The following is a 48,222-nucleotide window of genomic DNA, read 5'->3' as shown; positions in this document are numbered from 1 at the left end:
TTGGACAACTTCTCTATCTCGTCTTTGTGATTTGGCATCATATTTTCTCTCCGTTCCCCTATTTTCTCTTTTTATTTAATCTCCGTGGAACGGGAGAAAACCTTTATTTCAATTTATATATATTCACATATTTCTTACTGTTTTTGTTATTTTGACTGAACGATGATTTTCATATGGACGGAGTCGATACGTCATGAAGGTGTTGCAAAAAACAAAAAAAATTGTTCGTTATGAGAATAACGGGAAAATCTATTTTGGATTGGTTGAAGGGGATTCTATTTTTCAATTGTCTAGCAATTTTTTGGAAATTTTAAATAATGAACTAAAATATGACGGGACTATAGTGAAGTATAATGACGTGAATATTTTGGTTCCTGTAGCACCGTCAAAAGTTATCCATTTTGGTTGGACATACGAAAAACATGCCGAAGAGACCGGAGGGAAGACAGGTCTTAGAGAACCGCTTTTGTTCTTGAAACCGCCATCTTCCTTGATTCCAGATCAAGAAGATATTATTCTTCCGCCAAAGGAATTAACGAGACAAGTCGAGATGGAGGGGGAAGTGGCGCTAGTGATAGGAAAACGGGGGAAGAACATCAAAGAGGAAGAGGCTCTTGACTACGTGTTTGGCTGTACAATAGTTAATGATGTGACAGCGAGAGATCTTATGAAATCGGATCCCCAATTTACGCGCAGCAAAGGGTTTGATACTTTCACTCCGCTAGGGCCGTGGATCGTGACAGGGATTGATCCGACAAAGTTACGAATTGTGACAACGTTGAATGGGAAGGTAGTGCAAGAAGGAAATACGAGTGAGATGTCATTTTCCATCCCGTATCTGATCAGTTGGGTTTCACAGGTGATGACTCTCGAGCCGGGAGATATTTTAGCGACCGGTTCGCCTCCCGGCAGTTGTCCAATGAAACCAGGAGACGTCGTATGTGTGGAAGTGGAAAAAATAGGTAAGTTGTGCAATTACGTCAAATAGCTGTACAGAAATATTATTTATGGCTCTTCACCCAAAGTTGTGCTCGATTTTTTCAAACATGTCCTACATTGATGAGAAAAAATCAGTAAAACGATGATTTTAGTACATTCTTGGTCAAGAAAATGGATTGCCTGTCAAGCACATATTGTAGTGATGAATCTTACGAGTTGGAATTCTACGAAAAATAAAAACGAGAATTTTTACCGGCAACATTAGTGAATTAATAGGCTGGGTTTTGGAAATTTATTCGCTCTTGACAAATGTGGAGCGTGAGGGGTGACAATGTTCAAGTAAACGATCGATCACTGTCAATGACCTGTTGAGGACGGTTGTTATTTTTTAACTGACTTTTCTTTCAATTTATTCTTTATAAACACAAAGTAGAAAGCGCTACCAATTAGCATGAAAACGGGGGGATTTTGATGGATGCTCACTTGCAGAAAATAGAGTCGGTTACCAAGAAGACTCGCGTGCGTTATTTGATTCTGGCCATTCTATTCATCACAACAGCTGTCAACTATATTGACCGCACAGCGCTAAGTATTGTCGCTCCTGTGATGTCGAAAGATCTGCTTTTGAATGCAGCTCAAATGGGAATTGCTTTTTCAGCATTCAATTGGGCCTACACCTTTTTGCAAATCCCGAGTGGCTGGATGCTGGACAAATTCGGGGCGCGCATTGTTTACGGGATTGGCTTGTTTACTTGGTCGTTCTTCACCTTATTGCAAGGATGGGCAACGGGGTTGTTATCATTATTCCTGCTCCGTTTCGCTGTAGGGATCGCAGAAGCGCCTTCGTTTCCAGGAAACAGCCGGTTGACGACAATGTGGTTTCCGCAACACGAGCGCGGCCGGGCTGTTTCGATCTATAACTCAGCACAATATTTCGGGTTAGCGGTATTTACTCCGGTCATGGCTTGGATCTTGCAAACTTATGGGTGGCATATGGCCTTTTATGTAGCTGGCTTGGCGGGGATCATATTGTCGCTATTTTGGTTTAAATATATTCATGAACCGAAAAAGCATCCTAAAACGAGCCAAGCAGAAATCGATTATATCCAAGCTGGTGGGGGATTGGCTGATGCGGCGGATAACCCGGTCAAAATAAGATGGACCCACGTCAAGTTTTTGTTGACGAACCGACAAATGATCGGGATTTACATTGCCCAATTTTGCCTGAATACGATCGTTTGGTTTTTCTTAACATGGTTTCCGACATATCTTGTCCAAGAAAAACATATGTCGATGCTAAAGGTTGGTTTTATGGCTTCGCTCCCATACGCAGGGGCTTTTGTCGGCGGAATTGTTGGTGGTTATGTATCCGACTTCTTGTTAAAGCGCGGAGCATCACTCAGTGCTGCGCGAAAAACACCAATCATTACCGGATTCTTGCTTTCAAGTACAGTCGTCTTAGCGAACTATACGTCATCTGCTGCCCTTGTCATGGTGATTATGTCTGTTGCGTTTTTTGCCAAAGGTCTAGCCGGTTCAACATGGACGTTGGTCGGCGACATGTCACCGAAGGAAATCATTGGGCTGAGCGCCGGGATTTTTAATACGTCAGGCAACTTGGCAGGAATCGTCACGCCGATCGTAGTGGGATATATTTTAAGCGCCACACAATCGTTTAGCGCGGCCTTATTCTTTATCGGTGGAGTCTTACTCATTGGTGCTTTATGTTATATCTTCGTCGTAAACAGAGTGGAACGGCTCGAATTGCCCCTTGAATTAAAAGAAGAAAAACAACCTTTCGCCAACGTCCAAGGATAATGATAGGAAATAGGCGGCGTGTCAATCGAAATCTGAATATTTTTTGGGACAAGCTAGGAGCACGTGCCAACAAAATTTGTGATTGCTCTGAATGAATAGACATGACCCTTATGGTACAGTAGTGACGTTCATAATCATTGTATCTAAAGTGCAGGGGTTATGTCCATAGCCATCAAGTTAAGAAAATAGGAATAAATATATGCCTCACCCGTGGTGCTGGTTGAGCGTCAGCGCTCAACCAGCACCACGGGTAGATTTATTAGAGGGAAAGAGAAAACAGTTGATGATTTGGTGAAAGCTGCGAGACCTGGAAGGGTAACAAAAGGAAGAACTATTCAATATGAGTTATCTGGCGGAATGAATCGAGCAGTGAAGGATTTCTACTCGCTCAGACCGAAAATTATTAAGGACACCTCTGATCTCAAAGTAGGCATTTTAGAAGATGGGAGAACAGTTATTGTAAGAAGAAAAAGTAGTGATGGGCGTCCTACACTTGAAATTCAGGATAGAAAGAAGAGGATAAAGTTTCGTTACTAGTATGAACGGAGGGGGTTTAATGGAACAATGGGAAAGATGGGAACCGATAACAGGTATACCTCCTGCCATTTATAACGATATGCTTTTAGATAGTAAAGAGGGTATTGTTTTGAAATTTAGTGATGAAAGTCATAAAAGGGAAGTGATTATAATTTTCGAGGAAGGAGTGTTATCATATAGGAATACGGATGAAGGTTCATTGTTAAAAATGTTAACCTATTTAGACCAATATTATGGTACAAATTTTTATAGAAACTGGCCTTTATTTAAAGTAAAAAATTCAACATATTTAAAATGGTTTCATGAAGAAAGTTGTGGAATATACGAATCAAGGAATGTGGAACATTATGTAATTTTAACACCTAACGATGTGATAGAGGTTCTATCAACACACCCTCCTAATATTGTTGTAAAGTGATTTGTAAGTGAGCACGTGATTTCAGAATCCTTTTTAAATCATTTCACACAGATTCTGAAATCATGTGCAAACTTTTTGTGGATTGCTTCGGTTTTGTCCGTTCTCTTTTAGCCCGAGTTCGACAGTTTTGAGGCTATTTTAGGTACATGAAAAAGACCAAAATGCAGTAATATCAAGGATTTCGCGTGTTTAGTGCAAAATAAAAATACAGAGTTCTGCAACGAAAAGTGCAGAGCCTAAGGCAAAGAAAAAAGGCTTGCCGGCTCCTAACCTTTCTTCTACTGTGGAAGGTGTGAAGACATAACTAAACAGTGGAGAAAGGATGCTGACAATGCCTGAAGTTCATCGTATCAGAAAACTGCGTGAAAAGAAAGGGGTCTCTTTCTCCACCACACCATTTCAGCTAAAATGAAGTATATAGGCGACAAAGGAGAGAATGCCGATGTCCCTGCCTCGGTTTTCCAATGTGTCGTACGAGCAATATTGGGCGTTGCGGGAACAAAGCGATGAGTGGCTTGAATATATTGATGGCGCTGTGTATATGGCTCCGTCGCCAAGCATCAAGCATCAGCTTGTTTCGAGCAACCTTCATACCGAATTTGGCCTTTATTTTCGTGGGAAGCCGTGCAACGTGTTTGCGGCGCCGACCGATATCGAACTGGCTAGCGACAAGTTTCCCGATCGCAAAGTCGTCATTCCGGATTTAAGCGTTATTTGCGATTCAAAAGGGTTTACGGAAACGAAGTATGTCGGCGTGCCTACTCTTATCGTTGAGATCTTGAGCCCTTCCAACCAGGCGCACGATTTAGTGACCAAATTCAATTTGTATATGGCGTACGGTGTGAAAGAGTATTGGATCGTCAATCCGATGAAAGAGGCGATTACCGTCTATACGCTGAACGAGGAAGGACTGTATGAGCAGGCGGATGTGAAAGCGGGAACGGGTGTGGTGCAGTCGGCATGCTTTCCCGGGCTTGAAGTGGCTCTTGAGGATGTGTTTCGTTGAGACGGATGGCGAGACGTGCATGGAGTTGCATTCGCGATGGCGGCTTGTGGTTGACTCGACAAGTTTGCAAAGCGGGCTGTCCATAAGGCCAATGCAGCTGGTCTTACAGACAGCCCGTTGTCTTTGATGCGGCACTAGACTGTTTCGGTTTGCGGGAGTTCGCGCGAATCGCCCGATGCCGTGTTGGGCGGTCATTGGGGCGGGTTTACGATGGTTTCGCCGCTTGTTCTTTTTGCCGCTGTTTCATGGTGCGGACGAGTTCTTCATCCGGTGTGACGTAGAGCGTTTGCTCGTGTTCGTAAATGACAAATCCCGGCTTGGCGCCGCTCGGTTTTTTTACATAGCGGATGCGCGTGTAGTCGACAGGCACGGATCCGGAGTGGCGGGCTTTGCTGAAGTAGGCGGCCAAGTTTGCCGCCTCGAGGAGCGTCTCGTCAGACGGCTGCTTGTTCCGGATGACGACGTGCGAGCCGGGAATGTTTTTCACATGCAGCCAAACATCGTCCTTATGGGCCAGCTTTGTTGTGAGATAATCGTTTTGTTTGTTGTTTTTGCCAACGAGTATTTCCGTGCCGTCGCTTGCGACGTAGCGGTCGAGCTCAGGGACGGTGGTTTTCCGCTTTTTTGCTCCTTTCGCGGCGCGCGGGCGCAAATAGCCTTGTTCGATGAGCTCGTCGCGGATTTCCTCGACATCTTTCGGCGAGGCGGTTTCCAGCTGGCTTAAAATCGTGTCGCAATAGGCGATGTCTTCTTTTGTCCGCTCGATTTGTTCTTGTACGACGGCGAACGAGTTTTTCGCTTTTTGGTATTTTTGAAAGTACTGCTGCGCGTTCTCGGACGGCGATTTTTGCGGGTCGAGCGGAATGGTGATCGTGCCGCCGTTTTCGTCGTAGTAGTTTGCGACCTCGATTTCCGTCATGCCGCGCTTTATGGCGTACAAATGGGCGGTGAGCAGTTCGCCGTACAGTCGATAAACGTCGGCTTTCTTTGCTTCTTCGAGCGTCTGTTCGAGCTTTAGGAGCTTTTTCTCGTTTTTCGCCTTTTCGTTCGCCATGAGCCGCTCGATGTCATGGGCTTGCTGCTTGACGCGGTCGCGCTCGGCCTTGCCGAAATAAAAGCGGTCGAGTAGCTCGCTTGCACTCGCAAACGATTGGCCTTCGATTTGTAAGTGCTTAAGCGGCAAAACGTAAAACCATTCTTTTTCCCCGTTCGTGTACATCATCGGGGCAAAGCGGCGGCCGCGCACGTCATCGATGAGCGAAAGAAAGCTTTTTGGCAGCGTCGCTCGGTTGGCGAGCCCAGCGCGGAACACCGCCTCATTGGCAAATAGCGGCGAAAGGCCGCTGAAGGCGGAAACAAGCTGATGGGCGAGCTTGCCGGCGTGAAAATCAAGTTTTTTCAGCACCGTTTCTTCCGTCGCTTCAAGCGGATTCAGCTTGCCGTGCGTCGGCGGGGCGACGTACGGATGCCCGGGAAGCACCGTCCGGTAGCGGTTGACCGACGGCGGCAAATGCTTCAGGCTGTCGATGATCGTGTTGGTCGATGCATCAACGAGGATGATGTTGCTATGGCGGCCCATCACTTCAATGATGAGCCGCTTCGTCTGCAGATCGCCGAGTTCATCGCGGCCTTTTGTGTCCATGACGATGATGCGGTCGAAATCGACTTGACGGACCGACTCGATGATGCTTCCTTCCAACTGTTTGCGCAGCCGCATGCAAAACATCGGCGGCTCGGATGGGTTGTTGTACGTTTCGTTTGTCAAATGGACGCGGGCGTACGTCGGATGCGCCGACAGCATCACTTTATGATTATGGCCGCGGGCGCGCACGAGCATGACGATCTCATACGCCGACGGCTGGTGGATTTTCGTGATCCGCCCGCCCGCAAGCGTCTCTTCGAGTTCGCTGACAATGGCGTACGTAAACACTCCGTCAAAGGACATGGAAAACACCTTTCTATTTTGGTTGTTTGCTATTTCGATCTTACCATACGCCCCGCTGTTTTGAACATTTCTTTGAACATTGCTTGAGCACGGGCGATGATGGAGGGCGAAAAGGTTGCATCATTAATTGGCGCACAGCTTTTCGCTTATAAGGACAGGACCGTGGTCAGCCGATAACATCGGGCTGTTTATGCTGCCAGACATCATGGCGGAGAGTTGATCATTTTTTCGGACAGGGGTGAATAAGCATAAAAAAGCGGGAACAGTGCGCTGAAAAGATGGAAGGACGGAGGGAGACAGATGCAATGGCATACGCTCGCGGCAAGCGATGTCGCGCACGAGACGAAGACGAATGTCAAAACCGGGCTTACGGCGGCGGAGGCGGAAAAACGGCTGCGGCAGTTCGGGTGCAACGAGCTGGCGGAAGGGAAGAAGGAGTCGGCCATCGGCGCCTTTTTCCGCCAGTTTCAAGATTTTATGGTGTTGGTGCTGCTTGCGGCGACCGTCATTTCCGCATTGTTAGGCGAGTATGTCGATGCGGCGGCGATTGTTGTGATCGTGATCATGAACGCCATTCTCGGGTTTATCCAAGAGCGGCGGGCCGAGAAGTCGCTGGCCGCCTTAAAACGGCTGTCCGCTCCGCAAGCGGTTGTGCGGCGCGATGGCAGGTGGGTGAAAATTCCGGCGCGCGAGCTTGTCGTCGGTGATGTCGTGAGGCTGGCAAGCGGCGACCGAGTCGGGGCCGATGTCCGCTTGATTGAGACGAGCGGGATGGAAATCGAGGAATCCGCCTTGACGGGCGAATCGGTGCCCGTAGCCAAATCGGCCGCCCCGCTTCATACGAAACAGGCGTCGCTCGGCGATTTGCACAATATGGCGTTTATGGGGACGATGGTGACGAGAGGAAGCGGCATTGGCATTGTCATCGCAACGGGAATGAAAACGGCGATGGGGCAAATCGCGACGATGCTCGAAGAGGCGGATGCCGGTATGACGCCGCTCCAGCGCCGTCTTGAGCAGCTTGGGAAAATTTTGCTTGTCGTCGCCTTGGCGCTGACGGCTGCCGTGGTGGCGGTTGGGGTTATGCAAGGGCACGATCTGTACGAAATGTTTTTGGCTGGCGTATCGCTGGCAGTGGCGGCGATTCCGGAAGGCTTGCCGGCCATTGTGACGGTTGTGTTGGCGCTTGGCGTGCAGCGGATGATCAAACGGAACGCCATCGTCCGCAAGCTTCCGGCGGTGGAAACGCTCGGCTGCGCTTCGGTCATTTGTTCCGACAAAACGGGGACGATGACGGAAAACATGATGACCGTCACGCAAGTATGGGCAGGCGGGCGGACATTTGCGGTAAGCGGCGTTGGTCTTGAAACGGATGGCGAGTTTTCTGAACGCGGCCGGACGGTTGATCCGAACCGCGTTCCCGAGCTCGCTCGCCTATTGACAATGGGGGTGCTTTGCAATAGTTCGGAGTTGAAAGAGGAAAACGGCCGGCGCTACATCGACGGCGATCCGACGGAAGGAGCGCTGCTGGTCGCGGCAGCGAAGGCGGGGATTACAAAACGAAGTCTGCTAGGTGAGTATGCGATCGAGCGGGAGTTTCCGTTTGATTCCGAGCGGAAAATGATGACGGTGATCGTCCGCGACCGAAACGGCCGTCGGTTTGTCGTGACGAAAGGGGCGCCCGATGTGCTGCTTGAGCGGGCGGACCGCCTTGAATGGAACGGCCGCGAGCAGATGCTGACCCCGGCGTGGAAAGAAACGATCGAGAAGGCGATTCGCCACATGGCGTCTTCCGCCTTGCGCACGATCGCCGTCGCGTATCGGCCGCTTGCGGAAACGGAACGGATCGAGTCGGAGAAGGATGCGGAGACAAAGCTTCGGTTTCTCGGCGTCGCCGGCATGATCGATCCGCCGCGCCCTGAGGTGAAGCAAGCAGTGGCGCGATGCAAAGAGGCAGGCATGAAAACGGTGATGATCACCGGCGACCATGTGTTGACAGCCACCGCCATCGCCAAACAGCTTGGCGTGCTGCCGCCTGGCGGAAAAGTGATGGATGGGGCGACGTTGTCGAAGCTGTCGGTCGATGAGCTCGAACGCGAGGTCGATAATATTTACGTGTTTGCCCGCGTCTCCCCGGAGCATAAGCTGAAAATTGTCAACGCCTTTAAGCGCCGCGGTCATATTGTCGCCATGACCGGCGACGGGGTGAACGACGCGCCGGCGTTGAAAGCGGCGGATATCGGCGTCGCGATGGGCCGGTCGGGGACGGAAGTGGCGAAAGAGGCGGCGTCGCTCGTTTTGTTGGATGACAACTTTGCGACGATTGAGGCCGCGATCGAAGAGGGGCGCAACATTTACGAAAACATTCGCAAGTTTATCCGCTACTTGCTCGCCTCGAACGTCGGGGAAATTCTCGTCATGTTGTTTGCGATGCTGCTTGCCTTGCCGCTGCCGCTCGTGCCGATTCAAATTTTATGGGTCAATCTTGTCACCGACGGTTTGCCAGCCATGGCGCTCGGGCTCGACCAACCAGAAGAAAACGTGATGAAGCGGCCGCCGCGCCGTCCCGATGAAGGGGTGTTCGCCCGCGGGCTCGGCTGGAAAATCGTAAGCCGCGGCTTTTTGATCGGCGTTGTTACGCTGGCTGCGTTTCTGACCGCCTATGAACGGAGCGGCGAGGATCTCGTTTACGCCCAGACGGCGGCGTTTGCGACGCTTGTGTTGGCCCAATTGATCCATGTGTTCGACTGCCGTTGCGACCATTCGGTTTTTGACCGCAGTCCGTTCGGGAACATATACCTTGTCGCGGCGGTGATCGTGTCGCTGCTTTTGCTCGTTGTCGTCATCTATTACCCACCGCTTGCCGCAGTGTTCCATACGAAGCCGCTCGCAGCGGTCGATTGGCTGCTCATCATTGGCTTGTCCGCCCTGCCGACATTTTTGTTTGCTGGCTCGCTTTTTACGAGAAAATAAAAGGATGGATATGTTATAATAAAAAAGGTGATAGAGCAACGCTCTATGACCTTTTCTTTTTCATCAAGGCAACAACGGATGTGATGATATGGTTTACAGCATGACTGGTTTTGGCGCAAGCACGAAAAAAACGGATCGTTTGATGGTGGCGGTGGAAATGAAATCGGTCAACCACCGGTTTTGCGAAATTTCCATTCGCCTCCCTAGACAATGGCTCGTGTTTGAGGATAAAATAAAGAAAGCAATTTTGCCGTACGTGCGGCGCGGAAAAGTGGAAGTGTTCGTCACGATCGCCGGCGAAGGACTTGTAAAGCGGAACGTACATATTGATTGGGATTTGCTCGGCCAATATTGGGCCGGGTTGCAGGAGGCAGCAAAGCGATTTGCCGTTGACGGCAGCGTGACGGCGGCCGAGCTGCTTCGGCTTGATGGGGCGGTCGAAGTTGTGGAAGAGGAAGGAGCGAACGAGGAGGTCGAGCCGCTGCTTTTGGCCGCTGTCGATGAAGCGGCAAAGGCACTTGTTGCCATGCGCCGGCGCGAAGGGGAGGCGCTTGCCGCGGATTTGCGCGCCCGTCTTCATGAAGTCGAAGCCGGGGTGGAAGCTATTGAACAGCGGGCGCCGCTTGTGATTGAACAATACCGCGAGCGGCTTGCGCGCCGCCTGCGCGAATGGGCGCCCGCTCCGGTCGATGAGGCGCGCCTGCTCACAGAAGTGGCGGTGTTTGCCGAAAAGGCGGACATTCATGAGGAATTGAAACGCATCCGCAGCCATTTGGCGCAAATGGCAGACGCCTTAGAAATGGACGAACCGATCGGGAGGAAACTGGACTTTTTGGTGCAAGAGTTGAACCGGGAAGTCAACACGATCGGCGCCAAGGCAAACGACAGCCTGATTGCCGCGCAAGTCGTTGAGATGAAAAGCGTGCTTGAGAAAATGCGCGAGCAAGTGCAAAACGTGGAATAACGGTTTAAAACGACTTGTTGGCGGCAACAATATCGGATATGGCAGGTGGGCGTGTCATGATGATGAAATTTATCAATATCGGGTACGGAAACATGGTGTCAGCCGCCCGCATCATTACGATTGTCAGCCCTGATTCGGCGCCGATCAAACGAATCATTCAAGATGCGCGCGAAAGCGGCAAGCTCGTTGACGCGACGCACGGGCGGAGGACGCGCGCCGTCATCATCATGGACAGCGATCACGTCATTTTGTCGTCCGTGCAGCCGGAAACGGTGGCGAACCGCTTATATGGAAGCGACGATTTCTCCGAGGAAGGGTAGGGTTTTGGGCGTTGAAGAACGAACGTGGGTTGTTGATCGTCATGTCGGGTCCGTCTGGCGTTGGCAAAGGAACGGTGCGCAAGGCGCTGTTTTCGCAGCCGGACATCAATCTTCATTATTCGGTGTCGGTCACGACGCGCAAGCCGCGCGAAGGCGAAGTGGAAGGCGTCGACTACTTCTTCCGCACGCGCGAGCAGTTTGAACAAATGATTCGGGAAAACAAGCTGCTCGAGTGGGCGGAATACGTCGGCAACTACTATGGCACGCCGATCGACTACGTGGAGAAGACGCTTGCCGAAGGGAAAGATGTGTTTTTAGAGATCGAAGTGCAGGGAGCGATGAAAGTACGGCGGGCGTTTCCAGAGGCGCTCTTCATTTTCCTTGCTCCGCCAAGCCTCACGGAGCTTGAAAAGCGGATCATGGGACGCGGCACCGAGTCGAAAGAGCTGATTGAAAATCGGCTGCGGGCGGCGAAAGAGGAGCTTGAAATGATGGACGAGTACGACTATGTCGTGGAAAATGATGAAGTGGAGCTCGCCTGCGAGCGGATCAAGGCGATCGTCATCGCCGAACATTGCCGGCGCGAACGCGTCGCCGAGCGATATAAACGGATGTTGGGGGTGGAATGACGATGCTGTATCCTTCCATCGATTTGCTGATGCAAAAAGTCGATTCGAAATACAAGCTCGTCACGGTGGTGGCCAAACGGGCGCGCGAGCTGCAGGACGGTGCGGAGCTGATGGTGAAAAAGCCGGTGTCGAAAAAATTTGTCGGCCAGGCGCTCGAGGAAATTGCCGGTGACAAGGTCGAATTAGTGGAGGAGGAAAAATAACAACCTAGCTTTAGGTTGTTATTTTTTTCAATGTCGGGGGGTGGCCAACATGATCAAGGGAAAACATATTTTGCTTTGTGTGACCGGGGGGGTGGCGGCGTACAAGGCGGCGGCGCTCACCAGCCAGCTCGTCCAGCGCGGCGCTGAAGTAAAAGTGATCATGACAGAAGGGGCGTGCCAGTTCATTACACCGCTCACGTTTCAAGCATTGTCGCGCCAGGAAGTGTATGTCGATACGTTTGCCGAAAACGATCCGGCTGTCATCGCCCATATCGATTTGGCGGACTGGGCGGATCTCGTTTTGGTCGCACCGGCGACGGCCAATACGATGGCGAAGCTGGCCGCCGGCATCGCCGACAATATGGTGACGACGACGATTTTGGCGACGAAAGCGCCCGTCTGGATTGCTCCGGCGATGAACGTTCATATGTACGAGCATCCGGCCGTCCAGGCGAACATGGAGCGGCTCTGTAAGTTCGGCTACCGGTTCATCGAGCCGTCGGAAGGCTATTTGGCGTGCGGCTACATCGGCAAAGGGCGGCTCGAGGAGCCGGAGAACATCATCGCCCATATCGAGCGCTTTTTTGCCGGTGATCCGCCGCTGTTTCGCGGGAAGCGTGTGCTTGTCACCGCTGGGCCGACGCGGGAGAGGCTTGATCCAGTCCGTTATTTCTCCAACTATTCGAGCGGCAAAATGGGCTACGCCATCGCCGAAGCGGCGGCCCGCTTCGGCGCTTCGGTGACGCTTGTCTCCGGACCGACGGCGCTTTCTTCACCCGATGGCGTCGAGACGGTGGCGGTTGAATCGGCGGAAGAGATGTATGAAGCGGTTTTGTCTCGGTTTGCGGAAACGGACATCGTGATCAAGGCGGCGGCGGTCGCCGATTATCGGCCGAAATATGTCGCGGCTTCCAAAATTAAAAAGCAGCCGGGCGGTTATGTCGTCGAGATGGAGCGGACGGTGGACATCTTGAAAGCGCTTGGCGAGCGGAAAACGGGACAGATTTTGGTTGGATTTGCCGCTGAGACGGACAACCTCGAGCAGTATGCGTTAAAAAAACTTGAAGAAAAGCGGTTGGATATGGTCGTCGCCAACAATGTCACCGAAGAAGGGGCAGGGTTTGCCGGCGATACGAACATCATCACCATCTTCCGCCGCGACGGCGTCGTTCGGCCGCTGCCGCTCATGACGAAACGCGAGGCGGCCGAGGAAATTTTAAAAGAAATTCACGCGTATATCGAGGCGATTCGATGAAAGTAGCATCCGTGATTGTCGATGTCCCGTCCCGGCAGACGGACCGCCCGTTCGATTATTGGATTCCGGAGCGCTGGCAAGGCGTCATCCAGCCGGGCATGCGGGTGACGGTGCCGTTTGGGGCGCGGCGTTTGCAAGGGTTTGTCGTTGATGTGAAAGACCATTCCGACATCAAACAACTGAAACCGATTGAGCATGTGATTGATGTCGTGCCGGTGTTAAACGAAGAGCTGCTTGATCTTGGCCGCTATTTAACGGAAACGACGCTTTGTTTTGCCATTTCGGCGTACCAGGCGATGCTGCCGGCGGCGATGCGGGCGAAATATGAAAAAACGCTCCGCTTGACGGATGAAGAGAAGAGAGGGAGGTTGCCGGATGAGGTAAAGCCGCTGTTTGCCGGGCGGACGGAAGCGCCTTGGAAAGAGGTTGAGGCGGCCGGTTTATGGCGGGCGGCGCAAAAAGCGGTGCAGCAAGGTGTGCTCGAGGCGGTCTACAAGGTGAAAGAAAAAGCGGGCAAGAAAACGGTGAAGCACGCCGCTTTGGCCATTCCATCGGAACAAGCGAAACAGGAGCTCGGGTCGCTGCCGGCAAGGCAAAAAGAGGTGCTTTCCTTTTTGCTGGAAAAAGAGGAAGCGGCGCCGGTTGCCGAGCTGCAAGCGGTGCTTGGCGTCTCCTCAGCGCCGCTGAAAGCGCTCGTCGACAAAGGATTTGTGGTGCTGAACGATGTCGAGGTGTACCGCGACCCGTACGAGCATCGCACGTTTCAGCCGAGTGAGCCGCCGGCGCTCACTCGGGCGCAAGAGGCGGCATTGGCGAAGATCGCCGCTTCGGTGCGCGCCGGGGAGCATCGCACGTTTTTGCTGTATGGCGTCACCGGCAGCGGGAAGACGGAAGTGTATATGCAGGCGATTGATGAAGCGTTGCGCCAAGGAAAGGAAGCGATCGTTCTCGTGCCGGAAATTTCGCTGACGCCGCAAATGGTCGAGCGCTTCAAAAGCCGGTTCGGCTCGAAAGTAGCGGTGCTTCACAGCGGGCTGTCGGTCGGCGAAAAATATGACGAATGGCGGAAAATTCACCGGAAAGAAGTGCAGCTTGTCGTCGGGGCGCGATCGGCGGTGTTTGCCCCGTTTGAAAACTTGGGAATGATCATCATCGATGAGGAGCATGAGACGAGCTACAAGCAAGAAGAAATGCCGCGCTATCATGCGCGCGATGTCGCCATTTACCGCGCTCGCCGCCACAGCTGCCCGGTCGTGCTTGGCAGCGCCACCCCCTCGCTTGAGACGTTCGCCCGCGCCGCCAAAGGGGTGTACGAGCTGCTCGAGCTGCCGGAGCGCATCAGCGACCGCGGCCTGCCGGACGTTCATGTCGTCGATATGCGCGAGGAGCTGCGAAGCGGCAACCGTTCGATGTTTTCACGCCGATTGCTTGACGAATTGCGCCGCCGGCTTGAGCGCGGCGAGCAGGCAGTGTTGCTGTTGAATCGACGCGGTTATTCGACGTTTGTCATGTGCCGCAGCTGCGGCTATGTCATCCGCTGTCCGCACTGCGACATTTCGCTGACGTACCATCGTGCCGGGGAACGGATGAAATGCCACTATTGCGGGCATGAAGAGCCGCTTGCCCCTCGCTGTCCGTCATGCGGCAGCGAACATATCCGCTTTTTCGGGACCGGCACGCAAAAAGTGGAAGAAGAACTGACGAGGTTGCTGCCGAAAGCGCGCGTCATCCGCATGGATGTCGATACGACCGGCCGCAAAGGGGCGCATGAAGAGCTGCTTTCCCGTTTTGCCGCCAAGGAAGCCGATATTTTGCTCGGCACGCAAATGATCGCCAAAGGGCTTGATTTTCCGGATGTCACGCTTGTTGGTGTGCTCGCGGCCGACACGATGCTTCATTTGCCCGATTTTCGCGCCGCGGAAAAAACGTTCCAGCTGTTGACGCAAGTGAGCGGGCGCGCCGGACGGCACGAGCTGCCCGGCGAAGTGATCATTCAGACGTATACGCCTGAGCACTACAGCATTGAACTGGCCGCCCGCCACGACTACCGCGCCTTTTACCAGCGGGAGATGGCGCTGCGCAAAGCGCACGGCTATCCGCCGTACTACTACTTGACGCTCATCACGGTCGCCCACCAGGAAGCGCCGGCTGCAGCCAAAGCGGCGGAGAAAATCGCCGCCTATTTGCGCAAGCATTTGTCGCACGAAGCGGTCGTTCTCGGCCCCGTTGCCTCGCCAATCGCCCGTCTTCACGATAGATATCGTTACCAATGCATGATAAAATACAAACGGGAGCCGAATTTGACCGCGGCGCTCAAGGCGGTCATCGACCGCTACCAAGCCGATGCCGCCCATGGCGGAGTGATGGTCACCATTGATACAAACCCATACATGATGATGTGAACTTGGGGGAATGACGTTGTCTGTTTTGTCGATTGTCACGTATCCTGACCCGATTTTGGAACAGCCGTGCGCGCCGGTGACGGCGTTTGACCGTCGGCTCGGGCGGCTGCTTGACGATATGTATGAAACGATGCTTGCCGCTGACGGGGTGGGCCTAGCTGCCCCGCAAATCGGCGTCGCCAAGCAGATCGCCGTCATCGATGTCGGTGATGAACACGGTCGGATCGAGCTCATCAACCCGGTCGTGATCGAGGCGCGCGGCGAACAAGTGGATGTGGAAGGCTGTTTGAGCTTTCCCGGCTTGTTTGGCGAAGTGCCGCGCGCGAAATTTGTGAAAGTGCGGGCGCAAAACCGGCGCGGCCGCCCGTTTACGCTTTCCGCGACCGGTTTTTTGGCGCGCGCGTTGCAACATGAAATCGACCATTTGCACGGTGTGCTGTTTACGTCGAAAGTGATTCGGTATTGCGATCTTGAAGAATTGGAAGGATAGATGCCAATGACGAACATTGTGTTTATGGGAACACCTGACTTTGCCGTGCCGATTTTGCGCCAGCTTCTTCATGACGGCTACCGCGTTGCAGCGGTCGTCACCCAGCCGGATAAGCCAAAAGGGCGGAAGCGCGAGCCCGTTCCGCCCCCGGTGAAAGTGGAAGCGGAGCGCCGCGGCATCCCAGTGCTGCAGCCGACAAAAATTCGCGAGCCGGAGCAATACGAACAAGTGTTGGCGTTTGCGCCCGATTTGATTGTCACGGCGGCGTTTGGGCAAATTTTGCCGAAAGCGCTGCTTGATGCACCAAAATACGGCTGCATCAATGTCCATGCCTCGCTTCTGCCCGAGCTGCGCGGTGGGGCGCCGATCCATTACGCCATTTGGCAAGGGAAAACGAAAACGGGTGTCACGATCATGTATATGGTGGAGCGGTTGGACGCCGGCGACATGTTAGCGCAAGTCGAAGTGCCGATTGCCGAAACGGATACGGTCGGCACGCTCCATGATAAATTGAGCGCCGCCGGGGCTAAACTACTATCAGAAACGCTTCCACTTTTATTGGAAGGAAACATTACGCCCGTTCCGCAAGATGAGGAGAAAGCGACGTATGCGCCGAACATTCGCCGCGAGCAGGAGCGGATCAATTGGACGCAGCCCGGCGAAGCCATTTACAACCATATTCGCGCCTTCCATCCGTGGCCGGTCACGTATACAACGCAGGATGGGCACATTTGGAAGGTTTGGTGGGGTGAAAAAGTGCCGGCGCCCCGTTCGGCGCCGCCGGGCACGATTTTGGCGCTTGAGGAAAACGGCATTGTCGTGGCCACCGGCAATGAGACAGCCATTCGCATCACCGAATTGCAGCCGGCCGGAAAAAAACGGATGGCGGCGGGCGAATTTTTGCGCGGCGCCGGCAGCCGTCTTTCGGTCGGCATGAAGCTAGGAGAGGATCATGGACGTACGTGAACTTGCTTTAGATACGCTGTTAGCCATTGAACAAAAAGGAGCGTACAGTCATTTGCAATTAAACGAAGCCATTCAAAAAGGACGCCTTGACGGGCGCGATGCGGCGCTGTTGACCGAGATTGTCTACGGCACGGTGCAACGGCGCGACACGCTCGATTATTATTTGGCGCCGTTTTTGCGCAAGGCGCGCCGGCTTGAGCCGTGGGTGCGCGTGCTTCTTCGGTTGACGCTGTATCAAATGGTGTATTTGGATCGTGTTCCCGACCGCGCCGCCGTCTTTGAAGCGGTTGAAATCGCCAAACGGCGCGGCCATCGCGGCATTGCTTCACTTGTCAACGGCGTATTGCGGGCCATCGGCCGCGAGGGGCTGCCGTCGATCGAGGCGGTTGATGACGCGGGCAAGCGGCTCGCCCTTGCCACCAGCCATCCCGAGTGGCTCGTTCGGCGCTGGATCCAGCAATATGGTTATGAAGAAGCGGCGCGCATGTGCGAGACGAATTTGCGCCCGCCGCAATCAACGGCCCGCGTCAACCGGCTGCGTGCGACTGTCGAAGAAGCGCTTGAGCGGCTGCGCGCTGAAGGGATGCAGGCAATCCCTGGCCATGTCGCTCCGGAGGCCATCCGGGCGGAAAAAGGGAATTTGGCTCATACGGAGACGTTTCGCGCCGGTTGGCTGACGATTCAAGATGAAAGCTCAATGCTTGTCGCTCGAGCGCTTGACCCAGCCCCCGGCGAGCGGGTGCTTGACTGCTGCGCGGCGCCGGGCGGGAAAACGACCCATATCGCCGAGCGGATGGGCGGGCGCGGCGAGGTCGTTGCTGTTGATATCCACGAACATAAGGTAATGCTGATCGAACAGCAGGCCAAGCGGCTCGGGCTTGACAACGTTGCGACGCTCGCCCTTGACAGCCGCCGGCTCGGCGAGCGGTTTGCCCCGGAATCGTTTGACCGCGTTTTGGTCGATGCGCCGTGCACTGGATTCGGCGTCATTCGCCGCAAACCGGAGATCAAATATACGAAAGGGAAAGACGCCATCGCCGCGCTTGTCGAGATTCAGCAAGCCATTTTGCGGGCGGCCGCCCCGCTTTTGAAAAAAGGCGGTACGCTTGTCTACAGCACATGCACGGTGGAGCGCGAGGAAAATGAAGAAGCCATCGCCCGCTTTTTAGCGGATCATCCGGACTTTTTCCTCGACGCCAGCCTTGCCGAGCGGATGCCGAAACCGGTGCGGCCGCATGTGAAAGGCGGCATGTTGCAGCTTTTGCCGCATCATTTTGACTCTGACGGGTTTTTTATCGCCCGACTGCGAAAGAAGGTGTAAAAGCATGGAAATGGTTCGTCCGGCTGCCCGCCGCTCTGTCGGCGAAACGCAGCCTCCGTTGCCATCGATTTATTCGCTCACGCTAGACGAATTGAAGGAATGGCTTGTCGCTCAAGGCGAAAAGCCGTTTCGGGCCACACAAATTTACGAGTGGCTGTATCAAAACCGCGTCACCGATTTTGCCGACATGACGAATTTGCCGAAGCGGCTGCGCGAACAGCTAGCGTCATCGTTTTCGATCACGACGTTGAAAACCGTGGTCAAACAAACTTCTAAAGACGGAACGATCAAATTTTTGTTTGAGCTCCATGACGGCTATTCGATTGAGACGGTGCTCATGCGTCATAACTACGGCAATTCGGTGTGCGTCACGACGCAAGTCGGCTGCCGCATCGGCTGCACGTTTTGCGCTTCGACGCTCGGCGGACTGAAGCGTCATTTAGAGGCGGGCGAGATCGTCGCCCAAGTCGTGCAAGTGCAAAAGGCGCTCGATGACACGAATGAACGCGTCAGCAGCATCGTCGTCATGGGCATCGGCGAGCCGTTCGACAACTACGATGCGCTCATCAAGTTTTTGCGCATCGTCAATCACCCAAAAGGGTTGAACATTGGCGCCCGCCATATCACCGTTTCCACCAGCGGCATCATCCCAAAAATTTACCAGTTTGCCGATGAAGGAATGCAAATCAACTTCGCCATTTCGTTGCATGCACCGACGAATGAGCTGCGGACGAAACTCATGCCGATCAATAAAGCGTACCCGCTGCCGAAGCTCATGGAGGCGGTTCGGTATTACATTGAAAAAACCGGCCGGCGCGTGACGTTCGAGTACGGATTGTTCGGCGGGGTGAACGACCAGCTTGAGCACGCCGAGCAGTTGGCCGAGCTGATTAAAGGGCTGAAATGCCATGTGAATTTGATTCCGGTTAACTACGTGCCGGAGCGCAACTATGTGCGCACGCCGCGCAGCCAAATTTTCGCCTTTGAACGGGCGTTGAAAAAACATGGGATCAATGTCACCATTCGCCGCGAACATGGACACGACATCGATGCCGCCTGCGGACAGCTTCGCGCGAAGGAGCGAAAAGAGGAGACGAGGTGAATCGGATGCGAGCCGTTTTCCGAACTGACATCGGCCAAATTCGCGAACATAACGAAGACAATGGCGGCGTATTTGTCAATCAAAGCGGCCAATATTTAGCGGTTGTCGCTGACGGGATGGGCGGTCATCGCGCCGGTGATGTAGCCAGTTCCATGGCGGTGGCGTATTTGCAGGAGCGATGGGAGAAAGAGAGTGGCCTTGCTTCACCGGCTGAGGCGGAGCAATGGCTCAAGACGCAAATTGCGTCGGCGAACGAACAACTGTTTCGCCATGCCCTTTCCCACCCGGAATGTCAAGGAATGGGGACGACGGTCGTCGCCGCCGTTTGCGCTAATTCGTTTGCGACGGTTGCCCATATCGGCGACAGCCGCTGCTACGTGCTCAACAAAAGCGGAATTCAGCAGCTGACCGACGACCATTCGTTGGTCAATGAGCTCGTCAAAAGCGGGCAGCTTTCGAAAGAAGCGGCTGAGCATCATCCGCGCAAAAACGTGCTGTTGCGGGCGCTCGGCACGGAACCGGCGGTGAAAATCGACGTGAAAACAGTGGCGCTCGACGAGGGCGACATGTTGTTGTTATGTTCGGACGGGTTGTCCAATAAAGTGCCGGAAGCGGACATGATACATATTTTGACGGGTGCCGGCACGCTGGAAGAGAAGGCGGAGGCGCTTATTGAGCTCGCCAACGGGCGGGGCGGAGAAGACAACATTTCGCTGGCGGTCATCGATGTTTCAGCGGAACGTGAAGGTGGGTGATCGGCGTGCTCATTGGAAAGCGATTGAATGACCGCTATAAAATCATCAGCCTTATCGGCGGCGGCGGCATGGCGAATGTCTATTTGGCCCGCGACATCATTTTGGAGCGCGATGTCGCCGTGAAAGTGCTCCGCCTTGATTTTGCCAATGATGATCAGTTCATCAAACGGTTCCGCCGCGAGGCGCAAGCGGCGACGAGCTTAAACCATGAACATATCGTCTCCATTTATGACGTCGGCGAAGAGGAAGGCGTCTATTACATCGTCATGGAATATGTGCGCGGCGCGACGCTGAAGCAATACATCCAGCAGCACGCTCCGCTTCCGGTCGAACGGGCGCTTGGCATTATGGACCAGCTGACATCAGCGATCGCCCATGCCCATGAGAACGGCATCATCCATCGCGACATTAAACCGCAAAACATTTTGCTTGATGAGCACGGCAATGTGAAAGTGACCGACTTCGGCATCGCTGTGGCGATGAGCGGCACGACGATCACGCAGACCAACTCGGTGCTCGGTTCGGTCCATTATTTGTCGCCGGAGCAGGCGCGCGGCGGCATTGCCACCGAAAAGTCGGACATTTATTCGCTTGGCATCGTCATGTTTGAACTTGTCACCGGTCGGCTGCCGTTTTCCGGCGAATCGGCCGTTTCGATCGTGCTGAAGCATTTGCAGGCGGAAACGCCGTCGCCCAAGGCGTGGAACCCCGACATTCCGCAAAGCGTCGAAAATATTATTTTAAAAGCGACGGCGAAAGACCCGTTTTACCGCTACCAATCCGCGCGCGAAATGAACGAGGACATTCGGACAGCGCTGGATCCAAGGCGGCGCAACGAGCCGAAATTTACCATACCCGATGACGATGAGGAAGCGACGAAAGCCATTCCGATGATCAAACATGCGGAAAGCGCGGCGTTGGAGCAAGAGACGCTTGTGTACGAGGAAAAAACGAGCGAACCGGTTCATACGACGGGCGAACCGAAACCAAAGCGGAAACGGGTATGGATTGCCTGGCTTGTGGCTGCCTTGCTGTTCATTGGAGCTGCCGGCGTCAGCGCGGTCACATGGATTCCGGACCTCATTTTTCCAAAAGAAGTGACGATGCCGAACGTGGTCAACAAAAACTATGATGACGCTGTTGAACAGCTGTCGTCGCTCGGTTTGGAAATCAAAGATACGATTGATGTGGAAGATGATCAAATCGAAGAAGGAAAAGTCGTGCGCACCGATCCGGAAGCCGGCATGACGGTGAAGAAAGGGGCCGGCGTCATCATTTATAAAAGCATTGGAAAAAAGAAAATCGAATTTCCAAGCTTCATTGGCGATGATATTGCTGCGGCGGAGGAGGAGCTGCGCGCTGAAGGATTCACCCGCATTACGCGCAATGGCCGCCACAGCGACAAGCCGGAAGGGACGATTTTGGATCAATACCCGTACGCCGGCGATCGAGTGGCGCCTGATGAAACGGAAGTTATCTTTACCGTCAGCCTCGGGCCGGAGAAGGTCACCGTTAAAGATTTGACTGGCTATACGGAAAAAAGCGTGCGCGACTACGGCGCGGATCAAGGGTTGCGCATTGACGTGAAGTACGAGTATTCGGACGAGGTGCCAGAAGGGCTTGTCATTTCGCAAACTCCAGCGGCGAACGAGCAGGTAAAAAAAGGGGAAACCATCACGGTCGTCATTTCCCGCGGGCCCGAGCCGAAGCCGTCCAAAACGGTAGTGAAAGAGATTATGATCCCGTATGAACCGGCGATGCCGGGGCAAATGGTTGAAGCTCAGCTTTACATCCAAGATGCCAACCACAATATGTCAACGCCATACAAAACATACCGGCTGACGGCGCCAGCGACCGAGATGGTCGAGTTTGAAATTCCATATGGGGAGACCGCTTATTACCGCGTCATTGTCAACAATGTCGTCAAAGAGGAAGGATCGATCCCGTACCCAGAACATAACGAAAAAAAGGGGTGAGGCTATGGCGGAAGGACAAATCATTAAAGCATTAAGCGGATTTTATTACGTCTTGTCCGAAGGCCGCGTGTTCCAATGCCGCGGGCGCGGTGTGTTCCGCAAGAAAAACGTGACGCCGCTCGTCGGCGACCGCGTCGTTTTTCAGGCGACGAGCGAAACGGAAGGCTATATTTTGGAGATTGGCGAGCGGCAAAATGAGCTTGTGCGGCCGCCGATTGCCAACGTCGAACAGGCGATTTTAGTCTTTTCGGCTGTAAGCCCGGACTTCAGCGCCAAGCTGCTCGACCGCTTTCTTGTCTTGGTTGAATCGAAACGCATCGCGCCGATCATTGTCATCAGCAAAATCGATTTGTTAGATGGCGAATCGAAAGAAGAGATCGCCCGCTACGTGCATGATTACCGGCGCATCGGCTACGACGTGATTGAAACGTCAGCCGTGACCAAGGGCGGCCTCGATGAACTGGCGTTGCGCCTTCGCGGCCGCGTCTCCGTCGTCGCCGGGCAGTCCGGCGTCGGCAAATCGTCCTTATTAAACGCGCTCCGTCCGGATTTGCGGTTGAAAACGGGCGACATTTCCACCCATTTAGGGCGCGGCAAGCATACGACCCGCCATGTCGAACTGCTTGAGGTCGCCGGTGGACTTGTCGCCGACACCCCAGGGTTTGGCGCGCTTGAGTTCGACCAGATCGAGCTTGATGAATTGCCGCATTATTTTCCGGAATTCCGGATGTACGGGGAAGGGTGCAAGTTCCGCGGCTGCCTTCATATCGCCGAGCCGAAATGCGCTGTGCGTGAGGCGGTCGAGGCCGGGGAGATTCCATCGTACCGCTATGACCACTACGTTAGTTTTGTTGCCGAAATGAAAGAACGAAAGCCGAGGTATTGAACATGATTCGAATTGCGCCATCGATTTTATCAGCCGATTTCGCCCGCCTGGCTGAGGAAATTCGTTCGGTCGAGGAAGGCGGGGCGGATTGGATTCATGTCGATATCATGGACGGGTATTTCGTGCCGAATTTGACGTTCGGTCCGCCGGTCGTGGCCGCCATTCGACCGGTGACGAAGCTGCCGCTTGACGTCCATTTGATGATCGCCGACCCGGACCGATACATTCCGGCGTTTGCGAAAGCGGGCGCGGATGTGATTTCCGTCCATGTTGAGGCGTGCGTGCATTTGCATCGGACGATTCATTTTATCAAAGAACAAGGCGTCAAAGCCGGGGTGGTGCTCAATCCGCATACACCGGTCGAGATGATCCGCCATGTGATCGGTGATGTCGATCTCGTCTTGTTGATGACGGTCAATCCAGGGTTTGGCGGACAGGCGTTCATTCCGGCGGTCGTGCCAAAAATCCGTGAGGTCGCCCGGATGGCCAGTGAACAAAACAAAGAGGTCGATATTGAGGTCGACGGCGGCATCAATGCGGAAACGGCGCGGCTTTGCGTGGAAGCCGGAGCGAACGTGCTTGTCGCCGGCTCGGCCATCTACAATGAACGGGATCGAGCCGCCGCTATTCGCACGCTTCGCAAAGCGTGCGCCAACTAGCCAAAAGGCAGCGCCGCTTTTGCCATCTTATTGAGCCGCAGGGTGATGAGAGCAAAGAAAAGAACGGAAGATGGCTGCCTCGGCCCTTGCCGAAAGGGGGAAACGCATGTGTTGATTCATATTGTCGGCGGCGGTCCGCCCCACCTTCTTCCCGATTTGCGCTCGTATGATGGGAGCGATGTGCAGTGGGTCGGCGTCGACCGCGGCACGAAAGCGCTCTTGGATTTCGGACTCCGCCCGGTGCGGGCGTTTGGCGATTTTGATTCCTTGCCGGCTGAGGAGGTCAAGCGGCTAAGGGAGATGCTGCCGGAGCTTGACATTTGGCCGGCGGAAAAAGACAAAACGGATATGGAGATCGCCCTTGACTGGGCGGTTAGGCAGACAGATGGGGCCATCCGTCTGTTTGGGGCGACCGGCGGGCGGCTTGACCATTTGTTTGGCAACGTTGAGCTGCTGTTAAAGTACGCCGGGCGGCCCATTGAACTCATCGACCGGCAAAACGTGCTCACCGTCCATCTGCCCGGCGTGCATACGGTCGCGCGCGACGATCGATACCGTTATGTGTCATACATCCCGATTTCCGAAACGGTGGCAGAACTTACGCTGATGGGATTTAAATATCCGTTAACAAACTGTCATATTTCCCGCGGTTCGACATTATGTATTAGTAATGAACTTATCCAATCTTCCGGTACTTTTTCGTTTTCAGAAGGCATATTAATGATGATAAGGAGCAGCGATTTTGCCGGCTGCCCGTAGTCGCGCTTGGCTTATGACGGAATATAATGGATAAGGAAATGGCGGGAAGCTCGTGATGATCGGTGTGAGGAGGGAATCGGGATGAAGTTTTATACGATCAAGCTGCCGAGATTTTTAGGCGGAATCGTGCGGGCGGTGTTGAACGCATTTAAAAAAGGATAAGAAAAAAGCACCATTTTTGGTGCTTTTTTGTTGCCGCCGAACAAAAGGAGGGTTGCAACCTTTTGGGGCGGCTTCTTTTCGTTAGGCCGTTAGACGCGTTTCACTTTTCCAGATTTCAGCGCGCGCGCCGAAACCCAGACGCGTTTCGGTTTGCCGTCAACTAAAATGCGCACTTTTTGCAAGTTGGCTTTCCATGTGCGGCGGCTGGCGTTCATGGCATGCGAACGCGAGTTGCCGAACGATTTCTTCTTGCCGGTAATGAAGCACTTCGCCATCGTTTTTCCCTCCTTGCTTTCACATCCCTCTAAAAACACTATTATAATTTACCATACAACCGTAGGGATTGCAATAGACGTGCGGTTTTCTTTCAAGAAACTGTCCTTGACATCTATTTCAGTTTTCGGCTAAATAATACTAGTGGGCGGACGGGAAGCGCTTTGAAAACAGAAAGCGTTATAGTACAATAGGGGTAGCTGTGCGAGATACGCAAAGGGGGAACGAGCATGTCGATTGAATGGCAAACGAAATACGGGCGCATCGAAGTCGCCAATGAAGTCATTGCGATGATCGCGGGGGGAGCAGCCGTCGATTGTTACGGCATTGTCGGAATGGCGTCGAAAAACCAAATTCGCGATGGGCTGTCGGAAATTTTGCGCCGGGAGAATTTTTCCAAAGGGGTTATTGTCCGCGAAGAAAACGGCGAGATACATATCGATATGTACATCATCGTCAGCTACGGAACGAAAATTTCCGAAGTTGCCCATAACGTGCAGTCGAAAGTGAAGTACACGCTCGATCAGACGCTCGGGCTGGCGGTTCAGTCGATCAATATTTACGTTCAAGGGGTTCGGGTGTCAAACCCGTAGTAAGGAGGAGTTAGCCGGTGACAATGAGGACGCTTGACGGAAGACGATTTGCCGATATGGTGCAGCAAGGGGCCGCACATTTGGCGAACAACGCCAAGACGGTCGATGCGCTGAACGTCTTTCCGGTTCCAGATGGCGATACAGGAACGAACATGAACTTGTCGATGACGTCCGGGGCGAAAGAAGTGAAGGCGAATGCCTCCGACCATATCGGCAACGTCGCCGCGGCGCTGGCGAAAGGGCTGTTGATGGGGGCGCGCGGCAATTCCGGCGTCATTTTGTCGCAGCTGTTCCGCGGATTTGCCAAGGCAGTCGAAGGCAAACAAGCGGTGAACAGCTTCGAATTCGCCGCCGCTTTGCAGGCGGGGGTGGACACAGCCTATAAGGCGGTGATGAAGCCGGTTGAGGGGACGATCCTCACCGTTGCCAAAGAAGCGGCGCGCAAGGCGGTGGAGGCGGCAAAAAAAGAACGCGACGTGATCGCCGTGATGGAAGCGGCGCTCGCCGAGGCGAAAGCGGCGCTTAAGCGCACACCCGAATTGCTCCCAATCTTAAAGGAAGTCGGTGTCGTCGACAGCGGCGGTCAAGGGCTCGTATACATCTATGAAGGGTTTCTTGCTGCTCTGAAAGGAGAAATCGTGAGCGCCGCACGCGCTGAGGCGCGGATGGACGATTTAGTGAAAATGGTGCACCATCAAAGCGCGCAAAGTCATATTCATACCGATGAGATCGAGTTTGGCTACTGTACGGAATTTATGGTCCGTTTTGAGCCGGAAAAGCTGGCCGAGCACCCGTTTTCCGAAGAAACGTTCCGCCGCGAGTTAAGCCAGTTCGGCGACTCGTTGCTTGTTGTCGCGGATGACGAGCTTGTTAAGGTGCACATCCATTCGGAAACGCCGGGTGAGGTGCTGACATACGGTCAACGCTACGGCAGCTTGATCAATATTAAAATTGAAAACATGCGCGAACAACATGCCAACATCGTCGGCAAGGAGGCCAAAACGCTGACTGGTGTTGCCAAAGAGGAAGCAAAGCCGTACGGCATCGTCGCCGTCGCCATGGGCGCTGGCGTGGCTGAACTGTTTCGGAGCATCGGTGCCCACGCCATCATTGAAGGTGGGCAAACGATGAACCCGAGCACGGAAGAAATCGCTGACGCCATCCGCCTCGCCAACGCGGAAACGGTGTTTGTGCTGCCAAACAACAAAAACATTGTAATGGCGGCAAAACAAGCGGCGGAGCTTTCCGAACAGCGGGTTGTCGTCATCCCGTCGAAAACGGTTCCGCAAGGTCTGGCGGCGCTCTTGGCGTTCAATCCGGCGCAATCGGCCGAGCAAAATGAGCGGGCGATGACGGCGGCGCTGTCGCGAGTGAAAACGGGGCAAGTGACATTTTCCGTGCGCGATACGACGATTGACGGCATCGAGATTCAAAAGGGCGATTACATGGGGTTATGGGATGACCGCATTATTGCCGCTGACAAAGACAAACTCACCGTAACGAAGCGGCTGCTTGATGCGCTCATTGATGAAGAAAGCGAAATCGTGACCATTTTGTACGGCGAAGACGCAACGGAGATCGATGTGGAAACAGTCGTTGCCTATTTGGAAACGAAACATGACGGGGTCGAAGTGGAAGTGCATAACGGAAAGCAGCCGCTGTATCCATTTATCATTTCCGTCGAATAATATGTTAGAATAATAGAAGGGAGCATTCCCTTCTATTTTTCTTATTTTTCTGTTTTGTGGAGGAATAGCGGAGATGAAATACAAAAGCGTCTTTGATATCATTGGCCCGGTGATGGTCGGGCCGTCAAGTTCACATACGGCCGGGGCGGTGCGCATCGGTTTAGTCGCGCGCAAGTTGTTTGGCCGAAAGCCGACGTGGGCGCGCATTTCGTTTTACGGTTCATTTGCCGAAACGTATCGGGGGCATGGCACCGATGTTGCCATTGTCGCCGGGTTGCTTGGGTTTGACACGTTCGATGAACGTCTTCCGAGTGCGCTTGAGATCGCCCAAGCGGAAGGTGTGGATGTGTCGTTTTCCGCTGAGGAGGCGGTTCCGCATCATCCGAATACGGCACGCCTGCGGATTGGCGATGATGAAGGCGAGCTTGAGCTCGTCGGCATTTCGATCGGCGGCGGCAAAATCGAAATCGTCGAATTGAATGGGTTTGCCTTGAAGCTGTCCGGCCATCATCCAGCGCTGCTCATTATGCATAACGACCGGTACGGGACGATTGGAGCGGTGGCTTCCGTGTTGGCGAAGTGGAAGATCAACATCGGCCACATGGAAGTGTCGCGCAAGGAGAAAGGGAAAGAGGCGCTCATGGCGATCGAAGTCGACCAGCCGTTGACCGATGATCTGATTCAAGAATTAGAGCAGCTGCCGAACATCATTCAAGTGGCGAAGCTTGTGGATTAAAAAGAAATCGGTTTCAGATGCACCATGATAGAGAGAGGATAGGTGGGAAATGATATGTTTCGCAATGTAGCTGAACTCGTGGAGATGGCAGAAAAGGACAACATCAAAATCGCTGAAGTGATGATTCGCCAAGAAGTGGAGGTAAGCGGAAGAAGTCGAGAAGAGGTGATCGCGCAAATGGATCACCATTTGTCGGTCATGGAGCGCGCCGTCGAGAGGGGACTCGAAGGGGTTGTGTCCCGCTCCGGGCTGACGGGCGGCGATGCGGTGCGGATGCAGTGTTATATTGAGGGCGGCCGTTTTTTGTCTGGGGAGACGATTTTGGACGCCGTCAGCAAAGCCATGGCGACGAACGAAGTGAACGCGGCGATGGGCGTTATTTGCGCCACCCCGACGGCAGGGGCGGCCGGCGTCGTTCCAGGGACGTTGTTTGCCGTGAAAGAGAAGCTGCGGCCGACAAGGATGGAAATGATCGAGTTTTTGTTTACAGCCGGGGCGTTTGGCTACGTCGTCGCGAACAACGCCTCGATTTCCGGCGCCGCCGGCGGCTGTCAAGCCGAAGTTGGGTCGGCGGCCGGCATGGCGGCCGCGGCGTTGGTGGAGCTGGCCGGTGGGACGCCGAGCCAAGCGGCCGAAGCGATGGCCATCGCCCTAAAAAATATGTTGGGATTAGTATGCGACCCGGTTGCTGGCCTGGTCGAAGTGCCGTGCGTCAAGCGGAACGCGATGGGGGCGGCGAACGCCATGATCGCTGCGGATATGGCGCTAGCCGGCATTAAAAGCCGCATCCCGTGCGATGAAGTGATTGAAGCGATGTATCGCATCGGTGCAGCCATGCCGGTGGCGCTCAAAGAAACGGCGCAAGGGGGGGTGGCCGCGACGCCGACTGGCCGCGCCATTGCGGCTCGCATTTTCGGCGCTTCTGCGGCATCGAAGTGAACGAAGCGATGCAGCAGCCGGTGACGGCGGTCAAAGGCATCGGTGAAGAGACGGCGGCCGCGCTTGCCGACATCGGCATCGCGACGGTCGGTGAGCTGCTTGCGTACGCCCCGTACCGCTATGATGATTACGAACAAAAAGATTTGGCCGTCGTCCGCCATGAAGAAAAAGTGACAGTGGAAGGAAAAGTATACAGCGCCCCGCTGTTGACGTATTACGGAAAGAAAAAATCGCGCCTTTCCTTCCGCATGCTGGCCGATCGCTACTTGATCACCGTTGTTTGTTTCAACCGTCCCTATTTGAAGGAAAAAATCGCCCTGAACGAGACGGTGACGGTGATCGGCAAATGGGACCGGCATCGGCAAACGATCAACGCCTACGAACTTCGGTTCGGACCGGCTCCGGAGACCACCGGCATCGAGCCGGTTTACTCCGTTCGCAGCCCGCTGACGGTGAAAACGATGCGCCGGTTGATGAAAGCGGCGTTCGAACAGTTTGGCGAGCACATCCCCGACCCGCTGCCGCCCGCTTTGCGCCGCGCTTATCGCCTTGTCGACAAACAAGAAGCGCTCCGCGCCCTTCATTTTCCGCGCACGCGCGAAGAGTTGCATCAGGCGCGGCGCCGGCTCATCTATGAGGAGTTTTTGTTGTACCAGCTGAAAATGCAGGCGCTCCGTCGATTGATGCGCGATGAGCGGCGCGGCGTCGTTCATTCGTTTTCTGAAGAGCGGCTTTCGTCCTTTCTTTCCGGATTGCCGTTTGTCTTGACGAACGCCCAGCGCCGCGTCATCGGCGAAATTTTGGCGGACATGCGCTCGCCGCGGCAAATGAACCGGCTTTTGCAAGGCGACGTCGGTTCTGGCAAGACGGTCGTTGCCGCTGTCGCTCTTTACGCCGCCGCTTTGTCCGGATTTCAAGGAGCGCTGATGGTGCCGACGGAAATTCTGGCTGAACAGCACGCCCGCTCGCTCGCCGAGCTGTTTGCCGATACGGATGTGACGATTGCGCTCTTGACAAGCTCAGTGAAGGGAAAGCAGCGCAAAGCGGTGCTTGCCGAACTGGAAGAAGGAACAATTGATATCGTCGTAGGCACGCACGCCTTGATTCAAGAAGGAGTGCAGTTTCGCCGGCTCGGCCTCGTGATTACGGACGAGCAGCACCGGTTTGGCGTCGAACAGCGCCGCGTTTTGCGTGAGAAAGGGCATGCACCGGATGTATTGATGATGACGGCGACGCCGATTCCGCGCACACTCGCCATTACGGCGTTCGGCGACATGGACGTATCGGTGCTCGATGAAATGCCGGCCGGACGAAAAAAAGTCGAGACGTATTGGGTGAAGCATCATCAGTTCTCCCGCGTGCTCGATTTTATCGAAAAGGAATTGCGCCGTGGTCATCAGGCGTATGTCATCTGTCCGCTCATTGAGGAGTCGGACAAATTGGATGTGCAAAACGCCATCGATGTCCATAGCCAGCTTGTCCATTATTATCGCGGGAAATATGAGATCGGCTTGATGCACGGCCGGCTGTCGGCCGACGAAAAAGAACGCGTCATGCGGGCGTTCAGCGAAAACCGCATCCATGTGCTCGTCTCGACGACGGTCGTTGAAGTCGGCGTGAATGTACCGAATGCGACGGTGATGGTCATTTACGACGCCGAACGGTTTGGCCTCGCCCAGCTCCATCAGCTGCGCGGGCGGGTCGGGCGCGGCGACGCCCAGTCGTACTGCATTTTGATCGCCGACCCGAAATCGGAAGTCGGCAAAGAACGAATGCGCATCATGACGGAAACGGCCGATGGGTTTGTGTTGGCCGAAAAAGATTTGGAGCTGCGCGGTCCGGGCGATTTTTTCGGTACAAAACAAAGCGGGCTCCCGGAATTCCGCTACGGCGATCCAGTGCATGATTACCGCATTTTGGAAGTCGCCCGCCGCGATGCCGCCAAGCTCGTTTCCTCGGCCGCGTTTTGGCGCGATGAGGCGTACGCCGGGCTGCGCGCCGAGCTGGAAGCGTCCGGCCTACTCGACGGGGAAAAGCTAGATTAATAGACAGGGAGGAGGCGGCCGGCGCATTCGCGCCCCGCTGTTTTTTATGGTAATTGATTTTTTGGCCAGTGGAAGCCTATATTTTCATTGCTCGGACGGAGGAGGCAGGAGATGTCTGTCCCACTATTTCGTTTGTGGGCCTCGAGGATGGAGCAGAAAGCCGTTTGGCGAGGGGGCGTCGGATCCACAGCGGCCGACAGCCTGTGGCGCTGTTCATTTTTTGTGCTTGCATTTCGTTTTTTGATATTATATATTACTTTTAGTACCTAGTCATAAAATCGGACGGTGTCACGAATCGATGAGAAAAAGCAAACGCGAACGGCAACGGTTGTTGCAGGAGACGATCCGGGAAAACCCGTTTATCACCGATGAAGAGCTCGCCGAAAAATTTTCGGTCAGCGTGCAGACGATCCGCCTTGATCGGCTTGAGCTGTCGATTCCCGAACTGCGTGAGCGCATCAAGAATGTCGCCCGCCAGTCGTTCGCTGATAAAGTGCGGGCGTTGCCGCTTGAAGAAGTAATCGGCGACATTATTGACATCGAGCCGGATGCGAGCGCCATTTCGATTTTCGATGTGAAAGAGGAGCACGTCTTTCGGCGCACCCGCATCGCCCGCGGCCATCATTTGTTCGCTCAGGCCAACTCGCTTGCCGTCGCTGTCATCCATGATGAACTGGCGCTGACAGCGAAAGCGACCATTCGTTTTGTGCGTCAAGTGAAAGAAGGGGAGCGGGTCGTAGCCAAAGCGAAAGTGACCGGAAAAACGGCGCACGGGCGCACAATCGTCGAGGTGAACAGCTACGTCGGCCAGGAGCTCGTCTTTTCTGGTACGTTTGAAATGTATCGTTCAAACATAGAGAAAAAGGATGGGGACAGCAATGAATATCGCGGTTGATGCCATGGGCGGAGACCATGCCCCGGGCGAAATCGTGCGCGGGGCGCTTATGGCCGCCGCCCATTTCCCTGACATCGAGATTACGCTGATTGGCGATGAAGCGAAAATTCGCCCGCATGTGGCGGGTGAAGAGCGCATTTCGATCATCCACACCGACGAAGTGATCGAAGCAGATGATGAGCCGGTGCGGGCGGTGCGGCGCAAAAAGAACTCGTCGATGGTGCGCATGGCGGAAGAAGTGAAAGAAGGGCGCGCCGAGGCGTGCATTTCCGCCGGCAATACCGGGGCGCTCATGGCAGCCGGACTGTTTGTCGTCGGGCGGGCAGCCGGCATCGACCGCCCGGCGCTCGCCCCGACGCTGCCGACGTTGGATGGGCGCGGCTTTGTCTTTCTGGATGTCGGCGCCAACGTCGATGCAAAGCCGGAACATTTGCAGCAATACGCTTTGATGGGACATGCGTACGCAAAGAACGTGCGCGGCGTCGAAAAACCGCGCATCGGCTTGCTGAACGTCGGAACGGAAGACCAAAAAGGAAACGAAACAACGAAACGGGCGTTTGCCTTGCTCAAGGAAACGAACCTTCATTTCATCGGCAATGTCGAAGCGCGCGATCTGCTGCAAGGAGTGGCTGATGTTGTCGTCGCCGACGGCTTTGCCGGCAATGTTGCGTTAAAAACGATTGAAGGGACGGCGCTGGCGCTCTTTTCCTTGCTCAAGCAGACGCTGACAAGCGGCGTCGCGGCGAAGCTGGCCGCCGCCGTCCTCAAGCCAAAGCTCGCCGGGCTGAAAAAAATGATGGACTACTCGGAGTATGGCGGCGCGGCGCTGTTTGGCTTAAATGCTCCGGTCATTAAAGCGCACGGGTCGTCCGATGCGAACGCCATCTTCCACGCCATCCGCCAGGCACGAGAGATGGTGGTTCATGATGTCATTGGCACGATCAGAGCGGAGCTGGAACGGGCATAATCGGTAAAGGAGGAATCAAAAATGGGGAAAATCGCCTTTTTATTTCCTGGCCAAGGATCGCAGACGGTCGGCATGGCGAAAGACGCTGCCGAGCATGACGCCCGCGCCCGCACCGTCATCGCGGAGGCTGACGAGCGGCTTGGATTCGCGCTTTCCAAGCTCATGTTCAACGGACCGCAAGAAGAGCTGACGTTGACATATAACGCCCAGCCGGCGCTCTTGACCGCCAGCATCGCCTTGCTCCAGCTTGTCGACGGCGCTGGGCTGAAAGCGGACTATGTCGCTGGCCATAGTTTGGGCGAATATACGGCGCTTGTCGCCGCCGGCGCCATGTCGTTTGCCGATGCCGTCTACGCGGTGCGCCGCCGCGGTGTGCTGATGGATGAAGCGGTGCCGGCCGGTGAAGGGACGATGGCGGCGGTGCTTGGGATGGACGCTGATGCGCTTGAAGCAGTGACAAATGAAATCGCCGCCCAAGGCGATCCGGTCGAGCCGGCCAACTTCAACTGCCCGGGGCAAATTGTCATCTCCGGCTCGAAAGCCGGAGTGGAAAAAGCGGCGCAGCTTTTGAAAGAACGCGGCGCCAAACGCGTCATTCCGCTTGAGGTGAGCGGTCCGTTCCACTCCGCTCTCATGAAGCCGGCGGCAGAAAAACTGAAAGCGGTTCTTGACAGTTTGGTGATTCGTGACGCCGTCATTCCGGTCGTCGCCAATGTGACGGCTGAGCCGGTGACGAAAAAAGAGGACATCGCCCGCCTTCTCATTGAACAACTGTACTCGCCGGTGCGTTGGGAGCAGTCGGTGCGCACGCTTCTTTCGCTTGGCGTCGACACGTTTGTCGAAATCGGTCCGGGAAAAGTGTTGTCCGGCCTTGTGAAAAAAATCGACCGCAACGCCCGCGTTTATGCGGTGAACGATCTTGCTTCCTTCGAAGCGACCGTTGCGGCGCTGAAAGGGGAATAAAGCGATGCTCGAAGGAAAAATTGCTCTTGTGACCGGGGCGTCGCGCGGCATTGGCCGGGCGGTCGCTCTGGAGCTTGCCCGCCAAGGGGCGAACGTTGCCGTCAATTACGCCGGCAGCGAGGCGAAAGCGAATGAAGTTGTCGAGGCCATCCGCTCGCTCGGCCGCGAAGCGATCGCCGTGCAGGCGGACGTCGCCCGCGCTGAAGATGTTGAGCGCATGGTGAAAACGACGATTGACCATTTTGGCCGCCTCGATATTTTGGTCAACAACGCCGGCATTACACGCGACAATTTATTGATGCGGATGAAAGAAGAAGAATGGGATGCCGTGATTAACACGAATTTAAAAGGGGTATTTCTTTGTACGAAGGCGGCAACGCGCCCGATGATGAAGCAGCGCTATGGGCGGATCGTCAACATTGCTTCGGTCGTCGGCGTGATCGGCAATCCGGGGCAGGCGAACTATGTCGCCGCCAAGGCCGGCGTCATCGGGCTGACGAAGACGGCGGCGCGCGAACTCGCCAGCCGCAACATCACCGTTAACGCCGTCGCACCAGGATTCATTACGACCGATATGACCGAAGCGCTCAGCCCGGAGCTGAAGGCGGAAATGTTAAAGCAAATTCCGCTCGCCCGCTTTGGCGAGCCGGATGATGTCGCCCGCGTCGTCGCTTTCCTCGCTTCCGACGCCGCGAGCTACATGACCGGACAGACGCTTCATGTTGACGGCGGCATGGTGATGCCGTAAGAAAAACAGCGCTAGTATTTTTTCTGCCAATCGACTATAATCATGAAGGGAGGTGAACGCAATGGCCGATGTATTGGAACGTGTAACGAAAATCATCGTTGACCGGCTGGGGGTTGACGAATCGCAAGTGACGCTCGAGGCGTCGTTTAAGGACGACCTGGGCGCTGACTCGCTCGACATCGTCGAACTCGTCATGGAACTTGAAGACGAATTCAACATGGAAATTTCCGATGAAGAGGCGGAAAAAATCGTCACAGTCGGAGACGCTGTGAACTACATAAAAAGTCGTCTGTAATGCCGCTTTTTTGCAAAGTCCCGTTGCTTCGAACGGGGCTTTCTCTGCTTTTTCAGGGATGCTCGGCGGGTCTTGCGGAAAAAAGCGCACGATTCCCGCTCGCGTAGCGGACCGGAGAACGGATATAATAGAAGAAGACACGGCCATTTTGTTCTGGAACGAAGTCGGAGGGCATTTTTATGTCAAAACAAAAAGATAAAGAGCGCATCCATGAAAAGAGGCGGGCGAAGTTTCAAGAGCTGCAAAAAAAAATCGGCATCACCTTTCGAAACGAAAAGCTGTTGATTCAAGCGTTCACCCATTCATCGTATGTGAATGAGCATCGGCGGCGGCTTCACGAAGACAATGAACGGCTTGAGTTTTTAGGCGATGCCGTGCTGGAGCTGACCGTTTCTCAATATTTATTTCAAAAGTTCCCGCATATGAGCGAGGGGCAATTGACGAAGCTGAGGGCGGCCATCGTCTGCGAGCCGTCGCTTGTGAAATTTGCCAACGCCCTGTCGTTCGGCGAGCTCGTCTTGCTCGGCAAAGGCGAGGAGCTGACCGGCGGGCGGACGCGTCCGGCGCTCTTGGCAGACGTCTTTGAGGCGTTCATCGGCGCTTTGTATTTGGATCAAGGAATGGACGCGGTCATCCGCTTTTTGGAGAAAACGATGTTTCCGAAAATTGATGAAGGTGCTTTTTCTCATGTGATGGATTTTAAAAGCCAGCTGCAGGAATTGGTGCAGCGGGACGGCAGCGGAACGCTTGAATACGCCATTTTGGAGGAAAAAGGTCCGGCCCACAACAAGGAGTTTGTCGCCCGCGTAGCGTTAAACGGCCAAGAGCTTGGCATCGGCGTCGGCCGCTCGAAAAAGGAAGCTGAACAGCATGCGGCGCAAATGGCGCTCGAAACGTTGCGGGCTGCCGATCAGCAGTGAAGGCTGGCGCTGTTACGTCAGTCTTTTTTCTGTGAACGTGCGAAGGGATGGAGAGCAAACGCTGCTCATGGGTGTTTCGATGAACATGCGCGCCTTGAGCGGGGGAAGAAAGGCGTTTTTTTCGATAGCTCATATGGTAGGATGAAAAGATCGAACGTCTCGGTTTCCCAAAAGGGCTCCGGGGTGTTTGTGTTGGATCACAGTGGAAAGATGGTGAGGCGTCATACCATGTTCCTGAAACGATTGGATGTGATCGGCTTTAAATCGTTCGCCGACCGTGTATCGATCGAGTTTGTCCCTGGTGTGACGGCGGTCGTCGGTCCGAACGGGAGCGGCAAAAGCAACATTACCGATGCGATCCGTTGGGTGCTCGGTGAGCAATCAGCAAAATCGTTGCGCGGGGCGAAAATGGAAGACGTCATCTTCGCCGGCAGCGAATCGCGCAAGCCGCTCAATGTGGCTGAAGTGACGATCACACTCGACAATGAAGACGGCTTTTTGCCGCTTGAGTACCAGGAAGTGAGCGTGACCCGGCGCGTCTATCGCTCGGGGGAGAGCGAGTTTTTCATCAACCGCCAGCCGTGCCGTTTGAAAGACATCGTCGATTTGTTTCTCGATTCCGGGCTCGGCAAGGAGGCGTTTTCCATCATCGGCCAAGGCCGGGTCGAAGAGATTTTAAGCAGCAAACCGGAAGAGCGGCGCACGATTTTTGAAGAAGCGGCCGGCGTGTTGAAGTACAAGCTGCGGAAAAAAAAGGCGGAGGCGAAGCTAGCGGAGACGCAAGACAACTTGCACCGCGTCAACGATATTTTGCACGAGCTCGAACAGCAGCTTGAGCCGCTCCGCATGCAGGCGTCGCTCGCCAAAGAGTTTTTGGAAAAACGCGAAGAGCTCGAGCGATTTGAAGTGGCGCTGATGGTTCACGACATCGAGCAGTTGCGCGGGCAATGGAATGAGTTGAAGGAAGCGCTTGATGGGCACCAGCGGGACGAAGTGGCGCTGGCGGCGGCGTTGCAGAAAATGGAAGCCCAAATCGAACAGCTGCGCGATCAAATGACCGCCATTGACGAATCGATCGACGGTTTGCAGCAAGTGCTGCTTTTAGCCAGCGAAGAGCTTGAGAAGCTCGAAGGGCGGAAAGAAGTATTGAAAGAGAGAAAAAAGCATGCCGCGAGGCGAAAAGCGCAGCTGGACGACATAACGGCTGCACTGGCTGCGAAACGGCGCCGCTTGACGGAGCAGCTGCATGCCGAGCGGGAGGAACTCGCCCGTCTTGAGGCGGGCGCCGCAGCGCTCGAGCGGGAGCTGAAAGAAAAACAGGCTTTGTTTTCGGCGCATGAAGCCGACATTGAAGAAGAAATCGAGCGGCGAAAAGGTGATTACATCGACCTTGTTCATGAACAGGCGGCGTTGAAAAACGAACGCGCACATGTGGAGCAGGCCATCAGCAAGCTGCATGCCAAACGGACGGCGCTCGATGAAGCGAACCGCCGCCATCTCGCCGAACGTGAACAGCTCGAGCAGAAGCGGGCGGCCTTATGGGCCGAGCAGACCCGCCTCGAACAGGCGCTGACGGAAGCGCATAACAGACAAGCCGCTCTCGCCGCGGCGCTCGCAGCGCAAAAAACGGAGCTCGAGCAGCATGAAGCGTTGCTGCATCAGGCGCGCCAATACCGGCAGCAAACCAAAGCGCGCCAGCAATGGTTGGAAGAGATGCAACATGATTATTCCGGTTTTGTCCAAGGAGTAAAAGAAGTATTAAAGGCGCGCGACCTTCTGCCCGGCATTCATGGCGCCATTGTTGAGCTCATTCGCGTGCCGGACCGCTATGAGACGGCGATTGAAACGGCGCTCGGCGGGGCGATGCAGCATATCGTCGTTGACAGCGAACAGGCGGCGCGGCAAGCGATTCACTATTTGAAAACGAACGGCTACGGGCGCGCGACGTTTTTGCCGCTTGACGTCATAAAAGCGCGCGCGCTTTCCGAACGGGAGCGGGCGGCGATTGACCGCCATCCGGCGTTTGTCGGCATTGCGAGCGAGCTCGTCGAATACGACCGCGCCTATAGGGCGGCGATCGCTCATTTGCTCGGCCATGTCATCGTGACAGCCGATTTAAAAGGCGCGAATGAGCTGGCCAAGCTTCTTCACTATCGCTATCGCCTCGTGACATTGGACGGTGATGTCGTCAGCCCTGGCGGGGCGATGACCGGCGGCGGGGCGGCGAAAAAGACCGCGTCGCTATTAAGTCGAAACCGCGAGCTTGAGACGCTTTCGGCCAAACTGCAGGAAATGGATGAAACGATCGCTCGGCTTGAGCGGGCTGTTGCCGCAAAACGACACGAGCTGGCGGAGCAGGAAGCGCAGGCGGCCGCGCTGCAAGAAGAGGTTGCGGCGCTTCGGGAGGCCCTGCAAAGACAAAAGGACGAGCAACGCGAGCTCGAATGGCAGAAAAAACGGATCGACGAGCGGCTCGCACTGTATGATGAAGAAAAGGCGAACGACGAGCGCGAAATGGCAGAGCTCAACCGCCGCCTCGGCGCCATTGACAGGCAGCTTGAGCAGCTTGCCGAGAAACTGCAGGCGATCGATGACGACATCAGCCGGCTGCAGGCGCAAAAACAGACGGAGCAAACGACGAAAGAGGCGCTCCAGGCAGCGATCACGGAGCAAAAAATCGCCTTGGCGGAAACGAAAGAGCGCGTGAAACATGCACGCCGGAAAGTGGAAGAATGGGAAGCGGAGCTTGCCGAAACGATCCGTGGGCTCAAAGAAGCAGAGCGCGAACGAGCCGCTTTGGATGCGGAAATGGAGGCGCCGGAATGGAACGAGGAAGAGATTGAGCAGCTGCGAAAGCAAAAGCTTGAGGACAAGCAAAAGACATTGGAGCTGATCGCGAGCCGTCGCGAACAGCGGCTCGATTTCCAACGCCGTCTTGAACATTTGGAACAGGAATGGAAAGAGACGAAGCGGCAGCATAAACAGCTCGCCGATGTCGTGAAAGACGAAGAAGTAAAGTTGAACCGGCTTGATGTGGAGCTTGAGAATTTGCTTGTCCGTCTGCGCGAAGAGTATGGGCTGTCGTTTGAAGCGGCTCGCTCCGCGTACCCGCTTGAGATCGGCGCCGATGAGGCGCGCAAGCGGGTGAAGCTGATCAAGCGCGCCATGGAGGAGCTCGGCACCGTCAACTTGGGGGCGATCGATGAATACGAACGAGTTTCCGAACGGCACCGCTTTTTAAGCGAGCAAAAAACCGATTTGGAAGAGGCGAAGGCGACGCTCCACCAAGTCATTGATGAAATGGACGATGAAATGAAAAAACGATTTTTCGCGACGTTTGAACAAATCCGCGCCCATTTTGGCGAGGTATTTGGCGAGCTGTTCGGCGGCGGGCGCGCCGATTTGCGGCTGACCGATCCGAACGACTTGCTTGAGACTGGGATCGACATCGTCGCTCAGCCTCCGGGGAAAAAGCTGCAACATTTAAGCTTGCTTTCCGGCGGCGAACGGGCGCTGACGGCGATCGCCCTCTTGTTTTCGATTTTAAAGGTGCGCCCGGTGCCGTTTTGCGTCCTTGATGAAGTCGAAGCGGCGCTTGATGAAGCGAACGTGCAGCGGTATGCCCAATATTTAAAACGGTTCAGCCGCGACACGCAGTTTATCGTCATCACCCATCGAAAAGGGACGATGGAAGAAGCGGACGTGCTGTACGGCGTCACGATGCAAGAATCGGGCGTCTCAAAGCTTGTTTCTGTCCGTTTGGAAGATTCGAAGGAGCTCGTGCGGTCATAATGGAAAGGAGGCGCTTTGGATGGGTTTTTTTCAAAAATGGAAAGAAAAATGGACAAAGCAAGCGGATGCCGTAACCGAAAAGTTTAAAGAAGGGCTGTCAAAAACGCGAAATTCGCTCGCCGGGAAAGTGAACGACCTCATCGCCCGTTATCGGAAAGTGGATGAAGAGTTTTTTGAAGAGCTTGAGGAAATTTTGATCGCCGCGGATGTGGGCGTCACGACCGTCATGGAACTTGTCGATGAGCTGAAAATGGAAGTGAAGCGCCGCAACATTCAAGACCCGGCGCAAATGCGCGACGTCATCGCCGAAAAGCTCGTTGACATTTACCGCGCCGGCGCCGATGACAACGAGCTTTCCGCCTTGAATATGCAAGAAGGCGGGCTGACGGTCATTTTGTTCGTCGGTGTCAACGGCGTCGGCAAAACGACAACGATCGGCAAGCTCGCCCATAAGCTGAAATCGGAAGGGAAATCCGTCTTGTTGGCAGCTGGCGACACGTTCCGCGCCGGGGCGATCGAGCAGCTCGAAGCGTGGGGCGAGCGCGTTGGGGTCGACGTCATTAAGCAGGCGGCCGGCTCCGATCCAGCGGCGGTCATGTATGATGCGATTCAAGCGGCGAAAGCGCGCGGCGTTGACGTATTGTTATGCGACACGGCCGGGCGGCTGCAAAACAAAGTGAATTTAATGAAAGAGCTCGAAAAAGTGAAACGCGTCATCAGCCGCGAAATTCCGGGCGCTCCGCATGAAGTGCTGCTTGTGTTGGATGCGACGACCGGGCAAAACGCGATGAGCCAAGCCAAGCTGTTTAAAGAAGCGACCGATGTGACCGGCATCGTGTTGACGAAGCTTGACGGCACGGCGAAAGGCGGCATCGTGCTTGCCATTCGCAACGAGATGGCCATCCCGGTGAAACTCGTCGGCCTCGGCGAGAAGATGGACGATTTGCAAGTGTTCGATCCAGAACAGTACGTCTACGGATTGTTTGCTGATTTGCTGGAATCATAAACAAGCCAACAGAGGGTGCTCCCAAAACAATGGAGCGCCCTTTGTTGTTACGTCCACGGGGGTGTAACCGATAAGCCCTTTGTCCGTTCCATCCCTTGACACCTTGCCGAAAAGACGGTACACTACATTTTTGTAAAGGTATTTTACTTAACAATGAGGGAGGGAGAGTCCGGTGCTGGAAAAAACGATGCGCATGAACTATTTATACGATTTTTACCAAGCGCTGTTGACGCCGAAACAGCGCAACTATATGGCGCTTTACTACTTGGACGACTACTCCCTCGGGGAAATTGCCGAACAATATGAGGTGAGCCGCCAGGCGGTGTACGATAACATCCGGCGTACAGAAGCGATGCTGGAGCAGTATGAAGAGAAGCTCGGGCTGCTGCGAAAATATGAACGGCGGCGGCAGATCATCGAGCGGCTGAAAGACTACATCAGCCGGCGCTACGGCGCTGACGCCGAATTGGCGGCGCTAGTCCGCGAGCTTGACGAACTTGATTAAAAAAGGGGGTGGCCGCCATGGCGTTTGAAGGACTGTCTGAACGTTTGCAGCAGGTGATGAACCGCATCCGCGGCAAAGGGAAAGTCACCGAAGCGGATGTCAAAGAGATGATGCGCGAAGTGCGCCTTGCGCTTTTGGAAGCTGACGTCAACTTTAAAGTCGTCAAAGATTTCATCAGACAGGTGAGCGAGCGGGCTGTCGGGCAGGAAGTGATGAAAAGCTTAACGCCGGGCCAGCAAGTGATCAAAATCGTCAAGGAAGAGCTGACGGCGTTAATGGGCGGTGAGCAAAGCCAAATCGCTGTCGCGAAGAAACCGCCGACCGTTGTGATGATGGTCGGGTTGCAAGGGGCCGGGAAAACGACGACCACCGGGAAGCTGGCCAACTTGCTGCGCAAACGGCATAACCGGAAGCCGCTTCTGGTGGCTGCCGACGTTTACCGCCCGGCGGCGATCAAACAGCTTGAGACGCTTGGCAAGCAGCTCGACATGCCTGTCTTTTCGTTAGGCGAGCACGCCAATCCGGTTGAAATCGCGAAACAGGCGCTCGAGCGGGCGAAAGAAGAGCATTATGATTACGTGCTCATCGACACAGCCGGCCGCCTCCACATTGATGAAGCGCTCATGGATGAACTGAAGCAAATGAAAGAAGCGGTCAAGCCGGATGAAATTTTCCTCGTCGTTGACGCCATGACCGGGCAAGATGCCGTCAATGTCGCACAAAGCTTCCATGAGCAGCTCGGCATCACCGGGGTGATTTTGACGAAGCTGGACGGCGACACGCGCGGCGGGGCGGCGCTGTCGATTCGCGCCGTCACCGGAGCGCCGATCAAGTTTGCTGGGATGGGCGAAAAACTTGACGCTTTGGAGCCGTTCCATCCGGAGCGGATGGCGTCCCGCATTTTAGGGATGGGCGATGTCCTGACGCTCATCGAAAAAGCGCAGGCGGCCGTCGACGAAGAGAAGGCGAAGGAGCTCGAACAAAAAATGCGCACGGCCACCTTCACGCTTGACGACTTTTTGGAGCAGCTCGGCCAAGTGCGCAAGCTCGGACCGCTTGACGAACTGATTAAAATGCTGCCGGGCGCCAACAAAATCAAAGGGCTCGCCAACATCCAAGTCGATGAAAAGCAAATCGCCCGCGTTGAGGCGATCATCCGCTCGATGACGAAAGAAGAGAAAACGCATCCGGAAATCATCAACGCTAGCCGCAAAAAGCGGATCGCCAAAGGAAGCGGCACGACGGTGCAGGAAGTGAACCGGCTTTTGAAGCAATTTGACGAGATGAAAAAAATGATGAAAATGATGACGAATATGCCAAAAGGGAAAAAGAAAGGATTCCGTTTTCCATTTATGTAAATGAAGATCTGTTAAGCGAAAAACCTTTACAAACGGAAAAAGAATTGTTAATATACTATCTTGTGTGAACTCTATACGGAGGTGCGTACTGACTATGGCAGTAAAAATTCGTTTAAAACGCATGGGGACAAAGAAAAAACCATTCTATCGCATCGTGGTTGCTGATTCGCGCTCACCGCGCGACGGTCGTTTTATCGAAACGATCGGCACGTACGATCCGGTCGCTGAGCCGGCGCAAGTGAAAATTGATGAGGAATTGGCGCTCAAATGGCTGCAAAACGGCGCCAAACCATCGGATACGGTGCGCAGCTTGCTGTCGAAGCAAGGCATTTTAGAGAAGTTCCATAACTTGAAATACGGCAAATAAGCGAGATGCACATGAAGCCGCTCATTGAAACGATCGTCAAGGCGCTTGTCGATCATCCGGAGGCGGTGGCGGTTGAGCGCCGCGAAGAAGAGACGGCCGTCATCTATGAGCTGTCCGTGCATGAAGACGACACTGGCAAAGTGATCGGCAAACAAGGGCGGACGATCCAGGCGATTCGCACGGTCGTTGCCGCCGCCGCGGCCGGATCGCCAAAGCGGGTTGTTGTGCAAGTGAAAGACAAAGGGTGAGGATGTTCCTCTCCCTTTTTTGATATGAGGCCAAAGGGCGCAAAAATGACCCGGGTGCCGTTCATTCCGTGTCAAAAGGGGGAAGAGGATGAAGCTCATTCAAACGGTTGAGGTGCGGCAAATCGTCACCGAACGGAGCAAACAAGAGCTTGCCGCCGCGTTTTTGGCGCGCAAGCAGCAGCTCGAGCGCGAGTGCGACCAGCTTCGTTTTGAACAGAAACGAATGGAGAAAAGCGGAAACTATCCGCCCGCTTTAGTGAAACAATATTTTGCCAAAGAGATCGACGAGCGGATGGAGAAAATGAAACTGCTTGAGTTTCAGCTCGAACAATTACATATGCTACCGTTAGGGAGCGAATTGAAAGAGCGGGAAGTCGAGGCGCTCGTTGAGGTGAACGTCGGCGACCGTTGGGAAGAGGTGACAAAAACGCGCGCCATCATCATTGAAGACGGCGTCGTCAAAGAGATTCGCTAAGAAGGGATGAACGCGATGGAACGATGGTTTAATGTCGGAAAAATTGTCAATACGCACGGCATTCGCGGCGAAGTGCGCGTCATTTCGCGCACCGACTTTCCTGAAGAACGGTATAAAAAAGGAAACAAGCTGTACATTTTCCGCGAACGGGACACGGAACCGATTGAAGTCACGGTGAAAAGCCACCGCGTCCATAAATCGTTTGACTTGTTGTCGTTTGAAGGCTATGACAGCATCAACGATGTGGAACGGTTTAAGGGAGCGATGCTGAAGGTGCCGGAAAGCCAGCTCGGCGAACTCGCGGAAGGGGAATATTATTTCCATGAGATCATCGGCTGCACTGTCGTGACAGAAGGCGGGGAGACCATCGGCGCGGTAAAGGAAATTTTGACTCCAGGGGCGAACGACGTCTGGGTCGTCCGGCGCGAAGACGGATCGGAAGCGCTCATTCCGTACATTGACGAGGTCGTTTTGCACGTCGATCCGGATCGGAAAACGATCATCATCCGGCCGATGGAAGGGCTGCTCGAGTGATGCGGATCGATATTTTAACGTTGTTTCCCGGCATGTTTTCCGGGGTGTTGAGCGAGTCGATTTTAAAGAAGGCGCAAGAAAAAGGGGCCGTCGACATCCGCCTTATTGATTTTCGCGAGTTTGCCGACAACAAGCATAAAACGGTCGACGATTATCCGTATGGCGGCGGCGCCGGCATGGTGCTCAAGCCGCAGCCGATTTTTGACGCGGTGGAACACGTGACGGCTGGATCGCCTGGCGCCCGCATCATTTTGCTTTGCCCGCAAGGCGAGCGCTACACGCAAAAAAAGGCGGAAGAGCTGGCGAAAGAAACGCATTTGGTGCTCATTTGCGGCCATTACGAAGGGTATGACGAACGCATCCGCCAATATTTAGCAACCGATGAAATTTCGATCGGCGACTATATTTTAACAGGTGGGGAACTCGGCGCCATGGTCATTGTCGACAGCGTCGTCCGTCTTCTCCCCGGGGTGCTCGGCAATGAGGCGTCGCCGGTCGATGACTCGTTCAGCTCCGGGCTGCTTGAGTATCCGCAATACACAAGACCGGCCGATTTCCGCGGCATGAAAGTGCCGGATATTCTGCTTTCTGGCAACCATCAGCTCATCGCCGAGTGGCGCGAGAAGGAATCGCTCCGGCGCACGTTTTTGCGCCGTCCGGACTTGCTCGATGAATATCCGCTTACAGACAAGCAAAAGCAATGGCTGAAAGAGTGGGAAAAGGAGCGCGAATAGCTATTGCCTGAGTCAACCGTTTATGCTATCATGTCTTTTGTGTGACCTTAAGCGATTGGCTTGAGGATGGAAAACGATGTTCCGCTGCAATGAAGAGATCATTGGCATGAACATCTGTGGAAGGAGTGGATCATGATGCATCATTTAATCCAAGAGATTACGAAAGAACAACTGCGGACGGATTTGCCGGATTTCCGCCCGGGCGACACGGTGCGCGTTCATGTGAAAGTCGTCGAAGGCAACCGCGAACGCATCCAAGTGTTTGAAGGTGTCGTCATTAAACGGCGCGGAGCGGGCATCAGCGAAACGTTCACGGTCCGCAAAGTGTCCTATGGCGTCGGCGTTGAGCGCACATTCCCGGTGCATACGCCGAAAATCGCCAAGCTGGAAGTCATCCGCCGCGGGAAAGTCCGCCGCGCGAAATTGTACTACTTGCGCGAACTTCGCGGCAAAGCGGCGCGCATCAAGGAAAATACGAACGCAGCGCAATAATGGACAACGGTGGATCACAGCGGAAAAGGAGCTTGCTTTCAAGCTCCTTTTTTCACTACCGCCAATGATGATTACGGTCGTGATCCACGACTGCAAACTTTGATTTAGGTGGGTGGACAATGGAACAGAAAAAAAGCGAATGGCGCGAATGGATGAAAGCGATCGTCGTTGCCGTCTTGCTCGCCGGGGGCATCCGCTACTTTATTTTCGCTCCGATCATCGTCGACGGTTATTCGATGATGCCGACATTACATAACCATGAGCGGATGATCGTCAATAAACTGGCGTATAAAATCGGCATGCCGCACCGTTTCGATATCATTGTTTTTCACGCTGAAGAAGGGAGAGACTATATTAAGCGAGTCATCGGCCTGCCGGGCGACCGAATTGAATACAAAAATGATACGCTCTATATCAATGGCAAGCCGTATGAAGAGCCGTATTTGGACGAGTATAAAAAGCAGTTGTCCGACGGCGGTCCACTGACGGAATCGTTCACTTTGGAGGAACTGACCGGGCGAAGCACGGTGCCGCCGGGGCATTTGTTTGTCATGGGCGACAATCGCCGTTTCAGCAAAGACAGCCGCCATATCGGCTTCATTCCGATGTCAAAAGTCGTTGGCAAGGCGAATCTTGTGTATTGGCCGCTTTCTGACGCCCGGATTGTGAAATAAACGAGGCAGGTGATGCCAATGACAGTGATTCAATGGTTCCCCGGCCATATGGCGAAGGCCAAGCGGGAAGTGCAAGAAAAATTAAAGTTGATCGACGTAGCGTTTGAGCTGCTTGACGCCCGTGTGCCGATGTCCTCGCGCAACCCGATGATCGACGAGATTCTCGGACAAAAGCCGCGCCTCATTTTGCTCAATAAGGCTGATATGGCCGATGAGGCGGTGACCGAACAGTGGATCCGCTATTTCCACGATCAAGGGCGGCTGGCTTTGCCCATCGATGCTCAAAGCGGAACAGGAGTCCGGCAAATCGCGGCGGCAGCGAAAGAGATGGTGAAAGACAAATTCGAGAAAATGCGGGCGAAAGGGATTAAAAACCCGCGCCCGGTTCGGGCGCTCATCGTCGGCATCCCGAACGTCGGCAAGTCGACGCTGATCAACCGGCTCGCCGGCCGCCATATCGCGAAAACCGGCGACAAGCCGGGGGTGACAAAAGCGCAGCAATGGATTAAAGTCGGCAAAGAAATGGAGCTGCTTGATACCCCAGGCATCCTATGGCCGAAATTTGAGGATGAGGACGTGGGCTACAAGTTGGCGGTGACCGGGGCCATTAAGGACGAAATTTTAAACTTGCAGGATGTCGCCGTCTATGCGCTCCGCTTTTTGTCGACCCACTATCCCAACCGGCTTGCGGAGCGCTACGGCCTTGATGACATTCCGGATGACATTGTCGCCTTGTTTGACGCCATCGGAAGGCGGCGCGGCTGCTTGACGTCAGGCGGCGCTGTTGACTACGATAAAGTGGCTGACATCGTTTTGTATGACATCCGCACGGAAAAATTAGGCCGCTTAAGCTTTGAAACGCCCGCTTCACGGACGTAGCGCGTCCGGCGGGCGTTTTTTGCCGGCGGCGCTTTACGGTCGGCCAAACAGAGCCGATAGTATAAGTAGAAGAGGGAGAGGAGCATGAAGCGGTATACGGTGAAAGACATTGAAGCGCTGCTTCCGAAGCTTGGCGAGGACGACCCGCGCTGGGAGATGCTGCGGCAGGATGAGCGAAAAAGCGTGCAGGCGCTTCTTGCCCGTTTTGAAAGGCAGAAAGCGCGCCGGCACGCCATCGAGCAGCGGTGGGAAGAACTAATGCGTTATGAGAGGGAACTATACGCCGCTGGCGTTAGACGGATCGCCGGCATTGATGAGGCCGGGCGCGGCCCGCTGGCCGGCCCGGTCGTCGCCGCCGCGGTCATCTTGCCGAAAGACGCCTATTTGCCGGGGCTTGACGACTCGAAGCGGCTGACGCCGGAAAAGCGCGAGGCATTGTTTGCGCAAATTGAAGCGTGCGCCGTCGCCATCGGCATCGGCATCGTCAGCGCGGCGGAGATCGATGAAAGGAATATTTACGAAGCGACAAGGCAAGCGATGGCGAAAGCGGTGAACGCCCTTTCCCCGCCGCCTGAACATTTGCTTGTTGATGCGATGGCGGTGCCGTGCCCACTGCCGCAACAGCGCCTCATAAAAGGAGACGCCAACAGCGCTTCAATCGCCGCTGCGTCGGTCATCGCCAAAGTGACGCGCGACCGGTGGATGAAAGAACTGGATCGCCGCTATCCACAATACGGGTTCGCGCGCCATATGGGCTACGGAACGCCGGAACATTTCGAGGCGATCCGCCGCTACGGCGTTACGCCTGAGCACCGTCGTTCGTTCGCACCGGTGAGGGAGGTGCTCGAGGCGAGCGAGCAGCTCTAGAAGAAGGGATGGGACGAAATGGTCGAGCGCATGGAGCGGACAATGCCAACGACCGCTGTCCGCGACGCGACATCCAGCCGGCGGTTTCAGCCGGGGCAGGCCGTCGTCGGCCGAGTGGAGCGGGTCGAGGAGATGGAAACCGGGGAGCGGGCGGCGCTCGTCCGCGCTGGCGGACAGCTTGTGCGCGCCCGTTTGGAGGCGCCGCTTGCCGTCGGACGTTTGTATTTGTTTGAAATTCACGAACGACAAGGAACAATTTATTGGAAAGCCATTCCCCTTTCCGAACCGGCGTCTGCTCCGTCAGGTGAAGAGGCGGTGCGCCGGTGGCAAAAAGCGTGGAAACTGCCGGATGCGGCGCTGCCGGTGCTCCGCCAAGCGCTGAAAGCTGGCGCGGCTGCAACGAAAGAGGAAATTGCCGCACTGACTGAAGCGGTGAAAGAGACCGGCCAGCCGGACGCGGCCGAAGACGTGCTCGCCCATTTGTTTCGCCGCCGGCTGCCGTTCTCTTCAGCCGTGTTTCGCGCGCTATGGGCAGCCAAAACCGGGGTGCCGCTCGCTGAGGGTTTGGGGAAACTGAAAGCGGCCATTGCCGCCCTTTCCGCCCATCCGGCGGCGCTTAAGCTCATCCGGGCGATGGAGAAGTTTCTTTCACCGCCGCTGTCCGCTTACGAGGCGGCCGTGCGTTTGTTGCTGTCAGGGGAGGAAGAGGCCGAAACGGCCCGCGCGCTTCTTGCCCGCCTTGGG

49 protein-coding genes (1 of these 49 cut by a window edge) are annotated in these 48,222 nt (G+C 54.7%); 47 read left to right on the top strand and 2 right to left on the bottom strand.

Going from position 1 to position 48,222, the window contains the following annotated elements; genetic code table 11:
* The first annotated feature begins 193 nt into the window (after positions 1–193).
* The 5 genes from ETR37_RS03990 (at position 194) to ETR37_RS03970 (ending at position 4,718) form a co-directional block, all read left to right on the top strand.
* Positions 194–988, top strand: a complete 795-nt coding sequence (locus ETR37_RS03990; protein WP_129446922.1) for a fumarylacetoacetate hydrolase family protein — start codon at positions 194–196, stop codon at positions 986–988.
* 422 nt (positions 989–1,410) lie between these two features.
* Positions 1,411–2,757, top strand: a complete 1,347-nt coding sequence (locus ETR37_RS03985) for an MFS transporter (RefSeq protein ID WP_164977978.1) — start codon at positions 1,411–1,413, stop codon at positions 2,755–2,757.
* 210 nt (positions 2,758–2,967) lie between these two features.
* Complete coding sequence (locus ETR37_RS03980) at positions 2,968–3,294, top strand: hypothetical protein (protein ID WP_129446921.1); 327 nt, start codon at positions 2,968–2,970, stop codon at positions 3,292–3,294.
* Positions 3,295–3,313: 19 nt separating this feature from the next.
* Entirely contained in the window at positions 3,314–3,712 is a 399-nt protein-coding gene (locus ETR37_RS03975; protein ID WP_129446920.1) for a hypothetical protein, read from the top strand.
* Between the two features lie 442 nt (positions 3,713–4,154).
* Complete coding sequence (locus ETR37_RS03970) at positions 4,155–4,718, top strand: Uma2 family endonuclease (RefSeq protein WP_011230662.1); 564 nt, start codon at positions 4,155–4,157, stop codon at positions 4,716–4,718.
* Positions 4,719–4,923: 205 nt separating this feature from the next.
* Here the strand turns inward: ETR37_RS03970 and ETR37_RS03965 are convergent, their stop codons facing one another.
* On the bottom strand, positions 4,924–6,663 hold the full coding sequence (locus ETR37_RS03965) for an Rqc2 family fibronectin-binding protein (RefSeq protein ID WP_129446919.1): 1,740 nt from the start codon (positions 6,661–6,663) through the stop codon (positions 4,924–4,926).
* Between the two features lie 300 nt (positions 6,664–6,963).
* Here ETR37_RS03965 and ETR37_RS03960 point away from each other — a divergent pair, with 300 nt between their 5' ends.
* From ETR37_RS03960 to spoVM, 17 genes are all read left to right on the top strand, one after another.
* On the top strand, positions 6,964–9,636 hold the full coding sequence (locus ETR37_RS03960; RefSeq protein WP_129446918.1) for a cation-translocating P-type ATPase: 2,673 nt from the start codon (positions 6,964–6,966) through the stop codon (positions 9,634–9,636).
* An 88-nt stretch (positions 9,637–9,724) separates the two neighbouring features.
* Entirely contained in the window at positions 9,725–10,600 is an 876-nt protein-coding gene (locus tag ETR37_RS03955; RefSeq protein WP_013523365.1) for a YicC/YloC family endoribonuclease, read from the top strand.
* Between the two features lie 56 nt (positions 10,601–10,656).
* The gene (gene remA, locus ETR37_RS03950; protein WP_011230666.1) at positions 10,657–10,920 is read left to right on the top strand and encodes an extracellular matrix/biofilm regulator RemA; all 264 of its coding nucleotides are present in this window, start codon (positions 10,657–10,659) and stop codon (positions 10,918–10,920) included.
* A gap of 11 nt (positions 10,921–10,931) precedes the next feature.
* On the top strand, positions 10,932–11,549 hold the full coding sequence (gene gmk, locus ETR37_RS03945) for a guanylate kinase (RefSeq protein ID WP_011230667.1): 618 nt from the start codon (positions 10,932–10,934) through the stop codon (positions 11,547–11,549).
* A 2-nt stretch (positions 11,550–11,551) separates the two neighbouring features.
* Entirely contained in the window at positions 11,552–11,752 is a 201-nt protein-coding gene (gene rpoZ, locus ETR37_RS03940; RefSeq protein WP_011230668.1) for a DNA-directed RNA polymerase subunit omega, read from the top strand.
* 49 nt (positions 11,753–11,801) lie between these two features.
* Positions 11,802–13,007 (top strand): bifunctional phosphopantothenoylcysteine decarboxylase/phosphopantothenate--cysteine ligase CoaBC, encoded by a 1,206-nt coding sequence (gene coaBC, locus ETR37_RS03935; protein ID WP_015374384.1) that lies wholly within the window; start codon positions 11,802–11,804, stop codon positions 13,005–13,007.
* Entirely contained in the window at positions 13,004–15,409 is a 2,406-nt protein-coding gene (gene priA / locus ETR37_RS03930) for a primosomal protein N' (protein WP_015374385.1), read from the top strand. Before coaBC ends, priA begins: the two co-directional genes overlap by 4 nt.
* A gap of 16 nt (positions 15,410–15,425) precedes the next feature.
* Positions 15,426–15,899, top strand: coding sequence for a peptide deformylase (gene def / locus ETR37_RS03925; protein WP_015374386.1), 474 nt, complete (start codon positions 15,426–15,428; stop codon positions 15,897–15,899).
* A gap of 6 nt (positions 15,900–15,905) precedes the next feature.
* On the top strand, positions 15,906–16,865 hold the full coding sequence (fmt, locus tag ETR37_RS03920; protein WP_015374387.1) for a methionyl-tRNA formyltransferase: 960 nt from the start codon (positions 15,906–15,908) through the stop codon (positions 16,863–16,865).
* Complete coding sequence (gene rsmB / locus ETR37_RS03915; protein ID WP_060787833.1) at positions 16,852–18,186, top strand: 16S rRNA (cytosine(967)-C(5))-methyltransferase RsmB; 1,335 nt, start codon at positions 16,852–16,854, stop codon at positions 18,184–18,186. The genes fmt and rsmB overlap by 14 nt, the downstream gene beginning before the upstream one ends.
* Before the next feature lie 4 nt (positions 18,187–18,190).
* Positions 18,191–19,288 (top strand): dual-specificity RNA methyltransferase RlmN, encoded by a 1,098-nt coding sequence (rlmN, locus tag ETR37_RS03910; protein WP_011230674.1) that lies wholly within the window; start codon positions 18,191–18,193, stop codon positions 19,286–19,288.
* Between the two features lie 5 nt (positions 19,289–19,293).
* Positions 19,294–20,043, top strand: a complete 750-nt coding sequence (locus ETR37_RS03905; protein WP_033006246.1) for a Stp1/IreP family PP2C-type Ser/Thr phosphatase — start codon at positions 19,294–19,296, stop codon at positions 20,041–20,043.
* Positions 20,044–20,048: 5 nt separating this feature from the next.
* A complete protein-coding gene (gene pknB / locus ETR37_RS03900) occupies positions 20,049–22,019 on the top strand; it encodes a Stk1 family PASTA domain-containing Ser/Thr kinase (RefSeq protein WP_015374390.1) in 1,971 nt (656 codons plus the stop codon).
* A gap of 4 nt (positions 22,020–22,023) precedes the next feature.
* Complete coding sequence (gene rsgA / locus ETR37_RS03895) at positions 22,024–22,905, top strand: ribosome small subunit-dependent GTPase A (RefSeq protein ID WP_015374391.1); 882 nt, start codon at positions 22,024–22,026, stop codon at positions 22,903–22,905.
* A gap of 2 nt (positions 22,906–22,907) precedes the next feature.
* Positions 22,908–23,564, top strand: coding sequence for a ribulose-phosphate 3-epimerase (rpe, locus tag ETR37_RS03890; RefSeq protein WP_129446917.1), 657 nt, complete (start codon positions 22,908–22,910; stop codon positions 23,562–23,564).
* Positions 23,565–23,672: 108 nt separating this feature from the next.
* A complete protein-coding gene (locus tag ETR37_RS03885) occupies positions 23,673–24,323 on the top strand; it encodes a thiamine diphosphokinase (RefSeq protein WP_013145787.1) in 651 nt (216 codons plus the stop codon).
* 81 nt (positions 24,324–24,404) lie between these two features.
* A complete protein-coding gene (spoVM, locus tag ETR37_RS03880; protein ID WP_011230680.1) occupies positions 24,405–24,485 on the top strand; it encodes a stage V sporulation protein SpoVM in 81 nt (26 codons plus the stop codon).
* Positions 24,486–24,574: 89 nt separating this feature from the next.
* Here spoVM and rpmB read toward each other — a convergent pair whose 3' ends face one another.
* Entirely contained in the window at positions 24,575–24,760 is a 186-nt protein-coding gene (rpmB, locus tag ETR37_RS03875; protein WP_011230681.1) for a 50S ribosomal protein L28, read from the bottom strand.
* A 228-nt stretch (positions 24,761–24,988) separates the two neighbouring features.
* On the opposite strand from rpmB, the gene ETR37_RS03870 reads away from it, so the two are divergent.
* From ETR37_RS03870 to ETR37_RS03745, 25 genes are all read left to right on the top strand, one after another.
* Positions 24,989–25,351 (top strand): Asp23/Gls24 family envelope stress response protein, encoded by a 363-nt coding sequence (locus tag ETR37_RS03870; RefSeq protein ID WP_015374392.1) that lies wholly within the window; start codon positions 24,989–24,991, stop codon positions 25,349–25,351.
* Positions 25,352–25,368: 17 nt separating this feature from the next.
* Positions 25,369–27,039 (top strand): DAK2 domain-containing protein, encoded by a 1,671-nt coding sequence (locus tag ETR37_RS03865; protein WP_015374393.1) that lies wholly within the window; start codon positions 25,369–25,371, stop codon positions 27,037–27,039.
* Positions 27,040–27,112: 73 nt separating this feature from the next.
* Positions 27,113–27,775 carry an L-serine ammonia-lyase, iron-sulfur-dependent subunit beta gene (sdaAB, locus tag ETR37_RS03860; RefSeq protein ID WP_015374394.1) on the top strand — a complete coding sequence of 221 codons (663 nt, stop codon included), beginning with the start codon at positions 27,113–27,115 and terminating at the stop codon, positions 27,773–27,775.
* 54 nt (positions 27,776–27,829) lie between these two features.
* A complete protein-coding gene (sdaAA, locus tag ETR37_RS03855; RefSeq protein ID WP_015374395.1) occupies positions 27,830–28,714 on the top strand; it encodes an L-serine ammonia-lyase, iron-sulfur-dependent, subunit alpha in 885 nt (294 codons plus the stop codon).
* Positions 28,711–30,759, top strand: a complete 2,049-nt coding sequence (recG, locus tag ETR37_RS03850) for an ATP-dependent DNA helicase RecG (protein WP_129446916.1) — start codon at positions 28,711–28,713, stop codon at positions 30,757–30,759. The genes sdaAA and recG overlap by 4 nt, the downstream gene beginning before the upstream one ends.
* A gap of 298 nt (positions 30,760–31,057) precedes the next feature.
* On the top strand, positions 31,058–31,654 hold the full coding sequence (gene fapR, locus ETR37_RS03845) for a transcription factor FapR (RefSeq protein WP_011230687.1): 597 nt from the start codon (positions 31,058–31,060) through the stop codon (positions 31,652–31,654).
* On the top strand, positions 31,638–32,621 hold the full coding sequence (plsX, locus tag ETR37_RS03840; protein WP_015374397.1) for a phosphate acyltransferase PlsX: 984 nt from the start codon (positions 31,638–31,640) through the stop codon (positions 32,619–32,621). The genes fapR and plsX overlap by 17 nt, the downstream gene beginning before the upstream one ends.
* 21 nt (positions 32,622–32,642) lie before the next feature.
* Positions 32,643–33,584, top strand: coding sequence for an ACP S-malonyltransferase (fabD, locus tag ETR37_RS03835; protein WP_129446915.1), 942 nt, complete (start codon positions 32,643–32,645; stop codon positions 33,582–33,584).
* Positions 33,585–33,588: 4 nt separating this feature from the next.
* Positions 33,589–34,332 carry a 3-oxoacyl-[acyl-carrier-protein] reductase gene (gene fabG / locus ETR37_RS03830; protein WP_013523380.1) on the top strand — a complete coding sequence of 248 codons (744 nt, stop codon included), beginning with the start codon at positions 33,589–33,591 and terminating at the stop codon, positions 34,330–34,332.
* A gap of 61 nt (positions 34,333–34,393) precedes the next feature.
* Positions 34,394–34,627 carry an acyl carrier protein gene (locus ETR37_RS03825; protein ID WP_011230691.1) on the top strand — a complete coding sequence of 78 codons (234 nt, stop codon included), beginning with the start codon at positions 34,394–34,396 and terminating at the stop codon, positions 34,625–34,627.
* Between the two features lie 179 nt (positions 34,628–34,806).
* Positions 34,807–35,547 carry a ribonuclease III gene (gene rnc, locus ETR37_RS03820; RefSeq protein ID WP_013523381.1) on the top strand — a complete coding sequence of 247 codons (741 nt, stop codon included), beginning with the start codon at positions 34,807–34,809 and terminating at the stop codon, positions 35,545–35,547.
* Positions 35,548–35,775: 228 nt separating this feature from the next.
* Entirely contained in the window at positions 35,776–39,339 is a 3,564-nt protein-coding gene (gene smc / locus ETR37_RS03810; RefSeq protein WP_015374398.1) for a chromosome segregation protein SMC, read from the top strand.
* A gap of 19 nt (positions 39,340–39,358) precedes the next feature.
* Complete coding sequence (ftsY, locus tag ETR37_RS03805) at positions 39,359–40,345, top strand: signal recognition particle-docking protein FtsY (RefSeq protein WP_129446914.1); 987 nt, start codon at positions 39,359–39,361, stop codon at positions 40,343–40,345.
* Between the two features lie 172 nt (positions 40,346–40,517).
* Positions 40,518–40,850 carry a putative DNA-binding protein gene (locus ETR37_RS03800; RefSeq protein ID WP_011230695.1) on the top strand — a complete coding sequence of 111 codons (333 nt, stop codon included), beginning with the start codon at positions 40,518–40,520 and terminating at the stop codon, positions 40,848–40,850.
* A gap of 17 nt (positions 40,851–40,867) precedes the next feature.
* Complete coding sequence (gene ffh / locus ETR37_RS03795; RefSeq protein WP_011230696.1) at positions 40,868–42,208, top strand: signal recognition particle protein; 1,341 nt, start codon at positions 40,868–40,870, stop codon at positions 42,206–42,208.
* Between the two features lie 94 nt (positions 42,209–42,302).
* Positions 42,303–42,575, top strand: coding sequence for a 30S ribosomal protein S16 (gene rpsP, locus ETR37_RS03790; RefSeq protein WP_011230697.1), 273 nt, complete (start codon positions 42,303–42,305; stop codon positions 42,573–42,575).
* A gap of 11 nt (positions 42,576–42,586) precedes the next feature.
* Entirely contained in the window at positions 42,587–42,823 is a 237-nt protein-coding gene (locus ETR37_RS03785; protein ID WP_011230698.1) for a KH domain-containing protein, read from the top strand.
* Positions 42,824–42,911: 88 nt separating this feature from the next.
* Positions 42,912–43,298, top strand: a complete 387-nt coding sequence (locus ETR37_RS03780; RefSeq protein WP_011230699.1) for a YlqD family protein — start codon at positions 42,912–42,914, stop codon at positions 43,296–43,298.
* A 15-nt stretch (positions 43,299–43,313) separates the two neighbouring features.
* Positions 43,314–43,832: a ribosome maturation factor RimM gene (gene rimM, locus ETR37_RS03775; protein WP_015374399.1), complete on the top strand. Its 519-nt coding sequence runs from the start codon at positions 43,314–43,316 to the stop codon at positions 43,830–43,832.
* Entirely contained in the window at positions 43,832–44,566 is a 735-nt protein-coding gene (gene trmD / locus ETR37_RS03770) for a tRNA (guanosine(37)-N1)-methyltransferase TrmD (RefSeq protein ID WP_011230701.1), read from the top strand. The genes rimM and trmD overlap by 1 nt, the downstream gene beginning before the upstream one ends.
* Positions 44,567–44,701: 135 nt before the next feature.
* Positions 44,702–45,058, top strand: a complete 357-nt coding sequence (gene rplS / locus ETR37_RS03765) for a 50S ribosomal protein L19 (protein ID WP_013145772.1) — start codon at positions 44,702–44,704, stop codon at positions 45,056–45,058.
* Positions 45,059–45,177: 119 nt separating this feature from the next.
* Positions 45,178–45,732 carry a signal peptidase I gene (gene lepB, locus ETR37_RS03760; RefSeq protein ID WP_013145771.1) on the top strand — a complete coding sequence of 185 codons (555 nt, stop codon included), beginning with the start codon at positions 45,178–45,180 and terminating at the stop codon, positions 45,730–45,732.
* Positions 45,733–45,744: 12 nt separating this feature from the next.
* Positions 45,745–46,611 (top strand): ribosome biogenesis GTPase YlqF, encoded by an 867-nt coding sequence (gene ylqF, locus ETR37_RS03755; RefSeq protein ID WP_013145770.1) that lies wholly within the window; start codon positions 45,745–45,747, stop codon positions 46,609–46,611.
* Positions 46,612–46,695: 84 nt separating this feature from the next.
* Positions 46,696–47,478, top strand: a complete 783-nt coding sequence (locus ETR37_RS03750; protein WP_013523388.1) for a ribonuclease HII — start codon at positions 46,696–46,698, stop codon at positions 47,476–47,478.
* Between the two features lie 18 nt (positions 47,479–47,496).
* On the top strand, positions 47,497–48,222 hold the beginning of the coding sequence (locus ETR37_RS03745; protein ID WP_025039274.1) for a flagellar hook-length control protein FliK. The gene runs 822 nt beyond the window's last position; the window shows 726 of its 1,548 coding nt (coding positions 1–726); the start codon lies at positions 47,497–47,499; the stop codon falls past the right edge of the window.

This window comes from Geobacillus sp. PK12, from assembly GCF_004123125.1.
Lineage (GTDB): Bacteria > Bacillota > Bacilli > Bacillales > Anoxybacillaceae > Geobacillus > Geobacillus zalihae.
This window is presented reverse-complemented; position numbering and strand designations above follow the sequence as displayed.

Excerpts from the sequence above, each read along its gene's own strand:
- ETR37_RS03990 (WP_129446922.1), top strand. The coding sequence starts at position 194 with ATGAAGGTGTTGCAAAAAACAAAAAAAATTGTTCGTTATGAGAATAAC.
- ETR37_RS03985 (WP_164977978.1), top strand. The coding sequence starts at position 1,411 with ATGGATGCTCACTTGCAGAAAATAGAGTCGGTTACCAAGAAGACTCGC.
- ETR37_RS03975 (WP_129446920.1), top strand. The coding sequence starts at position 3,314 with ATGGAACAATGGGAAAGATGGGAACCGATAACAGGTATACCTCCTGCC.
- ETR37_RS03970 (WP_011230662.1), top strand. The coding sequence starts at position 4,155 with ATGTCCCTGCCTCGGTTTTCCAATGTGTCGTACGAGCAATATTGGGCG.
- ETR37_RS03965 (WP_129446919.1), bottom strand. The coding sequence starts at position 6,663 with ATGTCCTTTGACGGAGTGTTTACGTACGCCATTGTCAGCGAACTCGAA.
- ETR37_RS03960 (WP_129446918.1), top strand. The coding sequence starts at position 6,964 with ATGCAATGGCATACGCTCGCGGCAAGCGATGTCGCGCACGAGACGAAG.
- ETR37_RS03955 (WP_013523365.1), top strand. The coding sequence starts at position 9,725 with ATGGTTTACAGCATGACTGGTTTTGGCGCAAGCACGAAAAAAACGGAT.
- remA (WP_011230666.1), top strand. The coding sequence starts at position 10,657 with ATGATGATGAAATTTATCAATATCGGGTACGGAAACATGGTGTCAGCC.
- rpoZ (WP_011230668.1), top strand. The coding sequence starts at position 11,552 with ATGCTGTATCCTTCCATCGATTTGCTGATGCAAAAAGTCGATTCGAAA.
- coaBC (WP_015374384.1), top strand. The coding sequence starts at position 11,802 with ATGATCAAGGGAAAACATATTTTGCTTTGTGTGACCGGGGGGGTGGCG.
- priA (WP_015374385.1), top strand. The coding sequence starts at position 13,004 with ATGAAAGTAGCATCCGTGATTGTCGATGTCCCGTCCCGGCAGACGGAC.
- fmt (WP_015374387.1), top strand. The coding sequence starts at position 15,906 with ATGACGAACATTGTGTTTATGGGAACACCTGACTTTGCCGTGCCGATT.
- rsmB (WP_060787833.1), top strand. The coding sequence starts at position 16,852 with ATGGACGTACGTGAACTTGCTTTAGATACGCTGTTAGCCATTGAACAA.
- rlmN (WP_011230674.1), top strand. The coding sequence starts at position 18,191 with ATGGAAATGGTTCGTCCGGCTGCCCGCCGCTCTGTCGGCGAAACGCAG.
- ETR37_RS03905 (WP_033006246.1), top strand. The coding sequence starts at position 19,294 with ATGCGAGCCGTTTTCCGAACTGACATCGGCCAAATTCGCGAACATAAC.
- rsgA (WP_015374391.1), top strand. The coding sequence starts at position 22,024 with ATGGCGGAAGGACAAATCATTAAAGCATTAAGCGGATTTTATTACGTC.
- rpe (WP_129446917.1), top strand. The coding sequence starts at position 22,908 with ATGATTCGAATTGCGCCATCGATTTTATCAGCCGATTTCGCCCGCCTG.
- spoVM (WP_011230680.1), top strand. The coding sequence starts at position 24,405 with ATGAAGTTTTATACGATCAAGCTGCCGAGATTTTTAGGCGGAATCGTG.
- rpmB (WP_011230681.1), bottom strand. The coding sequence starts at position 24,760 with ATGGCGAAGTGCTTCATTACCGGCAAGAAGAAATCGTTCGGCAACTCG.
- ETR37_RS03870 (WP_015374392.1), top strand. The coding sequence starts at position 24,989 with ATGTCGATTGAATGGCAAACGAAATACGGGCGCATCGAAGTCGCCAAT.
- sdaAB (WP_015374394.1), top strand. The coding sequence starts at position 27,113 with ATGAAATACAAAAGCGTCTTTGATATCATTGGCCCGGTGATGGTCGGG.
- sdaAA (WP_015374395.1), top strand. The coding sequence starts at position 27,830 with ATGTTTCGCAATGTAGCTGAACTCGTGGAGATGGCAGAAAAGGACAAC.
- fapR (WP_011230687.1), top strand. The coding sequence starts at position 31,058 with ATGAGAAAAAGCAAACGCGAACGGCAACGGTTGTTGCAGGAGACGATC.
- plsX (WP_015374397.1), top strand. The coding sequence starts at position 31,638 with ATGAATATCGCGGTTGATGCCATGGGCGGAGACCATGCCCCGGGCGAA.
- fabD (WP_129446915.1), top strand. The coding sequence starts at position 32,643 with ATGGGGAAAATCGCCTTTTTATTTCCTGGCCAAGGATCGCAGACGGTC.
- fabG (WP_013523380.1), top strand. The coding sequence starts at position 33,589 with ATGCTCGAAGGAAAAATTGCTCTTGTGACCGGGGCGTCGCGCGGCATT.
- ETR37_RS03825 (WP_011230691.1), top strand. The coding sequence starts at position 34,394 with ATGGCCGATGTATTGGAACGTGTAACGAAAATCATCGTTGACCGGCTG.
- rnc (WP_013523381.1), top strand. The coding sequence starts at position 34,807 with ATGTCAAAACAAAAAGATAAAGAGCGCATCCATGAAAAGAGGCGGGCG.
- smc (WP_015374398.1), top strand. The coding sequence starts at position 35,776 with ATGTTCCTGAAACGATTGGATGTGATCGGCTTTAAATCGTTCGCCGAC.
- ftsY (WP_129446914.1), top strand. The coding sequence starts at position 39,359 with ATGGGTTTTTTTCAAAAATGGAAAGAAAAATGGACAAAGCAAGCGGAT.
- ffh (WP_011230696.1), top strand. The coding sequence starts at position 40,868 with ATGGCGTTTGAAGGACTGTCTGAACGTTTGCAGCAGGTGATGAACCGC.
- rpsP (WP_011230697.1), top strand. The coding sequence starts at position 42,303 with ATGGCAGTAAAAATTCGTTTAAAACGCATGGGGACAAAGAAAAAACCA.
- ETR37_RS03785 (WP_011230698.1), top strand. The coding sequence starts at position 42,587 with ATGAAGCCGCTCATTGAAACGATCGTCAAGGCGCTTGTCGATCATCCG.
- ETR37_RS03780 (WP_011230699.1), top strand. The coding sequence starts at position 42,912 with ATGAAGCTCATTCAAACGGTTGAGGTGCGGCAAATCGTCACCGAACGG.
- rimM (WP_015374399.1), top strand. The coding sequence starts at position 43,314 with ATGGAACGATGGTTTAATGTCGGAAAAATTGTCAATACGCACGGCATT.
- trmD (WP_011230701.1), top strand. The coding sequence starts at position 43,832 with ATGCGGATCGATATTTTAACGTTGTTTCCCGGCATGTTTTCCGGGGTG.
- rplS (WP_013145772.1), top strand. The coding sequence starts at position 44,702 with ATGCATCATTTAATCCAAGAGATTACGAAAGAACAACTGCGGACGGAT.
- lepB (WP_013145771.1), top strand. The coding sequence starts at position 45,178 with ATGGAACAGAAAAAAAGCGAATGGCGCGAATGGATGAAAGCGATCGTC.
- ylqF (WP_013145770.1), top strand. The coding sequence starts at position 45,745 with ATGCCAATGACAGTGATTCAATGGTTCCCCGGCCATATGGCGAAGGCC.
- ETR37_RS03750 (WP_013523388.1), top strand. The coding sequence starts at position 46,696 with ATGAAGCGGTATACGGTGAAAGACATTGAAGCGCTGCTTCCGAAGCTT.